Consider the following 56,085-nt stretch of genomic DNA (forward strand, 5'->3'; position numbering starts at 1 on the left):
CTGCCGTTCTTCTTGATCTGTTCGATGGTCTCCGGGTTCGGCGGCGGCGCGATCTTCCCGCTGTTCGCCGCGATGACCGCGGACTTCTTCGGCGAGAACAACAACGCCACGAACTACGGGATGGTCTACAGCTCCAAGCTCGTCTCGGGGCTGGTCGGGTCGGGCCTGGGCGCGGTCGTGGTGGCTGCCTGGGACTACCGGGGCGCCTTCGTGCTCGCCGGCGCCATCGGCTTCTTCTCGGCCGTGCTGGCCGTCTTCCTGCGCCAGCCGGGCCGGCCGGCCGCGCGCACCATCCAGCCCAATCCGCGTCCGATCAGCAGGGAGGCGATGTGAGATGACCGCCGAGGACATCACGGCCCCGAGAGCGGGCCGGGTACGTGACCTCACGGACGCGCAGGGCCGCGTCTACCGGGTCGGCGTCACGGACCGGGAGATCCTGGGCTATCCGCGCTGGACCATGGTGCTGCTGCCGTGGGTGGCCATGATGGGCATCAGCGTGTTCGAGTACGCCTACGGGGCCGCCGAGTCGACGCTCTCCGAGGCGCACCACTGGAGCCACACCGGAACGTTCTGGGTGCTGAGCGTGTGGGTCTTCTTCCAGGCGGCGGTGGCCTTCCCGGCCGGCCGGCTGCGCGAGAAGGGCGTGCTGACCAGCCGGGCGGCGATGCTGACCGGCTCGGGCCTGGCGCTGCTGGGCTTCGTGAGCCTCGCGCACGCGCCGTCCCTGTGGTGGGCGATCGTCGGCTTCGGTGTGCTCGGCGGCACCGGCTCCGGCCTGGTGTACGCGACGTGCATCAATACGGTCGGGAAGTGGTATCCGGAGCGGCGGGGCGGCAAGACGGGTTTCGTCAACGGCGGCTTCGCCTACGGTGCGGTGCCCTTCATCTTCCTCTTCTCCTACGGCTTCGACGCCGGGAACTACCGCGGGGTGCTGGACCTGGTGGGCCTGTACGTGCTGCTGGTGACGGCGGTGGCGGGGATGTTCTTCAAGGACCCGCCGAAGAACTGGTGGCCGGAGCACATCGATCCGCTCGCGCGCCCCAGTACGGGACGCACGGCCCAGGCGCTGCGCAAGAACCCGCCGGCGGCGGGCCAGTTCACGCCCCGGGAGGCCATTCGCACCAAGATGCTGCCCCTGATGTGGGCGTGCCTGCTGTGCACCGCGGGCGTGTCGATCTTCGGCATCTCCTTCCAGGTGCCGTTCGCCAAGGACGTCGGCTTCGGCCCGCTGGTCGCGGCGTCCTCCATGGGCATCATGTCGGTGGTCAACGGCACAGGGCGCGGGGTCGTGGGCTGGCTCTCGGACCGCCTCGGGCGGCGGCTGACGCTCACCTACGTGTGCCTCGTCCTCGGGCTCGCCCAGTTCGGCGTCCTGTGGGCGGGCGAGAGCGCCAACGAGCCGCTGTTCCTGGTCTTCGCCTTCGTGTCCGGCTTCGGCGGCGGCGCGTTCTTCCCGCTCTTCGCTGCCCTGGTGCCGGACTACTTCGGCGAGAACAACAACGCCTCCAACTACGGCCTGGTCTACAGCTCGAAGCTGGTCTCAGGGCTGCTGGGCGGCGGCCTGGGCGCCGCTGTGGTGGCCGCGTGGGGCTACGACGGGGCGTACGCCACGGCGGGCTGTGTGGGGCTGCTGGCGGCCGGGCTGTCGCTGTTCCTGAAGCGGCCGGCGGAACGGGCGGGGGTGACGGCCTGATCCCCGTACGCTCGCCGCATGAGCATACGACCTTGTGACCTCGAACCGTCGGGGGCGTTCCCGCCCGGCGTCACGGTGCGGCATCCGCGCCCCTCGGACCACGCGGTGCTCCAAGGGGCGCTGACCGACTGGTGGGGCGGCCAGGGCGGCGAGGCGGGGGCGCAGCAGCGCCGCCTCCTCGTGCCGCGGCTGTTCCTCCAGCACTTCTCGGAGACGAGCTTCTTCGTGGAGCGGGCTGCTGAGGGCTCCTCCGCGGACGGGTCCGAAGGCGGGGCGGCCGCCCTACGGGCGTTCCTCATCGGCTTCCTGTCCCAGACCGACCCGGAGACGGCGTACATCCACTTCGTGGGTGTGCACCCGGAGGCGCAGCGCGGCGGCCTGGGCAGCGCGCTCTACCGCCGCTTCTTCGAGGTGGCCCGCGGCCACGGCCGGTCCCGCATCCGCGCCATCACCAGCCCCACGAACCGGAACTCCATCGCCTACCACACGCGGATGGGCTTCCGTATCGAGCCGGGCGACCGCACGGAGGACGGCGTGGGCGTCTGCACGGACTACGACGGTCCGGGCCTGGACCGGGTGTCCTTCGTACGGGAGCTGTGAGCGCTGCACCCGGTGGCGGGCTCAGACGTTGTTCTCTTCGGTTCCCGCATTCTGCGCGATCGCTTTGTGATGCCGGACGACCTCTTCGATGATGAAGTTGAGGAACTTCTCGGCGAATGCCGGATCGAGTTTGGCGTCTTCGGCGAGCCGGCGCAGCCGGGCGATCTGCGTGGCCTCACGGGCGGGGTCGGCGGGCGGCAGGCTGTGCCGGGCCTTGAGCTCGCCGACCTGCTGCGTGCACTTGAAGCGCTCGGCGAGCAGGTGCACCAGGGCGGCGTCGAGGTTGTCGATGCTGCCGCGCAGGTACAGCAGCCGCTCCCGCGCCGCCTCGTCCGATACGGAGGCCGCGTCGGAGCGCGGTTCTCCGCCGGTCGTGGTCGGCGCGGCGGGCGTCCACTCGCTCATGTGGTGTCGCCAATCTGGGTCGGTAGTGCGTGATCGTGGGGCACACTACCCGGCCCGGACGCCGAGGCCGTAAGGAGCCCGGGATACCCCGATTACCCCGTAATGACCGGAACGATCACGGCAGCGATGGCCGACAGCAGGCCGCCCACGGAGATCAGGCCGGCGAACTTCTCCTTGGCCGTGGGGAAGACGGCCTGCATGACACTGCCGGTCTTGTGCCGCAGCACGATCATCTTCATCTTCTGCCACCTGTGCTGCCGGTAGGTGCAGCCCATCAGCAGCCCGGCGGCGTTCTTGCGGCAGTACGTACGGCCATCACGGTTGACCGCGCCGCACCATACGGGCAGCGCGAAGCTCGTGTAGGCGGCCACGGCGAGCGACAGCACCAGGATGACGGCGCTCTCCGCGCCCCGGCTCCAGGCCACGATCAGCGCGGCCGCCGCCAGATATCCCCAGTACCCCCGCATGGCTTTCATGCCGGAAGACGATACCTACGGCATGTGCCGGCAGGCAGGCGGTAATCCGGCCATGATCCGGTGCGTACCGGCCGGATCACGCCGGATTACCGCAGGTCGTGCGCCCTTTCGTCAGCCCCGGAGGCGGCGGAGGTGGGACGCGGAGCGGCGGGCCGTGGTGAAGGAGCCGGCGGGGTTGACGGCGGGGTCCACGGCGTCATCACGTTCAACGATCCAGTTGTGGTACTTGCGGTTCGGCAGGCGGCCCACGCGGCTCAGGAAGTGCCGGTAGTCGATGTCGCCGTCGCCCACGTCCACCATGTGGTACCCGTCGCGCGCCGCCTCGTCGTGCTCGCCGTCCTTGACGTGGAAGAGCGGGTAGCGGGCGGGGTCGGCGAGGACGTAGTCGAGCGGCTCGAAGGGCGCGGGCGTGCCGTCGGGCCGCTTCGAGAAGCGGTACTGGGCGACGTACGCCCAGTAGATGTCCATTTCGAGGCGCACGAGGCTGGGGTCGGTCTCGGCAAGGAGGACGTCGTAGAGCCGCACCTTCGGGTTGTCCGTGGCGAAGGCGAACTCCTCCGCGTGATTGTGCTGGTAGAAGTGCATGCCGCGGGCCTTGGCCGCCGCTCCGTAGGCGTTGAAGTCCGCGGCCGCGCGCTTCCAGGCGTCGACGGTGTTCCCGTAGCGGTTGGGCCCGGAGGCGGTGCCCACGTAGGGCAGGCCGAGGGCCTCGGCGTCATCGAGCACCTTGGTGAGGTTGGTGGCGAAGGTGTACGCCTTGGGATCGGACGAGTAGTAGCCGACGTGGCTTCCTATGCCGCGCAGGCCGTTGTCCTTCATGAGGCGCTTCAGCTGCGCCAGGGTGATGGCACCGGCCGAGCCCTGGGTGTACCCGGCGAACTCCACCTCGTCGTACCCGTAGCGAGCCAGCTCTTCGAAGACTCTCGCGAAGCCGACGGAGGCCGTCTGATCGCGGAGGGTGTAGAGCTGGATGCCGAGACGGCCCGGCGGGACGACGGGGCGGTGGCCGTCGGTCGTGGCGGGCCCGGGGCGCGCGCCGGACTGGGCGGCCTGGGCCGGCTGGGCGCCGAGTACGGCCGCCGCGGCGGCGCCGGCGGCCACGCCGAGGAACCCGCGGCGGGCGAGCCGGTGCGCGAGCTCGGGGTTGCGGGAGGTGCGCGGGTGGGGAACGTCGCTGGTCATTACGGCTCCAAGGTCGATTGTCAGTGCCGTGCGGCAAGCTTGAGGAGCAAGGACTTCACGTCGGTCGCAGCGAGGGGGGTGGTGAGCGTGCCTGCGGTGGAGCAGATCAGGACGGGGCCGTCGTCCTCGTGGTCCGGGATACGCCCGTGACTGCCGCGCACGGGCTCGGGATCGAGGGGGACGACGGCCATGCGGTAGCGCATGCCGGTCTTCTTGCGGGCGAGCGCGGTCGCGGCGCGTAGGCGTACGTAGGGGTCGCGCGGGTCCATGAAGAGCTCGGCGGGGTCGTAGCCGGGCTTGCGGTGGATCTCGACCAGGCGCGCGAAGTCCGGAGCGCGGGCGTCGTCGAGCCAGTAGTAGTACGTGAACCACGCGTCGGGTTCGGCGACGGCCACGAGCTCGCCGGCGCGCGGATGGTCCAGCCCGTGCTGCTTCTTGCCCGCGTCGTCGAGGAGTTCGCCGAGCCCCGGCAGGTCCGCGAGGGCTTCCCGGGTCGCGTCGAGATCTTCGGGACGGCGTACGTAGACGTGTGCGATCTGGTGGTCCGCGACGGCGAAGGCGCGGGAGGCGGTCGGGTCGAGGTACTCCATCCCGTCCTGGGTGTGCACCTCCAGCAGCCCGGCCCGGCGCAGCGCGCGGTTGATGTCGACGGGGCGGCGGGCGCGGGTGATGCCGTACTCGGAGAGGGCGACGACGGTGACGCCGGCCGAGCGGGCGTCGTCGAGGAGGGGCGCGATGACGGTGTCGAGGGCGGCCGCGGCCGCATGCGAGCGGGGGTCGTCGGGTCCGTAGCGCTGGAGGTCGTAGTCGAGGTGCGGGAGGTAGGTGAGAGTGAGGTCGGGGTGGCGGGTGCGCAGGATGTGCCGGCTGGCGTCGGTGATCCACTGGGAGGAGGTGAGCGAGGCCGTGGGCCCCCAGTAGGTGAAGAGCGGGAAGGGACCGAGCAGTTCGGTCAGCTCGTCGTGGAGGGCGGGCGGCCGGGTGTAGCAGTCGGGTTCCTTGCGGCCGTCGGCGTAGTAGATGGGCCGGGGCGTGACGGTCCAGTCCACGTCCGCGCCCATGGCGTACCACCAGCAGATGTTGGCGACGGTGTAGCCCGGATGCGCGCGGCGGGCGGCGTCCCAGAGCTTGTCGCCGCCGACGAGGGCGTTGTGCTGCCGCCAGAGGTGGACCTCGCCGACGTCGCGGAAGTACCAGCCGTTGCCGACGATGCCGTGCTGGGAGGGCGGTGCACCGGTGAGGAAGGTCGACTGGACGGTGCAGGTGACGGCCGGCAGGACGGTACGCAGCGGGGTGTACGAGCCGGCCGCGGCCAGCGCCTTGAGGTGCGGCATGTGGTCGAGGAGCCGGGGGGTGAGGCCGACGACGTCGAGGACGAGGAGGGGCTGGGGCGGTGCGGCGTCGGCGGGCGGCGGCGTGGCGTCCGCGGGGCTGCTCTCGTGCGCGGTCATGGCAGCTCCTTGAGGCCGAGGTCGGTCAGCAGGTCGCGGGCGAGGGCGAGTTCGGCGGCGATGCCGTCGGCGAGCCGGGCGCGGGTGCGCGGCCGCAGCTCGGGCGGCAGGGCCTGCCAGGTGTACGTCTCGACCTCCAGGTGGTGGGTGCGCGGCGGCGCGGCCGGGCCGACGAGGCGGGCGAGGGTGTCCTGGAGCACGGGAAGGGTGGAGGTGAGCGGGGGCTCCGGCGGCGCGTGCAGGGGGACGTGGAAGTGGGCGCGCCAGGGGGTGGCGGTGGGCAGGCCGGGCTCGGCGACGGGAAGGCCGGACTCGGCGGCGAGCGCTGGTGTCCCGGTGCCGAGCGCCTCGTCGAGGTCGTCGGTCGCGAGCAGTTCGCCCTGCGGGGTGCGGGTGCGGGCCTGGTGCAGGAAGCGGGGTTCGGCGAAGGCGCCGAGTGCGGCGCGGACATCGGCCCGTTCGGGGTGTTCGGCGTGCAGCGCGGCGGACAGCTGCGTCTTGACGACGGGGATGCCCGCCCGGTGCAGCGCGTCCAGGGCCGGGCCCGGTTCCTCGAAGGAGGTGGCGAGGTGACAGGTGTCGACGCAGACGCCGATGCGGTGGGTGGGGACGTCCGCCGCGCCGGTCAGCGCGCCGAGGGCATCGGCCAGGGTCTCGACCGTGCAGCCGGGCTCCGGTTCCAGGCCGACGCGGATGCCGCGGCCGGTGGTGTCCTGGAGCGCGTCCAGGCGCGCGGCGAGGGTGCGGAGCGCGGCCAGGGCGGTCGCACGCCGGTGCTCGTCGAAATCCGTGCGCCAGGCCAGCGGAAGGGTGGAGATGGTGCCCTCGGCGGCGTCGTCCGGCAGCAGCACGGTCAGCAGCCGGGCGAGGTCGGCCGTGTACTCCAGCCGGGCCGGTTCGGTCCAGTCCGGCCGGTAGACCCGGTACTTGACGTGGCTGTCGCCGAATCCTTCGTACGGGAATCCGTTGAGGGTGACGACCTCGAGGCCGCGCGTGTCCAGCTCCCGGCGCAGCCGGCGGAGGGCCACGGGGTCGGAGGTCAGCGCGCGGGCCGCGGCGCGGGCGAGCCACAGCCCGATGCCGAGCCGGTCCCGGCCCAGCCGTTTGCGTACGGGCTCGCAGTGGTCGCGCAGCTGGGCGAGCACGCCGTCGAGCGTCTCGGCGGGGTGGACGTTGGTGCAGTACGCGAGGTGGACGGTGGAGCCGTCGGGGTGCCGGAAGCGCATCGGTCCGCCGCCTCCTCATTCCCCGCCGCGGAGGATGGAGTTGCCTTCGTGGAGGGCGCCCGGGTCGGCGATGTCGAGGGAGAGCCGGCCGCTCTGCCCGTAGAAGGCGACGGGGTTGCGCCACAGCACCTGGTCCACGTCGTCGTCGGAGAATCCGGCGGCGAGCATCGCCTCGCCGACGTGCAATGTCTTGAGCGGGTCGCTGCGGCCCCAGTCCGCTGCGGAGTTGACGAGCACCCGCTCCGTGCCGTGCACGCGGAGGATCCGCACCATCCGGTCCGGGTCCATCTTGGTGTCCGGATAGATGGAAAAGCCCAGCCAGCAGCCACTGTCAGTGGCATCCCCTACGGTTGTTTCATTGAGATGGTCCAGGACGACGCGATCGGGGGGAAGGTCGGATTCGCGCAGGACGTCGAGGGTGCGTTTGAGCCCGGCGGCCTTGTCGCGGTGGGGGGTGTGGACGAGGGCCGGGAGGCCGTGGTCCGCGGCCAGTTGGAGCTGAGCGGCCAGGGCATTGTCCTCGGCCGGGGTCATCGAGTCGTAGCCGATCTCGCCGACGGCGACGACCGAGTCTTTTACGAGGTAGCGGGGCAGGGCGTCGAGGACGGGAGTACAGCGGGGGTCGTTCGCCTCTTTGGGGTTGAGCGCGATGGTGCAGTGATGGGCGATGCCGTGCTGGGCGGCCCGGAAGGGCTCCCAGCCGAGAAGGGAGTCGAAGTAGTCGAAGAAGCTCGCCGGTGAGGTCCGCGGCTGTCCCAGCCAGAAGGCCGGCTCGACGAGGGCACGCACGCCCGCCGCGTACATGGCCTCGTAGTCGTCGGTGGTGCGGGAGGTCATGTGGATGTGCGGATCGAAGATACGCATCGGGGTTACGCCTCCTCGGGGGACGGACCGGCGAAGGTGCCGTTGGGCAGGCCGGCGGGTGCGCCGGCGGACAGGGGGGACAGCTGGGTGAGCGCGAGAACGCGAGAGAGATCGTCGGGTACGGGGCGGCCGGCCGAGGTGCGTTCCCGGGCGTAGTCGCCGAGCATGCGGGCGAGTTCGGCGTCGCCGCGGGAGCGTTCGGCGAGACCGGTGACGGCGTCCACCGGTACCCCGGTGAACAGGCACTTGAGTACGGCGTGCCGCCAGGCGTGCGCATCGAGGTGCTGTGCGGCGTACGGGCCCACGGCCGCGGCGACCAGCCGCGTGTCGTTCGTCCGCAGGGCGTCCTCGATGAGCGGCAGGCCGTCCGTGCTGAGGGGCAGGTACGGCAGCGCGGCGAGTACGGCCCGGCGCTCGGCGGCGGTGCCGTGGTCGTACAGCCGGGTGACGGTGGGGGCGTCGGCGCGGGCGCTGTGCAGGATCAGTACCCGCGCGGCCTCGGCGGCCTCCGGGTCGGCATGATGCGGCGGTTCCCTCCGCACGCAGTGCCGCCCGGCGGACGCGAACCGCATCTCCCAGACGGGGAGGGGTAAGGCGGGGGTGCCGCAAGCGGGCGGGGGTGCGTCCGTGCTCGCGGCTTCGGCGAGGGCCTCGTCGAGCCAGGCCCGGCCGGCTTCGCCCAGCCGCTCCCGGAGTGCCTTGTCGAGCCGCGCGATCCATTCGTCCGGGGTCAGCATCGGCCGCCTCCTCCGTGTACGGCGGGGACGCGATCGGGGGCGGGGGCGGAGGGTTCCGAGCAGAGCCGGAGTTGGGAGCGGAGGAAGTGGAGGGAGGTTCGGGCCAGGTCGGGTCCTGCGTGGGAGTGGCGGGGAAGTTCCACGCTGACCAGGCCCTGGTAGGCGGTGTCGCGGAGGGCGGCGAGCACCGGCGGGAAGTCGATCTCGCCGTCCCCGAACGGGAGGTGTTCGTGGACGCCGCGGCGCATGTCCTCCAGCTGGACGTGCCGCGTCCAGGGGGCCGCGGCGCGTACGCAGTCGGCCGGTGACTCGGGCTCCAGGCACTGACAGTGGCCGATGTCGAGGGTCAGCCCGAGTACGTCCGGGTCGGGCGCGCCCATGACCGTACGGAGGTGGTGGAAGCCGGCGAGGTCGGAGAGGAGGTGGCCGGGTTCCGGTTCTACGGCGAGCGGCAGGCCGGCGTCCGAGGCCGCCGCGGCGACGGGGTCCAGGGCGGTGGCGAGGCGCTGCCAGGAGTCGGCGTCCGCGCTGCCGGGGTCGCGTATGCCGCTGAAGCAGTGGACGGCGGTGGCGCCCAGGTCCGCGCCTACGCGTACGGCCGTGCGCAGCAGGTCGGTGCGGGCGGCGCGGGCGTCCGGGTCGGGGTCGATGAGGGTGGGGTGGTGTTTGCGAAGGGGGTCGAGTACGTAGCGGGCGCCGGTTTCTATCGCGACGGCGAGGCCCGTGTCGCGCAGGGTGTCGGCCACCCGCGCCGTGCGGGCGGCCAGGCCCGGGGCGAGGGGGTCGAGGTGCATGTGGTCGAGGGTGAGCGCGACGCCGTCGTAGCCGAGGTCGGAGAGGAGGGTGAGGGCGTCGGTCAGGCGCAGGTCGGTGAGGCCGTTGGTTCCGTAGGCGAGGCGGAGGGGCGGCGCAGCGGCGGAGACCGAGGGGGTGGGGGCGTCGCCTGGTGGGGGTGTTGGGGTCATGTCGGGCTGACCTTTCGGGACAGGCGACGGGCGACGGGGATGAGCGCGAGCACCGCGGCACCGGTGGCCGGCGCACCGGCGCGTGCGGCGAGGGCCGCCTGCAGCGGGATCATCGCGCGGATGCCGCCGCCGACGGCCCGCTGGAGGAAGTGGGGTGACGGGTTGAGCGCGGCGACGAGGAGGGGGCGGGCGGCGGTGGCCGCGTAGCCCGCGGCGAGGAGGGGAGGCACGAAGGCCGTCGCCGGAGTGGGTGTCGGGCGTCGGGCCGTGTTGGCTTGTGCAGGTGGGCGGGTTGTCTTGCCACCCGGGGTCGGGCGGGCGGGGAAGCGGCCGGCTGCTGCGTTGGCGAGCGCGGTGACGGCGGCGAGGGCGAGGAGGGGGAGAGACGACGAGGAGCCCTGGGCTTCGCGGCGGGAGACGGTGGTGACGGTGAAGGTGTGCGCACCGAGCAGGGCCGCCGAGGGGAGGGCGCGGAGAGCTGCCCTTGTGTGCGGGCGGGGGGTGGGGGCGGTACGGAGGGAGGCGAAGTGCGGCGGCGCTCCGGCACCCGCGCCCGCAGCAGCGCTCGCAGCCGTACCGGCGCCCGTACTCGCACTCGTACCGTCGCCCCTGCCTGTCGTTGCGACGGCGCCCTGGAGGAGGTCGAGGGCTCGGGCGCAGGCCATGGCGGTGGGGCCTAAGGGAGTGTTCTTGAGGTGGAGATCGTAGGCCCAGACGGTGGCGGCGAGGGCGGTGGCGGTGGCCAGGGCCGGGCGGCCGGCCGCCGCCGCGCACGCCAGGCTCGCCGCCGTCAGCCCGCCGGCCGCGGCGAGGGCCGCACCGGGGGTGATGCGGCCGGAGGGGATGGGGCGGTGCGGGCGTTCCAGGGCGTCGATGTCGCGGTCGGCCCAGTCGTTCAGGGCCATGCCGGCTTCGTACAGACAGAGGGAGGAGCAGGCGGCCAGTGCCGTACGGGCGTTGGGGCGCAGCCCGGCGGCCGCGGCCCCGGCGAGGAGGTCACCGGGGACGCTGGCCGGGGCGGAGATCCGCAGCAGCTCCGCCCAGGCGCGGAGCGAGTGGCGAGGGCCCTCGCCGTTGGGACCGGTGGTGCGACCGCGAGCCGGAGCCGAGATCGGGGCCGAAGCCGACAGCGGAGCTGACGCCGAGGCCGAGCCCGACGCCGGAGCTGACTCCGAGGCCGAAGCCGCAGCCGAGACCGGAGCCGGCGCCGGGGCCGACCCGTCCATACGGAGGAACCGTAGGAGAGGAATCACCTGAGCGCCTCCCGGAGTTGGGTGGCAAAGGTGGTGGTGAGGGCCGTGTACTGGTCCGACAGGGCGGCCGGGCCGCTGTCCGGGTCCTTGAAGTAGAAGCCGAGTCCGGGCAGCGGGCCGCTGAGGCCGGCCGCGTGGGCGGCCGCCACCAGGCGGGCCAGGTCCAGTACGAGCGGGGCGGCGAGCGCCGAGTCGCAGCCCTGCCAGATGGTCTGGAGGATCACCCGGCTGCCAAGGAAGCCGTCGACCGCGACGTGGTCCCACGCCGTCTTCCAGTCGCCGAGTGCCGGGACGTTGTCGATGTGGAGGTCGCCGGGCGGGAGTTCGCCGAGGGTGTCGCGGAGTACGGCGGCCTTGCCCGCGTTCTTCGCGGCAGCGGCGGCCGGGTCGGCGAGTGCGGCGCCGTCTCCCCCGCCGAGCAGGTTCGTGCCGGACCAGGCCCGTACGTTCAGCGCGCGCTGCGCAAGCATCGGCGCGAGCGCGGAGCGGAGGAGCGTCTGGCCGGTCTTGCCGTCCCGGCCCGCGTACGGGAGGCCGCTGCAGCGGGCCATGTCGCGGAGGAGGGGGTGGTGCAGGCCGGTGGAGGGGGTGAAGTTGACGTACGGGCAGCCGGCGCGGAGGGCGGCGAGCGCGTAGACGGAGCTGGCCGGGAGCCGATCGCCGCCCGGCCCCGATCCCGACTCCGGCCCCGACCCCGGCCCCGGCCCCGGCTCCGGCTCCGTCGATGCCACGTTGATCACGACCACCCGCTCCAGCCCATGCGTACTGCGGAAAGTACGCAGGTCCGTGGCGAAGGCGGCCGCCAGTGCCTCGTCGTCCCGTGTGTCGCCCGGCTGGGGCCCGCCCGGGCGGATCTCGGCATCAGCGGCGGCCAGTTCGGCGTGTACCGAACGGGGCAGGCCGTGCGGCAGTACGCCGCCCGCGGCCAGTTCCTCGGCACGCTTCGGCAGCGGGCAGGACGTGATGTCATGGCCGCCGAAGACCAGCGAGGCGAGCGGTGGCAGCGGGACGTCGGCGAACGCGGCGGTCTCGGTGACCATGCCCGTCGGCTCGTGCAGCCCGGCCGCAAGCGCCGCGCATCCCGCGACCACGGTGGTCGCGACCGACCCGCGCGCGCCGATCAGCCACACCCCCGTACGCCCGGAACCGGCACCGGCACCGGCACCACTACCCGTACCCATACGGTCTCCCATCTCCCCGTCCCCGCTCACCCGCGGCCGCCCTTCTCCGCCGGTTCCTTCAGTTCCTTGATCCGGATGTGGCGGTAGGCCACCCGGTCTTCGGCGCCGTGGTTCTGGATGCCGACGTAGCCCTGGCGCAGGGAGCGGGCCGGGTCGTGGTTGGTGAAGTCGTTGATCTTGCGGCCGTTGAGGAAGACCTTCAGGCGTTCGCCCTGGACGCGGATCTCGTAGGTGTTCCACTCCCCCGGCGGGTTCAGAGCGGCGTCCCGGGCCTTGATGTCCGCGGCCTGGAAGCCGTAGACGGAGCCGGTGGTGTGGTCCGGGGTGTCGGTGGCGTCGATCTGGATCTCGTAGCCGTTGTTCACCGCCGACCAGGGGTCGTCGGAGGCGGGGAAGCCCACATAGACGCCCGAGTTGTCGTCACCGGACTCGCTCGCCATCTTCCAGTCCAGCTTCAGGGAGTAGGCGTGCTGCTCCTTGGCCGCGTACCAGAGCATGCCCATGCCACCGCTGGAGGTGAGCGTGCCGTCGTCCTCGTTCAGGGTGAAGGAGCCGGGGCCTGCCTGCTTCCAGCCCTTCAGGCTCGCCGCGGTGCCGTCGAAGAGGGCGGTGTATCCAGTCTCCGGTCGGCAGTCGGCCTGAGCCCGGCCTGTCGCATATTGGATACCGCCGAGGAGGTGGGTGCGGAAGGCGGGCTCGGCGTAGGACTCCTTGGTGTGGCCGCCGCCCGTGTAGAAGGCGCGGCCGCCGCTGTACTCCTGGCACCAGGCGAGCGGGTGGTCCCCGCTCATCGTGCCGCCGGTGTACGTCGACTCGTCGAGGGTGGCGAGGACGTGGGCGCGATCACGCGGGTTGGTGCGGTAGTTGTACCACTCATCAGTGCGGTCCCAGGCCGCCGCCAGGTGGGCGGTGGCGGGGTGGGCCCGGTCCTCGACGCGTACGGTCGCGGGCTGGATGGCCGGGTGCGACTGGAAGTACGCGCCGGCCAGACCGCCGTAGAAAGGCCAGTCGTACTCGGTGTCGGCGGCCGCGTGCACCCCGACGTAGCCGCCGCCCTCGCCGATGTACTTCTCGAAGGCGGTCTGCTGAGCGGCGTCGAGCACGTCCCCGGTCGTGGAGAGGAAGACCACGGCGTCGTAACGGGCGAGGTTGGCGTCGGTGAAGGCGCCGGCGTCCTCCGTCGCGTCGACGGCGAAGCCGTGCTCCGCGCCGAGCTCCTTGACCGTGGCGATGCCCTGCGGAATCGAGTCGTGGCGGAAGCCGGCGGTCTTGGAGAAGACCAGGACCCGGGCGCCGTCGGCCGCGCCCGCCCCGTCCTGGGAAGCGGCCGTGCCGGGCAGCGCCATGGTCGCGAGCAGGGCGGCGGCCGCCACGGCGGTGATGCCGAACCGCCGTACGGCATGCCGTCTTGCGGTGGGTCTGTGCAGGGACATGTGCGGAGTCCTTCCTCCAGCAGCGGGGGGGGTGGCTGGGCAAGGGGCCTCGGGGCGGAGGCGGCCGGGCGAGGGGTGGGATGTGGCCGACCGAGGGGCGGGCGGGCCACCTGGCCCACCCGCCGTCCCGGCCGTCAGTGCAGTGGTGTCACTCCAGCGACTGCAGCGGTGTCACTTCGTAGTGATCTCGAAGTCGTCCACGTCGTACAGCGCGCCCGTGCCGCTCCCCTTGAAGACGAGGTAGAGCGTCGTCGTTCCGGCGGGCGGCTTCACGATGTCCGTGCTGACGTCGGTGTACGTCTCCCAGCCGCCGGTCACCGGCACCTTCGCCGTGCCGAGCAGCCTGCCGTCGGGCTTGCCCGTACGGATCTCCAGCGTGCCGCCGGTGCCCGCGGAGGCGACCCGGGCGGTCAGCTTCGTGGCGTCGGAGACGCGGTACGGGGTGAAGCCGATCCAGTCACCATTGTGGATATTGCCTACAGTCTTCCCGCCGTGGGCCGGCGTGTGGTTCACGGCCGACACTCCCTCGGAGGAGCTGTAGTGCTCGGCCTGGCGGTGCTTCGGCTGGGTGATGCTCTGGGCGTGGGTGGTCAGCGCCGGCTGCCCGTTCGCGCCCTTGTCGGTGTACTCGGCGTCGAAGACACCGAAGATGTTGGCGTTGGCGTCGTGTTCACCGTCGGCCAGGGTCTGGATGGTGCCCTCGCAGCCGTTGGCCGAGGTGACGGCGTGGCCGTGGCTGTCGTGGCCGAGGATGTGGGTGACGGTGACCTTCGAGCAGTCGATCCGGCCGTCCTCGGGGTCGGTGACCTTGACCTTGAAGGGGACCTTGTCGCCGAAGGTGAAGAGCTGCCCGTTGCCCGGGAGTTCGAGCGTCACCTTGGGGGCGGTGTTGCCGACCGTGAGGTGCACGCTGGCCGAACCGGTGCGGCCGGACGGGTCCTTCGCGGTGACGGTCGCCGTGTAGGTGCCGTTCTTCTTGTACGTGTGGGACGGGTTCTGCGCGGTGGACTTGGAGCCGTCGCCGAAGTCCCAGCTGTAGGTGATCGCGTCGCCGTCGGCGTCGGTCGCGCTCGCGCCGAACTGCGCCTTCAGCGGCGCCTGGCCCGAGGTGCGGTCGACCTTCGCGTCGACGACCGGCGAGTGGCCGTCGGTGGCGTTCTCGATGCGGTACAGCGCGGAGTTGGCGTCACCGTTGAAGTAACCCGTGCCGTAGTCCAGTACGTACAGCGCGCCGTCGGGGCCGAAGGCCATGTCCATGACCTGGGTGCCGTTCCAGGGGAAGGCGTTGATGGACTGGACGGTGCCGTCGTCGGCCTTCTCGATGCGCTTGATCCAGCGGCGGCCGAACTCACCGGCGAAGAAGTCGCCGTCGTACGCCTCGGGGAACTTCACCTTGGAGTCCAGCGCGGCGTCGTAACGGTAGACCGGACCGCCCATCGGGGACTCGGATCCGCTGCCGAACTCCGGTACGGAGGCGTTGTCATACGGTATCCACGCGGCCTGGGCCGGCGGCAGGTCGGTCAGGCCGGTGTTGTGGACCGAGGTGTTCTTGGGCGCGGCGCAGTCGAATGCCTCGCCGGAATCGCCGGTGGCGAAGTCGTAGTCGATGTAGGCGTCGTTGTCGCCGGTGCAGTACGGCCAGCCGTAGTTGCCGGCCTTGGTGACGCGGGCGAACTCGACCTGCCCGGCCGGGCCGCGGGTGGGGCTGGCGGCGCCGGCGTCGGGGCCGTAGTCGCCGACGTAGACGATGCCGGTGGGCTTGTCGACGGTCATCCGGAAGGGGTTGCGGAAGCCCATGGCGTAGATCTCGGGCCGGGTCTTCTCGGTGCCGGGCGCGAAGAGATTGCCCTCGGGGATGTCGTACGAGCCGTCGGCGTTGACCTTGATGCGCAGGATCTTGCCGCGCAGGTCGTTGGTGTTGGCGGAGGTGCGCTGGGCGTCGTACGCGGGGTTGCGGTCGGCGCGCTCGTCGATGGGCGTGTAGCCGTCGGAGGCGAACGGGTTGGAGTCGTCGCCGGTGGAGAGGTACAGATTGCCCTGCGCGTCGAAGTCGATGTCGCCGCCGACGTGGCAGCAGATCCCGCGCGAGGTGGGCACCTCCAGGATCTTCTTCTCGCTGGCGGTGTCCAGCGTGCCGTCCTCCTTGAGGACGAAGCGGGACAGCCGGTTCAGGCCGTCGAACTTGGCGAAGTCGGCGGCCGTGCCGTTGTCGGGCGCGTCACCGGCGGGGGTGTCCAGCGGCGGCGCGTAAAACAGGTAGATGAACCGGTTGTCCTTGAAGCCCGGGTCGACGCCGACGCCTTGCAGGCCCTCCTCGTCGTGGGTGTAGACGGGGAGCTTGCCGGCGACCTTGGTGTAACCGGTGGCGTCGGTCAGCCGGAGCGTGCCGTCGCGGGACGTGTGCAGGACCGAGCGGTCGGGGAGGACGGCGAGCGTCATCGGCTCGCCCATCTCCGGCTCGCCCTTGGCGAGGGTGACCTGCTGGAAGTCCTCGGCGGCGGCCGCCGGAGCGGTCGACACGGCGGAGGTGGGGGTGATGCCGGCCGCGAGCGTGCCTGCGGCGAGCAGACCGCCCGTGAAAAGGGCCAGCGCGGAGCGGATTCTGAGACGTCTTCTGTGCACGCGGTGCCTCCCGGGCGGGTTGAAGTGCCGTGCGGTGGGCGGTGCTGGGAGTTCAGTGCGCTGTGCGAGCCTCATGTACGTGTACGTGACACCAGGGGCGAAGGTAGTCGCGTTTGCTCGTTACGGATAGACCTTTGACGTTGATGATGGGGACTTCTGCCCCCAGAAGGACAAAGACGGATGGTGGATGGTGGATGCCCCGTCAGCTGTCCGCGCTGCCGAACGCCGCGTCGAACGACGCCGTCGGCGGCTCGTAGTCGTACGCCTTGAGCCGGGCCAGCGCCTCGGGGGCGCCCTGCAGCCGGTCCATGCCGGCGTCCTCCCACTCCACCGACACCGGCCCCTCGTACCCGATCGAACGCAGCATTCGGAAGCAGTCCTCCCACGGGACGTCACCGTGCCCGGCGGAGACGAAGTCCCAGCCGCGTCGCGGGTCGCCCCAGGGCAGGTGGGAGCCGAGCCGGCCGTTGCGGCCGTCGAGGCGCTTCCTGGCCTCCTTGCAGTCGACGTGGTAGATCCGGTCGCGGAAGTCCCAGAGGAAGCCGACCGGGTCCAGGTCCTGCCAGACGAAGTGGGACGGGTCGAAGTTGAGCCCGAAGGCGGGCCGGTGGCCGACTGCCTCCAGGGCCTGCTGGGTGGTCCAGTAGTCGTACGCGATCTCGCTCGGGTGGACCTCGTGGGCGAAGCGCACGCCCTCGGCGTCGAAGACGTCCAGTACCGGATTCCAGCGCTCGGCGAAGTCCTCGTAGCCGCGCTCGATCATGCCGGGCAGGACCGGCGGGAACATCGCGACCAGGTGCCAGACGGCGGAGCCGGTGAAGCCGACGACCGTACGGACGCCGAAGGCCGCGGCGGCCCGCGCGGTGTCCTTCATCTCGGCCGCCGCCCGCTGCCGTACGCCCTCGGGCTCGCCGTCGCCCCAGATGCGCGCCGGCAGGATCGCCTGGTGCCGCTCGTCGATGATCGCGTCACAGACCGCTTGGCCCACCAGGTGGTTGGAGACGGCCCAGCACTTCAGGCCGTACTTGTCCAGGAGCTGCCGCCGGCCGTCCAGGTAACCGGGGTCGGCCAGCGCCTTGTCGACCTCGAAGTGGTCGCCCCAGCAGGCGAGTTCGAGGCCGTCGTAACCGAAGTCGCGGGCCAGCCGGCAGACCTCCTCCAGGGGCAGGTCGGCCCACTGGCCGGTGAAGAGCGTGAAGGGGCGGGGCATACGGGGAGCCTCCTCGGCGGACGGTCGTCGGTCGACCGGTGTCAGTCGTGGGTCGTCGGTTTCCTCAGTTGTCGTTTGTCCTCAGTCGACAATCGGGGTGTATGCAGAATTCTTGGCGGCGCTCTCCTCGACCGCCGCCAGCACGCGCTGCACCCGCAGGCCGTCGGCGAAGGACGGCGCGGGATCGGTGCCCGCCGCGATGGCGTGCACCAGGTCGCGGGCCTGGTGGACGAAGGTGTGCTCGTACCCGAGGCCGTGGCCCGGCGGCCACCACGCCTCCAGGTACGGGTGGTCGGGCTCGGTGACCAGGATGCGGCGGAAACCGGCGGCCTCGGCCGGCTCGGTGTGGTCGTGGAAGGACAGCTCGTTGAGGCGTTCCAGGTCGAAGGAGAGCGAGCCGCGGTCGCCGTTGACCTCGATGCGGAGCGAGTTCTTGCGGCCGGCGGCGACCCGGCTGGCCTCGAAGGACGCCAGCGCACCCGAGGCGAACCGGCCGGTGAACAGCGCGGCGTCGTCGACCGTCACCTCGCCCGTGCCACCGCCCGAGGGCAGCGGCCGCTGCCGTACGAAGGTCTCGGTGACCGCCGAGACGCCCGTCAGCAGCTCCCCCGCGAGATACTGTGCGAGGTCGACAATATGCGCGCCGAGGTCGCCGAGCGCGCCGGAGCCCGCGCTGTCCTTGCGCAGCCGCCAGGTCATCGGGGCCAGCGGGTCGACCAGCCAGTCCTGGAGGTACGTGGCGCGCAGCTGGCGCAGCGTACCGATGCGGCCCTCCGCGACGAAGCGGCGGGCGAGCGTCATCGCAGGTGTACGGCGGTAGTTGAAGCCGACCATGGCGATCCGGCCGCGGGCCCGCGCCGCCTCGGCGGCGGCCGTCATGGCCTCCGCCTCCGCCACGGAGTTGGCCAGCGGCTTCTCGCACAGGACGTGCTTGCCCGCTTCGAGGGCCGCGAGGGCGATCTCGGCGTGACTGTCGCCGGGTGTGCAGATGTCGACCAGGTCGACGTCGTCGCGGGCGATCAGGGCGCGCCAGTCGGTCTCCGCCGCGGCCCAGCCGAGGCGGTCGGCGGCGGCGCGTACGGCACCGGCGTCCCGGCCGCACACGGCGTTCATGGCGGGGCGCAGCGGCAGGTCGAAGACCCGGGCGGCGGTGCGCCAGCCCTGGGAGTGCGCGGCGCCCATGAAGGCGTAGCCGACCATGCCGATCCCCAGTACGGGGCGGCCGTCGGGGGTGGGGTCCTTCGCGTTGTCGTCCATGCATCACCTCATCGGTGGTGGTCGGGTGTGGGGGAACGGGGCGCGCGGCCGGGCTCACGGCGCCGGCGGGACGCCCGCGTCAGTTGAAGCCGCTCGGCAGGTACTCGTCGACGTTGTCCTTGGTGACCACGGCGGAGTACAGGGTGATCGAGGCGGGGATTTCCAGCTCGGCCATGCCGCTGACCCCCTTGCCCTGCCCCAGCGCGCGGGCCAGGTCGATCGCGGAGGCGGACATCGTGGGCGGGTAGAGCACGGTGGCCTTCAGGACGGAGTTGCCGGCCTTGATGGTGTCCATGACCTTGCGGGAACCGGCGCCGCCGACCATGAGGAAGCCGTCCCTGCCCGCCTGTTCGATGGCGCGCTCGGCGCCCACGCCCTGGTCGTCGTCGTGGTTCCACAGGGCGTCGAAGTCGGGGTGCGCCTGCAGCAGCCCGGCCATCTTGGACTGGCCCGACTCGACGGTGAACTCAGCCGCCTGCCGGCCCACCTTCTCGATGTTCGGGTAGTTCTTCAGGGCGTCGTCGAAGCCCTTGGTGCGCTGCCGGGTCAGCTCCAGGTTGTCGATCCCGGCGAGCTCGACGACCTTGGCGTTCTTCTTGTCCTTCAGCTGCTCGCCGATGTAGTGCCCGGCGTTCAGGCCCATGCCGTAGTTGTCGCCGCCGACCCAGCAGCGGTACGCCTGCTGGGAGGCGAAGACCCGGTCGAGGTTGACGACGGGGATGCCCGCCCGCATGGCCTTCAGGCCGACCTGGGTGAGCGCCTTGCCGTCGGCGGGCAGGATGACCAGTACGTCGACCTTCTTGTTGATCAGGGTCTCGATCTGCCCGATCTGCTGGGCGGTGTCGTTCGAACCCTCGGTGATCTCCAGGGTGACGTCCTCGTACTGCTTCGCGCGCTCCTTGGCGTTCTGGTTGATCGCGTTCAGCCAGCCGTGGTCGGCCTGCGGCCCGGCGAAGCCGATGGTGACCTTCTTGCCGGGCTTGTCGTCCACTCCCCCGGCCTGCTGCTGCTTGCCGGTGCCGGCCGAGGCGTTGTTCTCGTTGCTGGTGCAGGCGGTGAGGAAGGCGCCGGCGGAGACGGCCGCGGCACCGAAGAGCATGTTCCTGCGGCTGGTTCCCGGACCGTCCGGAGTGTGTGCTGTAGACGATCGCGGTGTAGACGACCGGGCTGTAGACGATCCGGGTGTAGACGGTATGCGCTGCGTCATGACTTGCGGCCCTTCTGTACCAGTACGGCGGCGACGATGATGGCGCCCTTGGCGATCTGCTGGACGGCGGTCTCCAGGTTGTTCAGGGCGAAGAGGTTGGTGATCGTGGTGAAGACGAGGACGCCCAGGACGGAGCCGGTGATGGTGCCGCGGCCGCCGCTGAGGAGGGTGCCGCCGATGATGGCCGCGGCGATGGCGTCGAGTTCGTAGAGGTTGCCGTTGGTGTTCTGTCCGGAGCCGGTCAGCACGATCAGCAGGAAGGCCGCGATGCCGCAGCACAGTCCGGACAGCAGGTAGAGCAGCAGGCGCTGGCGGCGTACGTCGATGCCCGCCAGCCGGGCCGCCTCCGGGTTGCCGCCGACCGCGACGGTGCGCCGGCCGAAGGTCGTACGGTTCAGCAGCAGCCAGCCGACGACGGTGACGACGGCGAAGACCAGGACTATCGGCGGGATGCCGAGCAGGTACGCGTCCCGGCGGCCCAGTTCCAGTACCGGTTCGACGGAGACGACCTGCGTCCTGCCGTCGCTGATCTGGAGGGCGAGGCCGCGTGCCGAGGCGAGCATGGCGAGGGTGGCGATGAAGGGCACCATCCCGCCGAGCGACACCAGCAGTCCGTTGACCAGCCCGCAGCCCAGGCCCACGCAGAGGGCGCACAACAGGATGCCGCCGAGGCCGTAGCTCTGGGTGGCCACGGTCGTCGCCCATACGGTGGCGAGCGCGACCATCGCGCCGACCGACAGGTCGATGCCGCCGCCGATGATGACGAACGTGACGCCGACGGTCACCACGCCGATGACGGATGCCTGGGTGAGCACGAGCTGCAGGTTCTGCACGCTCAGGAACTGCTCGAGCTTGGTGAGCGCGCCGACCAGTACGAGTGCGGCGAGCACGCCGAGCAGCGAGAGGTTGCGCAGGTCGGGACGGTGCCGGGGGCGGGCGCGCCCGGTGTCCTTGGTGACCGGCGCGGCGGGGCCCGGCGGCGCGCTGCCCGCCTCGGCCGGGAGGGCGTGTCCTTCGGAGGTGTTCACGGGCGGTCTCCTCGCGGTGTCGGGGCCGGCGTCTCCTCGCGGGTGGTGCCTGCCGGGGCCGGTACGGGCCCCGGGCCTTCGCTCATGACCAGGTCGAGGACCCGGTGCTCGTCCAGTGCCGCCGCGTCCCCCTCGTGCACGACCCGGCCCTCGCGCAGGACGAGCACCCGGTCGGCCAGCCCGAGCACCTCGGGCACCTCGCTGGAGACCAGCAGGACGGCCATGCCGTCGTCCGCGAGCCGCCTGATCAGCGCGTACAGCTCGGCGCGCGCGCCGACGTCCACGCCGCGGGTGGGCTCGTCCAGGAGCAGTACGCGGCAGCCGCGGAGCAGCCAGCGGGCCAGTACGGCCTTCTGCTGGTTGCCGCCGGAGAGGGTGCGGACGGGGCGGTCCGGGTCGTCGGGGCGCAGCGAGAGGTCGCGGGTGGCGGCGAGGGCGCCGGTCCGTTCGGCATGCCGGTCCAGCCAGCCGGCCCGGGCGAAGCGCGGCAGCGAGGAGAGGGAAACGTTACGGCTGACGGACTCCAGGAGCAGCAGCGCCTGGGACTTGCGTTCCTCGGGGGCGAGGCCGAGTCCGGCGCGTACGGCGGCGGTGACGCTGCCGGGGCGCAGCGGTCGACCGTCGACCAGCACCCGTCCGGCGGTGGGCCGCCGTGCACCGTATACGGTCTCCAGTATTTCCGAGCGGCCCGAGCCGACGAGTCCGGCGAGGCCGAGGATCTCGCCGGGACGCAGTCGGAAGTCGACCGGCCCGAACTCGCCTTCGCGGGCGAGCCCTTCGACACTGAGGACGGGGGCGGGGCGGTCCGGGGCCGCGCGCGTCGGGTCCGGGTGGCTGCTGGCTGACGGGTGGCCGGTGGGCGCCGGGTGGTCGGTGGGCGCCGGGTGGTCGGTGGCTGCCGGGTGGTCGGTGGCCGCGCGCCGTTCGGGGAAGACGTACTCGACGTCGCGGCCGGTCATCAGGGCGACGATGTCGCGGGTCGGGGTGGCGTGCGCGTCCAGGCCGCGCGCGGCCGTCCGCCCGTCCTTCAGTACCGTCACACGGTCGCCGATCCGGCGGATCTCCTCCAGCCGGTGCGAGATGTAGACGACGGCGACGCCGGAGGCGGTGAGCGCGGCGACGATACGGAAGAGGTTGTCGACCTCGTCGGGGTCGAGCGCGGCGGACGGCTCGTCCATGACGATCAGCCGTACGTCGTGCGAGAGGGCTCGGGCCATGGACGCGATCTGCTGTCCGGCGGCGGAGAGCCGGCCGACGAGTGTGCCGGGATCGATCTCCGGGTGGCCGAGGCGGGCGAGCAGTTCGGCGGTCCGCTCGCGGGCCTCCCCGGTACGGATGAAGCCGCCGGTGGCGCGCTCGTGCCCGAGGAAGACGTTCTCCGCGACGGACATGTGCTCCACCAGGTCCAGCTCCTGGTAGATGGTGGCGATGCCCAGCCGCATGGCGGCGATCGGGGACTTGAGGGAGACGGTCTCGCCGCGCCAGCGGATGGTGCCGCCGTCGGGCTGATGGGCGCCGGCCAGCACCTTGATCAGGGTGGACTTGCCGGCGCCGTTCTGGCCGAGCAGGCAGTGCACCTCGCCCGCGACGACGTCCAGGTCGACGCCGTCCAGCGCGCGGACGCCGGGGAAGGACTTGGTGATGCCGGCCATGGTGAGCAGCGGTCCGGCGGGTTCGTGCGCCGCGGGCGGCGGTGGTGCGGGGCGGTGCGCTGGTGCCATGACGGGCCTCCTCGGCGGTACGCCGGTGAGCGGGCAGGGCGGAGCGGCGCGCATGCGGGCATGCGGCATCGCGGAAGGGCGCGTGGGGCGTTGGTGCTGCGGTGCGGCTCGTACGGGTACGGCTTCTGCGGCGCTGGAGCAGTGGTGCGGACGGCGCTGGAGCGGTGGTGCGGGTCGAGCGCCGGGCCGGGTGACGGTGCGTCACCCGGACCGGAAGTCCGGGATCGGCTCAGGCAGGCGAGAACAGGTGGTCGCTGATCAGCCGGGCCGCGCCGGTCACACCGGCCAGCTGCCCCAACTCACCAAGAACGATAGGGAGGTTGCCGGTCGCCAGCGGCAGCGACTGGTGGTAGACCTGCGTACGGATCGCGGCCAGCAGCGTGTGGCCGAGGCCGGTCACACCGCCGCCGATCACCACGAGACCCGGGTTGAAGAAGCTGACGAGCCCGGCGATGACCTGCCCGGTGCGGGTGCCGCCTTCCTTGATCAGCTCCAGTGCGGTGGCGTCACCAGCCGAGGCGGCCACGGACACGTCCGACGCGGCGAGCGCGCCCGCCGCCTCGAGACGGGCCGCGAGCGTGACCGAGCGGCCGTCGCGTGCCGCGTCCTCCGCGTCGCGGGCGAGCGCGGCGCCACCGAAGTACGCCTCCAGGCAGCCGGCGTTGCCGCAGGCGCAGCGGCGCCCGTTCGGCTCGACCTGGATGTGGCCGATGTCGCCGGCGCTGCCGGTCGTACCGCGGTAGACCTCACCGCCGACGACGATGCCGCAGCCGATGCCCGTGCCGATCTTGACGCAGAGGAAGTCCTGCGAGGTACGGGCCACGCCCGCGTGCTGCTCCCCCAGCGCCATGAGGTTCACGTCGTTGTCGACCATGACCGGGCAGCCCAGCTCCTGGCTCAGCGCTTCCCGTACGGGGAAGCCGTCCCAGCCCGGCATGATCGGCGGCGCGACCGGCACGCCCTCGGGGAAACGGACCGGGCCCGGTACACCGATGCCCGCCCCGTCGAAGCCCTCGGCGAGTCCGCTGTCCTTCAACTTGGCTGCCAGCGTGAGTACTTGCTCGAAGACGGCGACCGGTCCGGCCCGTACGTCCATCGGCTGGGTGAGGTGGCCGAGCACCTCCAGCTCGGCGTTGGTGACCGCCACGTCGACCGAGGTCGCGCCGATGTCGACGCCGAGGAAGCGCAGCGAGGGCGCGAGCCGGATGTTGTGGGAGCGGCGGCCGCCCCGGGAGGCGGCGAGCCCGTCGGCGACGACGAGGCCGGTATCCAGTAGGCGGTCGACCTCCACCGCGAGCTTGGAACGTGACAGGTCGACCTGGTCGCCCAGCTGTGCACGGGAGTTGGGCCCCTGGTCGCGCAGCAGGCGAAGGAGCCGTGCCTGGTGCGCGTTCGCGGGCCTCGCCGTCATGCGCCTCACGCCGCCCTCCAGCCGTACTCGGCACCGTCGAGTCTGGTCGCGCCCGGTGTATACGGACGACCGTTTTCAGTCGTCCCACCGGGCTTTCGAGGGGAACGTAGCAGCGCTTGTCCGAACGAGGAAGTACTACGGACAGAATCCGCCCCTACTTTCTCCTGACTCGGGACAAAGTCTTGCGCACGAGCGCTGCGGGACTGCGGGGCTGTGGGGCTGCGGGGCCGCGATGTCTACGATCACCGGAGAGGGAAGGGGGACCGGGTGGACCGGCACATACGTACTGTCGACGATGTACTGAGGCTCCTGGACGGCCTGTTCGCGCCGGAGGCCGACCGCTGGACGACGGGCGGGGCCTCCTGGTGGGACGACTTCTACGCGGACCGCACCCGAGAGGTGCCGTTCTTCGTGGCGAAACCGGACGAGAGCCTGGTCTCGTACCTCGAACGCGGGCTGATCACGCCGGGGCGCGCCCTGGACCTGGGCTGCGGACCGGGCCGCAACGCCCTGCACCTCGCCTCACTGGGCTTCGAAGTGGATGCCGTCGACCTCTCCCCGGCGGCCATCGCCTGGGCCGAGGACCGCGCCCGCGAGGCCGGGACGGGTGCCGGGTCCGGCGGCGGGGACGGGTCAGAATCCGGGGCCGGAGCCGGGGCCGGGGGCAAGGTCACCTTTCACTGCGGTGACGCCTTCACGCTCGTCGACGGCGCGCTCGCCGGCCCGTACGACCTGATCTACGACTCCGGCTGCTTCCATCACCTGCCGCCGCACCGCCGCATCAGCTACCTCGCGCTCCTCGACCGGGCGCTCGCCCCCGGCGGCCACTTCGGGCTGACCTGCTTCGCGGCCGGCGGGATGGGCTCGGAGGTTCCTGACGAGGACTTCTACCGGCAGTCCGGGGCCGGCCTGCACGGCGGCATCGCGTACACCGCGGAGTCGCTGCGCCGTATCTTCTCCGACCTCATGGAGGTGGAGCTGCGCCGTATGCGGGACGAGCCGCCGGAGTCCCCGCGCTTCGGTGAGCCGTTCCTCTGGACGGCACTGTTCCGCAGCGCCGGGGACGCCACCCGGCCGTAACGGCCATCGGCCGACGAACTCCCCTCCCTCGTACAGCTCTTCACTCGTACAGCTCTTCAGGAGCGCATGGCGCGCACCCGCTGGCGGTACGTTTGGCGGGTGTGCTCGGTGTGGGTGCGCATCATCTCCGCGGCGCGGGGACCATCACCTTCGGCGATCAGCTCGATCAGCTCGCGGTGTTCGATCCAGGACTGCTGGCCGCGCTGCCGGGCGACCGGCGTGTAGTACCAACGCACCCGCCGGCCGACCTGCTCGGCCAGCTCGGCCAGCACGGCGTTGCCGGCCATCTCCACGATCTTGGCGTGGAACTCAGCGTTCGTAGCGACGGCCAGGTCCACGGCGTCGGCGCGCACCGCCTGCTCACCCCGGTCGCACAGCTCCCGCAGCTCCTCGATGCCATCCGGAGAATCACAAGTGAGGGCGGCGAGCCTGGCCGCCTCCGCCTCCAGCAGGGTCCGCACGCTCAGCAGCTGGTCGGCCTCCGCCTCGGTCGGCTCGTGCACGAACGCGCCCTGCGCGGGGCGCAGGTCGACCCAGCCGTCGGTGTTCAGCCGCTGCAGCGCCTCGCGCACCGGCTGCCGGGAGACGCCGAGGTGACCCGCGAGTTCACTCTCGACCAGGTGCTGGCCGGGCTGCAGGGCGCGGGTGGTGATGAGTTCGAGCAGTGCTTCGTAAACACGCTCGCGCAACGGGCCGGGGCGTTCGAGCTTCGGCACGGCCCCTTGCGGCAGCCCAGTGGACAGCATCGCGGTCCCCCTCTACGACTCGGACGCCGGTACTCCGGGGCTCCGGGACTCCACGGAACTTCGCTGAATCGCGCGGAACTACGCGGGGCTTCGCAGAGCTTCGTGGGGCTCCACGACTCGGAGACGCCGGACGGCGATTGGTTATCGTCTACAGTCTACCGAGCGCAACTTACCGTACACAGCACGCGCCGGTGATCTGTATCACCTCAACGAGCGGATCGGGACTCGGTTTCCCTGCGTTGACACGGACTTCGCGGGTACGCGGTGAGCCCTGCACGTTCACGAGAGGAGGAGCCCGGATCATGTCGAAGATCGAGGAATCGGTCGAGGTGGCCGTCCCGGTACCGGTGGCCTACAACCAGTGGACACAGTTCGAGGAGTTCCCCCGGTTCATGGACGGGGTCGAGCGCATCGAGCAGCGCACACCCACACTGACCCACTGGGTCACCAAGATCGGAGGGGTGTCCCGCGAGTTCGACGCGGAGATCACCGAGCAGATTCCCGACGAGCGGGTCGCGTGGACCACCGTGGCGGGTGAGGCACGCCAGGCCGGCGTGGTGACCTTCCACCGCCTCGATGACCAGCACACCAAGGTGATGCTCCAGCTGGAGCACGACCCGGAGGGCATCGCCGACACGGTCGGCGACAAGCTCGGCTTCGTCCGCCGTCAGGCCACCGGCGACCTGGAGCGCTTCAAGAAGTTCATCGAGTCGCGCGGCACGGAGACCGGCGCCTGGCGCGGCGAGGTCTGACCAGGGGCGACGCAGCCGCTGAACGCTGAGCGCGGCGGCCCGACCGGAACACTCTCCGGCCGGGCCGCCGCCGCGTTTCAGGGGAACGCTTCTGGCGAACGCCGTTGGCGGACGTTTCCGGTGAACGCCTTTGGCGAACACAGACCGCAGATCGCAGACCGTATACACCACACCGCCGCACGCCTCTTGACCCTCTCTCAGCGAATACTGTAGACAATATTCTGTCGACTCCGCTGACTGAACGGAGCTCTCCGGTGAAAGTGGCAGTTGTCGGCGCCGGAGCGATCGGTGCCTATGTCGGGGCCGCGCTGCACCGCGGCGGCGCCGAGGTTCATCTCCTCGCCCGGGGACCGCACTTGGCGGCCATGCGGCGGAACGGCGTACAAGTAATGAGTCCGCGCGGGGACTTCACCGCCCGGGTCCCGGCCACCGACGATCCCGCGGAGATCGGCCCGGTGGACTACGTCTTCCTCGGCTTGAAGGCCAACTCCTACGCCGGCTGCGGCCCGTTGGTGCATCCGCTGCTGCACGAGCGGACCGCCGTGATCGCCGCACAGAACGGCATCCCGTGGTGGTACTTCCACCGGCTGCCCGGGCCGTACACCGGCCGCCGCATCGAGAGCGTCGACCCCGGCGGCGCGGTCAGCGCCGTACTGCCGCCCGAGCGTGCCATCGGCTGCGTCGTCTACGCGGCGACCGAGATACAGGAGCCGGGCGTCGTACGGCACTTGGAGGGGACACGGTTCTCCGTCGGAGAGCCGGACGGCAGTATGTCCGCGCGTTGTACGGACTTCGGCGAGGCCATGCGGGCCGGCGGGCTGAAGTGCCCCGTGGAGCCGGCGCTGCGCGAGGACATCTGGATCAAGCTGCTCGGCAACATCTCGTTCAACCCGATCAGCGCGCTGGCCCGGGCCACCATGGCCGAGATCTGCCGGCACACCGACACCCGCGAGCTGGTCGTCGCGATGATGCACGAAGCGCTGGACGTCGCGGCGGCCGTCGGCTGCCGGCCCGCGATCTCCGTCGAGCGGCGGCTCGCGGGCGCCGAGCGGGTCGGCGACCACAAGACGTCCACCCTCCAGGACCTGGAGCGCGGCCGCCCGCTCGAACTGGACGTCCTGCTGGCGGCCGTGGTCGAGCTGGCCGGTCTCACCAAGACGGAGGTGCCGACGCTGCGCGCCGTGCACGCCCTCGCCGATCTCCTGGCCCGCACCTCTGCCGGCACTTCCGCCCGCGCCTCGGCCGGCACCGCAGCCCCTCCCCCCGCCCGTACTTCCGCAGGGAGCGCACCGTGAAGAAGAAGGACCGGCGGCCGGAGGCGTACCGGCGACTCACCCATCCCCTCGTACGGGACGCCCACGGCTCGCTCGTACGGGCGAGCTGGGACGAGGCACTGGACCGCGCGGCGGAGGGGTTCGCGCGGACGCGCGCGGAGCATGGCCCGGACGCGTTCGGGATGTTCTCGTGCTCCCGCGCGACCAATGAAATGAACTACGTGGCACAGAAGTTCACGCGTGTGGTGATGGGCACCAACAACGTGGACTCCTGCAACCGTACGTGCCACGCGCCGAGCGTCGCCGGGCTGTCCGCCGCCTTCGGATCGGGCGGCGGCACCTCCTCGTACGAAGAGGTCGAGCACACCGATCTGATCGTGATGTGGGGTTCCAACGCCCGCTTCGCGCACCCGATCTTCTTCCAGCACGTGCTGAAAGGTATACACAACGGCGCAAGACTGTATGCGGTCGACCCTCGACGTACCTCCACCGCCGAGTGGGCGGAGCACTGGCTCGGCCTCGACGTCGGCACCGACATCCCCCTCGCGCATGCCATCGGCCGCGAGATCATCCACGCCGGGCTCGCCAATCACTCCTTCATCAGGCGGGCGACCAGCGGTTTCGAGGCGTACGCCGAAGAGGTCGAGCCGTGGACGCTCAGCGCGGCCGAGCAGGTCACGGGCGTACCGGCCGCCGCGATCCGCGGCCTCGCGCACGCCTACGCCACCGCCGAACGCGCCCAGCTGTGCTGGACGCTGGGCATCACCGAGCACCACAACGGCACCGACAACGTCCGTGCGCTGATCAATCTGGCGCTGCTGACCGGGCACGTCGGCCGGTACGGTTCGGGGCTGCAGCCGCTGCGCGGCCAGAACAACGTGCAGGGCGGCGGCGACATGGGCGCCATCCCCAACCGGCTGCCCGGCTTCCAGGACCTCCTCGACCCCGGCGTCCGCGAGAAGTTCGAGTCGGCCTGGTCGACGGTGATCCGGCCGGGGTACGGCCGGAACCTCACCGAGATGTTCGAGGCGATGGAGAGCCGCGAGCTGCGCGCCGTGTACTGCATCGGCGAGAATCCGGCCCAGTCGGAGGCGGACAGCGGCCGGGCGATCCGCCGCCTGAGCGCCCTGGACCACCTCGTCGTGCAGGACATCTTCCTCACGAAGACCGCCGAGCTGGCCGATGTCGTGCTGCCCGCGACCGCGGCGTGGTGCGAGACGGACGGTACGACGACCAACAGCGAGCGGCGGGTGCAGCGGGTGCGCAAGGCCGTCGAGCCGCCGGGCGAGGCGCGCGAGGACATCGAGATCATCTGTGCGCTGGCGGCCCGGCTCGGCCACGACTGGACGTTCGCGGACGCCGAGCAGGTCTGGGACGAGCTGCGGTCGGTGTCGCCGGAGCACTACGGCATGACGTACGACCGGCTCGCCGAGCACCAGGGCATCCAGTGGCCGTGCCCGTCCCTGGACCGCATCGAGCCGTCCTATCTGCACGGCAGGCTGTGGGAGGCGGACCCGGCGCGGCGCGGCCCGCGCGCGCCCTTCGGGATCGTCCGGCACGACCCGCCGGTGGACCTGACGGACGAGGAGTACCCGATCCGGCTGACGACCGGGCGGCGGCTGGACGCGTACAACACCGGGGTACAGAGCGGGAGTCTGGCCTCGCCGCTGCGGCGGGGCGAGATGGTCGAGCTGTGTCCGGAGGACGCGGCGCGGCTGGGCGTGGTGGCCGGCGAGGAGGTACGGGTCGCGTCGCGGCGCGGGGCCGTCGTGGCGCCCGTGTGGGTCGATCCGGGGCTGCGGCCGGGGCTGGCCTTCATGACGATGCACTTCCCCGACGAGGTGGACACCAACTCGCTGACGATCGAGGCGAACTGCCCGATCGCGGGGACGGCCGAGTTCAAGGCGTCCGCGATACGGATCGAGAAGCTGGCGGGCGGGGCGGCGGCCGGTGAACAGTCGACCGGCGACAAGCTGGCCGGTGGACAGTCGACCGGTTGGCAGTCGACCGGCGGCAAGCTGACCGGCGAGCAATCAACCGTTGAGCAGCCGACCGGCGAGAGGCCGACCGGCGAGAGGCCGACCGGCGACCGCATACAGTCGGCGACCGCCATGAGCGCACAGTCCACGACAGCCGCCGGGCGAGGTGAGTGACCATGGACCTGAAGTACTCCCCCACCGCGCGCCCCACGGACGAGGAACGCGCCGCCGTGGACGACCTGTTGGGGCCGCCGGAGAGCGGCTGGGACGGCGGGGACGGGCGGGACGGTGACACGCTGCGCTGGGCGCGCGGCGGCCGGGCCGCGCGCGACCGCCGCGACCTGCTCCTCCCCGGCCTGCACGCGCTCAACGACCGCATCGGCTGGCTGAGTCCGGGCGCGCTCGACTACCTGTGCCGGCGGCTGACCGTGCCGCCGGCGGAGGCGTACGGCGTGGCCACCTTCTACTCGCTCTTCTCGGTCACCCCGCGCCCGGCCACCGTGCTGCACGTCTGCACGGACCTGGCGTGCGCGGCGAAGGGGTCGGCCGAGGTGTGCGCGGGGCTGGAGCGGGAGCTGGGCCCGGCCGGTATGCCTGCGGAGGGCGCGGTGTGGCAGCCGAGCCCGTGCCTGGGACTGTGCGAACGCGCGCCCGCCGCGCTGGCCATACGGGCAGGCGCGCCCGGACCGAAGACGGCGGTGGTCGCCCCGGCCACGCCGGCCACCGCGGCAGCGGCAGCGCGCGCACCGCAGGACGCCGCACCGGAACCGTACGCCGAGGAGGCCGCCCCTCAGGCCGGCTCCCCCGGCCTTGTCCCGCAGGCCGGCTCCCCCGGTCTCGTCCTGCTGCGCCGGATCGGCACCGTCGACCCGGCCTCGCTGGACGACTACCGGGCGCACGGCGGGTATGCCGCGCTCCGCCGGGCCTTCGCGCTGGGTCCGGCCGGGGTGATCCGCGAGGTGACCGAGGCGGGCCTGGTCGGCCGGGGCGGCGCCGCCTTCCCGACCGGCCGCAAGTGGGACGCCACCGCCCGGCAGCCCGACCACCCGCACTACCTGATCTGCAACGCCGACGAGAGCGAGCCGGGCACCTTCAAGGACCGGGTGTTGATAGAGGGCGACCCGTACGCATTGGTCGAGGCGATGACGATCGCCGGGTACGCGACCGGGGCGCACCACGGTTACCTGTACCTGCGCGGCGAGTACCCGCGGGCGCTGGAGCGCATCCAGTATGCGATCGACCAGGCGCGTGCCAGAGGGCTGCTCGGCGACGATGTACTGGGCCAGGGGTACGCCTTCGACATCGAGATCCGGCGGGGCGCGGGCGCGTACATCTGCGGCGAGGAGACCGCGATCTTCAACTCGATCGAGGGGCAGCGCGGGGAGCCGCGCAGCAAGCCGCCGTTCCCGGTGGAGAAGGGCCTGTTCGGCAAGCCGACGGCGGTCAACAACGTCGAGACGCTGGTGAACGTGCTGCCCATCCTGGAGCGGGGCGCGGCGGCGTACGCGGCGACCGGTACGGAAGGGTCGACCGGCACCAAGCTGTTCTGCGTCTCGGGCGCGGTGGCCCGGCCGGGGATCTACGAGCTGCCGTTCGGGGTGACGCTGGGCGGGCTGCTGGAGACCGCGGGCGGCTGTACGGGGACGCCGCGCGCGGTACTGCTCGGCGGCGCGGCCGGCGGCTTCGTGCGCCCCGACGAGCTGGACATCCCGCTGACCTTCGAGGGGACGCGTGCCGCCGGGACGACGCTCGGCTCGGGTGTGGTCATGGTGCTGGACGAGACGGTCGACCTGCCGCGGATTCTGCTCCGGATCGCGGAGTTCTTCCGGGACGAGTCGTGCGGGCAGTGCGTGCCGTGCCGGGTGGGGACCGTGCGTCAGGAGGAGGCGCTGCTCCGTATCAAGGACCGTACGGGGGCCGCGGCCGCCGACGACATCGCGCTGCTGCGCGAGGTCGGTCAGGCCATGCGGGACGCCTCGATCTGCGGCCTGGGCCAGGCCGCGTGGAACGCCGTGGAATCCGCCATCGACCGTCTGGGGGTCTACCAGTGACCGCTGTCCCGCTGCAGCCGCCGCGCCGGCTGATCGAGTTCACCCTCGACGGCGAGGCCGTCCGGGTGCCCGAGGGCGCCACGATCCTGGACGCCTGCCGGGCCGCCGGCAAGGACGTGCCGACGCTCTGCCAGGGCGACACGCTCACCCCGAAGAACGCCTGCCGGGTGTGCGTGGTGGAAGTCGAGGGCGCACGGACGCTCGCCCCGGCGTGCTCCCGGCGCGCGGAGCCGGGCATGGCCGTCCGTACGGACACCGAGCGGGCCCGGCACAGCCGCAAGGTGGTCCTGGAGCTGCTGGCCTCCTCGGTTGATTTGTCGACAACGCCGCGCGCGGAGGAGTGGATCAAGGAGTACGAGGCGAAGCCGGAGCGCTTCGGCGCGGAAGCGGCCCGTATGAACGAGGAGCCCAAGGTCGACAACGACCTCTACGTCCGGGACTACGACAAGTGCATCCTCTGCTACAAGTGCGTGGACGCGTGCGGTGAGCAGTGGCAGAACACCTTCGCCATCGCGGTCGCCGGGCGCGGCTTCGACGCCCGTATCGCGGCCGAGCAGGACGCGGCGCTGCCGGACTCGGCGTGCGTGTACTGCGGCAACTGCATCGAGGTGTGCCCGACGGGCGCGCTCAGCTTCAAGTCGGAGTTCGACCTGCGTGCGGCGGGCACCTGGGACGAGGGGCGGCAGACGGAGACGACGACGGTGTGCGCGTACTGCGGGGTGGGCTGCAATCTCACCCTCCATGTGCAGGACAATGAGATCGTCAAGGTCACCTCGCCGCACGACAACCCGGTGACCCATGGCAACCTCTGCATCAAGGGCCGCTTCGGCTATCAACACGTACAGAACCGGGACTGATCAGTATGGGCAGGGTCACCGAGCGACGGCGCGTCATCCGGATCCGCGACGGAGCCGTGAGCACCCGCCCGGACACCCTGGTCGCCGAGGAGCCGCTGGAGATCCGGCTCGGCGGCAAGCCGCTCGCCATCACGATGCGCACGCCCGGCGACGACTTCGCGCTCGCGGCCGGCTTCCTGGTCAGCGAGGGCGTGCTCGGCAGCGCGGCGGAGCTGGCGAATATTGTCTACTGTGCGGGGGCGACAGACGACGGCAGCAATACGTACAACGTCGTCGACGTGCAGCTCGCGCCCGGTGTCGCCGTCCCGGACATCACCCTGGAGCGCAACGTCTACACGACGTCCTCGTGCGGGCTGTGCGGCAAGGCCAGCCTGGACGCGGTGCGGACCACGGCGCGCTTCGCGCTCAAGGACGACGACGCGCTGACCGTCGAGCCGGCCACGCTCTCCGTACTCCCCGACCGGCTGCGCGCGGCGCAGCGGGTGTTCGACCGTACCGGCGGACTGCATGCGGCCGGATTGTTCACGGTCGACGGTGAGCTGCTGGATCTGCGGGAAGACGTCGGTCGACACAATGCGGTCGACAAAATCATCGGGCGGGCGCTGCAGCAGGGCCGGCTGCCGCTGTCCGACACCGTCCTGATGGTCTCCGGGCGCGCCTCTTTCGAGCTCGCCCAGAAGGCCGTGATGGCGGGCATCCCCGTGCTGGCGGCGGTCTCGGCGCCGTCTTCGCTCGCCGTCGACCTGGCCGCCGAGGCCGGTCTGACACTGGTCGGCTTTCTGCGCGGCAGCTCGATGAACGTATACGCGGGTGAGCACCGCATCGTCCTCGACTCGCTGGACTGACGACCTTCAGGGAGCAGAGGGGACTGACCAAGGGCCTGACGGCCTATCAGGGGGCAGACGGGCCCGGTCGGCGGGGTGCGCCCCCTGCGCCGGCCGGGCCTCCCGGCCGCCCCCGCCCCCTCAAGTGCAGCGGTCGTCCAGCCCCGGTGCGGCGATCCGGGTGAGCAGGTCGATGAGCTGGTCGCGCTCGGCGGGGCTGAGCGCCGCGGTCAGCTCCGCGTTGGCCGCGTCGCCGAGCTTCTGCGTGCGGCGCAGCGTGCGGGTGCCGGCCGGCGAGATGGTGACGGCGTTCTTGCGGCGGTCGCGGGGGTCGGGTGCGCGGGTGACCAGTTCCTCGGCCACCAGATCGTTGACGATCATGACCATGTCCTTGGGGTCGATGCTCAGGCTGCGGCCCAGATCCGCCTGGGAGACCGGGCCCAGTTCGGCCACGGCCGACAGCACGGCGTGGTGCATCATCCGCATGCCCTCGCGGGCCAGCGCGTCGGCGACGAGCCGATGGCCGCGTGCCGCGGCACGGCCGAGGAGCCAGCTGGGGAGAGCGCGGATACGCGTGGGTACATAGGGGGTTTCGGCCATGCCCTCAGCCTATCGAGCGAACGCAAAAAAACATTGGGCCAGCCAATAAATTCCGCGCTACCGTAGAACTCCGTTGGGGCTCCCAACGTTTTTGGCGGCTTCTGGAGGTACGCATGCGGCGCGTTCGGTTCTACGAGTACGGCGGTCCCGAGGTACTGCGCATGGAGGAGGCCGAGGCGCCCGTGCCCGGGCCCGGTGAGCTGCTGGTGCGCACGGAAGCGATCGGGGTGACGCTGCCGTCCGTGCGCGCGGTGCGCGGCGACGGCAACGGCGGCGGTCCGCCGCTGCCCGGCGTGCTCGGCGGCGAGGTCGCGGGCGAAGTCGTTGGCACCGGCCCGGACGTGACGGTGTATACGGTCGGCGATCGGGTCACCGGGCTGCCCTTCACCGGTTCGTACGCCGAACTGGTCACCGTGCCGGTCGCGCTGGCGAGCCGGATACCGGACGGCGCGAGCGCCGTGGACGCGGTGGCGCTGGTGCGCGGCGGCCATGTGGCGCTGGCCGCGCTGCACACCGCGCAGCCCGTGGCGGGCGCTACCGTCCTGGTCACGGGCGCGGCGAGCGCGACCGGGCACCTCGCGGTGCAGCTCGCGAAGATCCATGGCGCCCGGCGGGTGGTCGCTGCCGTGAGCGGCGCCGCCGGCGCGGACAAGGCGGAGTTCCTGCGCGGGCTGGGCGCCGACGAGGTCGTGACGTACGAGGCGGAGTCCTGGGGCGAGCCGGCCGAGATCGTGCTGGACGGGGTCGGCGGCGAGCTGCTGCCGCGGGCGCTCGCGGCGTGCGCGCCCGGCGGGCGGCTGGTCTTCTTCAACTCCGGCGGCGGCACGGTACCGGCGTACGAGCTGCTGGCCGGCGCGAAGACGATCACCGGCATGACGATGCGTCACTTCAGCGCCCGGAATCCGGAGCTGTACGCGCGGCACGGCGCCGAGCTGTGGGCACTGGCGCGGGACGGCCGGCTGCGCCCGGCCGTGCACGCGGAGCTCCCGCTCGCGGAGGCGGCCCGCGCGCACGCGCTCATCGAGGCGCGCACCAACCTCGGCAAGGTCGTCCTGATTCCCTGAACGGCCGGACTCGGACGGCACCGGCGCCCCGGCACGGACACCCCCGGCCAATCCGGGTGACGCACACTCCTTGCCGGGGCGCCTGCGGGACAAGTACCTTCCTCGGCACGAACATGGGACGTGGGATGTCCATTAAGTGGGATGTCCAGATGATCCGTCCGGCGGGCTCCGGGGCAGCGTCCCGGGACCCGCCGCGCGGCCGACGCCGATGCCTCGCCGATGCCTCGAAGGGCAGGTCGGACCATGACGTCAGATCCGAGCGAACACCGCAGTCCCGGCCCGAGACTCGGGCGACGCCGCTGGTGGGCCACGCTGGCCGCGGCGGCGCTCGCCTTCCTCCCCCCGGCTCCCGCACACGCCCAACCCCCCACCGAGGCGGCCCCGGCCGGCCTCACCCAGCAGGTGCTCTTCAAGGCCGCCCAGGAAAAGGGCTACGCCTGCTTCCGTATCCCCGCGATCGTCACGACCCCGCGCGGCACGCTCCTCGCCTTCGCCGAGGGCCGGGTGAACGACTGCGGGGACGCCGGCGACATAGACCTCGTGCTGAAACGGTCCACCGATGGTGGCCGCACCTGGGGCCCGCTCCAGGTCGTCAACGAGGGCGGCGGCGACACGCACGGCAATCCGGCGCCGGTCGTCGACCGCCGGACCGGCCGCGTGGTCCTCGCCGAGACCTACAACAAGGGCCGCACCGACGGCCGCAACTGCGATATACCGTGCGACCGCACGCCGCACCTGCAGTACAGCGACGACGACGGCCGTACCTGGTCCAAGCCGCGGGACATGACGTCCGCGCTCCGGCCGCCGTCGTGGAACTCCTGGTACGCGACCGGACCTGTACACGGTATCCAGCTCACCCGCGGACGGTATGCCGGACGCCTGGTCTACGCCGTCAACGCCGAGAGCTACGGGGGCGGCCGCATAACGGCCAACCACGCCGCCCTGATGCACAGCGACGACGGCGGCACCACCTGGCGCACCGGCGCGGTCGACACCTGGCCGACCGCATCGGACGGAACGTTCCGTCAGAAGCCGTCCGAGATGACGCTCGTGGAGCGTGCGGACGGCGCGATCTACGTCAACGGGCGGGAGCAGGACGGCACGGACCTGGGGCACCGTACGGCGGCGGTCAGCCGGGACGGCGGCCGGTCCTTCGCCGAGCCGTTCCGGGCCCTTCCCGATCTGTACTCGCCCATGGTGCAGGGCTCGGTGCTGCGGCTGCGGTCGCGGGCCGCCGACGGCTACAGCAGGCTGCTGTTCGCCGCGCCCGCCGACCCCGACCGGCGGCGCACCATGACGATCCGCTCCTCCTACGACGAGGGCCGCACGTGGGAGGGTGCGGAACGGGGCGCGCGGATCACCACCGACTGGTCCGGCTACTCCGACATGGCGAACATCTCGCCCGGCGAGGTCGGGCTGCTCTACGAGGGCGGCGCGGTGGACGCGCGGGACGAGATCCGCTTCGCGCGGTTCACCGAGGACTGGCTCGGGCCGCGCCGCGGGCCGGACCCGACGACCCCGGACAGCGGGGCCGGCGCCCGGCCGGCCGCCGTGCTGGGCGGCGCCCGTACGGCCGACGGCCGCTTCGGGCGGGCCCTGACGCTGGACGGCAAGGACGACGCCGTACGGCTGCCGTTCCGCTCGTCGCTGCCGCTGGGCGACCGCGACTTCACATGCAGCCTCTGGTTCCGGTACGAGGCGAAGAGCGGCGAGCAGCCGTTGCTGTGGATGGGCGGCGTGGGCAGCAGGGCGCCGCAGGTGGCGCTGCGCGCCGATCCCGCGAAGGACCGCCTCACGGCGGACATCACGGCGCTCGCGGGCGCCGGACCCGCGAAGTCCGCGCAGACCGCCGTGGCCGGCGCGGCCAACGACGGGCGCTGGCACCACCTCGCGCTGCGCCGGTCGGGCGACCGTCTGTCGCTCACTGTGGACGGTATGCACACCGCCTCGGTGGCTGATGTGCCCGGCTCGGTCAGCCGGAACGACACGTTCGGGGTGCACCTCGGCCAGAAGCCGGACGCCCGGTCGTTCTTCACGGGAGCGCTGGACGAGGTACGCGTCTACGGGCGCGCCCTGAGCGACCGTGAGCTGGCCGCGGTACGGGAGCAGAACGCGCCGGCCGCGACGCCGGCCGTGCTCCGGCTGCCGCTGGACCGGGTGCGCGGGGACTGAGAGGAGGCGGGGACGGCCGGTCAACGGGTCTGGGTGCGGCGCGCCAGGTCCGGATAGTCGACGATCAGGCCGTCCCCGTCGCACTCCAGATCGCGCTGGAAGGTGCCCGAGGTGTACCGCACCCGGGCGCCTTCCGCCGTGCGGGCGAGGTGCTCGTACCGCTGCGGGGAGGGCTGTACGGCCAGCTCCGGCACCGACACCCACGCCATCACGTACTCGTGTTCCCCCGGCGAGCGGTGCAGGCCGTGGCGCAGCAGCGGCATGGTGTTGGTGAGCGGGCACAGTCCGAGGTCGCAGTCGAGCGCCGCCTCCAGGCCCGCCAGCGGCTCGCCGCCTGCGGTCCACCGGCCCTCGTCGTCGCGGCGCAGGTCCAGCTCGCGGCTGCCGGCCGCGCTCTCGGCGCGCACCCGCAGCCGCCGCGTCACGAAGTCCTCGCCGGTCTCCAGCTCGTAGGTGATCCAGTACGCCTCCGGTACGGTGCCCACCGCCCGGCCGTGCGCGGACAGCGTCCGCTCGCCGAGGTCGACCCACGCGGTCTCGATGCCCTTGCTCGCGGTGACGTCCCAGGTGAGGACGTGATGGCCCGTCATGCGGGAACCCTAGCGGCGCGCGCCCACCGGGTCGGCGGCCGACACGGCACCGGTTCCGCCGTCCGCCGGCTGCTCAGCGGCGCCTGCCGCCTCCGCGGCCTCGGCCCGGCGCGCGTACCGCTTGGCGAGCACCGCGCAGACCATCAGCTGCATCTGGTGGAAGAGCATCAGCGGCAGCACCGCGAGGCTGGCCTGCGCGCCGAACAGCACGCTGGCCATCGGCAGGCCGGCCGCCAGGCTCTTCTTCGAGCCTGCGAAGGTGATCGCGACGCGGTCGGCGCGCGGGAAGCCCAGCTTCCGTGCGCCGTACGTGGTCAGCGTCAGCATCACGGCCAGCAGTACGGCCTCGACGGCCACCAGCTCGACCAGCCGCCAGACGGAGACCCGGCCCCAGATGCCCTGGACCATGCCGGTGCTGAACGCGGTGTAGACGACGAGCAGGATCGAGCCGCGGTCGACGTAGCCGAGGACCTTCTTGTACCGGGTCAGGAAGCCCGAGATCCAGCGGCGCAGCAGCTGTCCGGCGACGAAGGGCACCAGCAGCTGGAAGACGATGGAGAGCAGCGAGTCGGCGGAGAAGCCGCCGCCGTCGCCGCCCAGCAGCAGGGCCGCCAGCAGCGGCGTGATGACGATGCCGACCAGGCTGGAGAAGGAGCCCGCGCAGATCGCCGCCGCGACGTTGCCGCGCGCGATGGAGGTGAAGGCGATCGAGGACTGGATCGTGGAGGGCACCAGGCACAGGAAGAGCAGCCCGGTGTAGAGCTGGGGCGTCAGCACGTACGGCACGAGGCCGCGCGCCGCCAGGCCCAGCAGGGGGAAGACGGCGAAGGTGAACGCCAGGACCGTGAGGTGCAGGCGCCAGTGGCGGAGCCCGTCCATCGCCTCCCGGGTGGAGAGCCGGGCGCCGTAGAGGAAGAAGAGCAGGGCGACGGCACCGGTCGAGGCGCCCTCGGCGCCGGTGGCGGCGGCGCCTCTGGCGGGCAGCAGCGCCGCCAGCACGACCGTGCCGATGAGCGCCAGGATGTATCCGTCCACGGGGAGCCAGGAGGGGATCTTCAGCTGAGGGCGGCGCATGGTCTCTCTATCGGTCGGCGGCTCGGTCTGGGGTATGCGGTCGTTCCGATGCGGAATCCCGTATGCGGTCTGCCATACGCGGTCTGCCGTATGCGGAGTTCCGTATGCGGTGTGCCGTATACCCCGGGGCATGGACGGTGCCCTCTCCAGGGTGCGCCTGATCGCGGCGATCGGGAAGCCCTCTTACCGTAGTCACTGTCATGTCAGAACGTGATGGGCGGGGGTAGGCTCGGGGCGTGTTCGATCCCGTACAGCTGCGGACCTTCCTGGCCGTGGCGCAGACGCTGAGCTTCACGCAGGCCGCGCAGCGCCTCGGTGTGCAGCAGTCGACCGTCAGCCAACATGTGCGGAAGCTGGAGGCGGCGGCCGGACGCCGGCTGTTCGCGCGGGACACCCACGGAGTGGAGCTGACCGAGGACGGCGAGGCCATGCTCGGCTTCGCGCGCACGATCCTGGAGGCCAACGAGCGGGCCACGGACTTCTTCGCGGGGACGCGGCTGCGCGGCCGGCTGCGGTTCGGGGCGTCCGAGGACTTCGTACTGACCCGGCTGCCGGAGGTGCTGGAGGGGTTCCGCCGGGACCACCCGGAGGTCGACCTGGAGCTGACGGTCGAGCTGTCGGGGACGCTGCACGAACGGCTGGCGGCCGGGCGGCTGGACCTCGTACTGGCCAAGCGGCGCCCGGAGGACGGGCGGGGGCGGCTGATCTGGCGGGACAAGCTGGTGTGGATCGGCAGCGAGCGGCTGCGGCTGGACCCGCAGCGGCCGGTGCCGCTGGTGCTCTTCCCGCAGCCGGCGCTGACCCGGGCCCGCGCGCTGCAGGCGCTGGAGGCGCAGGGCCGCGAGTGGCGCATCGCCTGTACGAGCGGCAGCCTCAACGGGCTGATCGCGGCGACCCGCGCGGGACTCGGCGTGATGGCGCACTCGCTCGGCATGATCCCGCCGGGGCTGGTCCGGGTGGGCGCCCGGGCGGGCCTGCCGGACCTCGGCGGCGTCGACTTCGTGCTGGTGCACGGCCGCCCGGACGCCCCGGCGAGCCGCCCGGCCGAGGCGCTGGCGGCCGCGATCCTGGCGGGCGGCGACCGGCTGCATCTGCCGTAGGGATACCGGGTCCCCGTCTCAGAACCCGCCGTCGTCGAACTGATCCAGCAACACATCGGCCGGCGTCTCGATGGCGGCCGCGCTCGCCCCCGAGAGCTGCTGTTCGGTCCAGATGACCTTCCCGCCGGGGGTGTACCGGGTCCCCCACCGCTGCGAGAGGTGCGCGACGAGGAACAGCCCGCGGCCGCCCTCGTCCGTGCTCGTCGCCCGGCGCAGGTGCGGAGCCGTGCTGCTGCTGTCCGCGACCTCGCAGATCAGGCAGCGGTCGCGGAGCAGCCGCAGCCGGACCGGCGGCGCGCCGTACCGGATCGCGTTCGTGATCAGCTCGCTGAGGATCAGCTCCGTGCTGAACCCGAGCTCCGACAGGCCCCACTCCGCCAGCTGCGCCCCGCACTCGGCGCGCAGCCGGCCCACCTCCGCCGGGTCCGGGGCCACTTCCCAGTCCGCCACCTTGCTCGGCGCGAGCAGCCGGGTGCGGGCGACCACCAGGGCGATGTCATCGGACGGGCGTTCGGGCACCATCGCGTCGACGGCGGCCTGGCACATCTCCTCCGGGCTGCGGCCCGCGGCGCCCTCCAGCGCCCCGGCCAGCATGTCCAGGCCGTCGTCGATGTCGCGTCCGCGGTCCTCGACCAGGCCGTCCGTGAACAGCACCAGGGACGAGCCCTCGGTCAGCCGCAGTTCGGTGGTCTCGAAGGGATGACCGCCCAGCCCCAGCGGCGGGGAGGGCGCCACGTCCGGGTAGGTGACCGTGCCGTCCGGGCCCATCAGGGCGGGGCCGGGGTGGCCGGCCGTGGCCACCGTGCATACCCCGCTCACCGAGTCGTAGATCGCATACAGGCAGGTCGCGCCCGTCACGCCCTCCCAGCCGCGGGCGCCCTCGCTGTCCTCCTCGCTGTCGATACGGGTGACCAGCTCGTCCAGATGGCCGAGCAGTTCGTCCACCGGCAGGTCCAGCGAGGAGAAGTTGTGCACCGCGGTCCGCAGCCGCCCCATCGTCGCCGCGGCGTGCAGCCCGTGCCCCACCACGTCGCCCACCACCAGCGCCACCCGCGCGCCCGGCAGCGGGATGACGTCGAACCAGTCGCCGCCCACCCCCGCCTGGGCCGGCAGGTACCGCCAGGCCACGTCCAGCGCGTCCTGCTCCGGGAGGCCGCGGGGCAGCAGGCTGCGCTGGAGGGTGACGGCCATCGCGTGCTCGCGCGCGTAGCGCCGGGCGTTGTCGATGCAGACCGCGGCCCGTGCGCTGACCTCTTCGGCGAAGGAGAGGTCCTCCTCCTGGAACGGCGGGGAATCCTGGGACCGCCAGAAGTTGACCATGCCGAGCACCACGCCGCGGGCCCGCAGCGGCACCGTCACCAGGGAGTGCACGCCGGCCTCCAGCAGCGCTTCGCCCCGCATCCGGTCCTGGTCGGACCACTCGTCCGTGCGCGTCAGGTCCGCCACGAGCGCCGCCCGGCCTTCGTTCAGAGCGCGTACCTGTGGGGTGGTCGAGACAAAGTGGATCAGCTCGCCGAGGGGGTACAGGCCGGGCTCGCCCGGTCCGCCCTTGGCCGCCGTCCGCCGCATCCGCCACCCGGCGTGCACCGACGGCTCGTCCCCCTCGGTCACCGCGTCCAGCAGGTCGACGGTGACGATGTCGGCGAACCGCGGTACGGCCACCTCCGTCAGCTCCTCCGACGTGCGGACCACGTCCAGGGTCGTGCCGATCCGCACCCCCGACTCGTACAGCAGCTTCAGCCGCTCCGCGGCGACCTCGGCGCGGCCGGTCAGGGCGGCGAGCTCGGTGGTGTCGCGGAGCGTGGTGACGCTGCCGCGCGGTCCGCCCGCGCGCGCGGTCGACCGTACATTGATGGCGAGCAGGCGCTGGCCCACGTGGTGCACCTCGTCGGTGGCGGAGCTCCCGGAGCGCATCAGCTCCACCAGCCGGTCCGGCAGTCCGACCTCGTCGACGGCGCGCCCGTCGAGGCCGTCGGGCAGCTCCAGCAGGCGCCGCGCCTCGTCGTTGACCAGCAGCAGCCGCCCGTCGCCGCCGAGGATCACCACGCCTTCCCGCACGGCGTGCAGGACCGCGTCGTGGTGCTCGTACATCCGGGTCATCTCGGCCTGGCCCAGGCCGTGCGTCTGGCGGCGGAGCCGCCGGGTCACCAGGGCCGTACCGCCGGCGGCCAGTGCCAGGCCCAGCCCGGCGGCGCCGAGCAGCACCGGCGTCTGGCGGTCCACCGTGTTCCCCGCGCGCTTCAACGTGATGCCGGCCGAGACCATGCCGACGAGGGAGCCGTCGGTGCGGATGACCGGGGCGGTGGCGTCCACGGCGTCCCCGAGGGGGCCGTTGTCGATGACCTCCGTGTACGGCTTTCCCTTGCGGGCGGCCTCCAGGGCCGCGCCGAAGGCACCGACCACGTGTTTGCCGATCAGCCGCCGGTCGGGGTGGGTCACCCGGATGCCGTCCAGATCGAAGACCACGATGTAGTCCACGTCGGCCCGTTTGCGCACCGCTTCGGCGCGCGGCTGCAGCTCCGCGGTGGGGTGCGGGCCGTCCATGGCCCTGGCCACGGTGGAGGAGGCCGCGAAGGTCTCGGCCACGGACACCGCGCGCTGCTCCGCCGCGTCGTTGCTGTCCCGTTTGGCCTGGAGGGCCAGGGCCGAGACCGCGGCCGCCACCAGCAGCACCACGATGACCACTTGGAGGACGAAGACCTGGCCGGCGAGGCTGCGCGGATTCAGCAGGGAGCGCGCCCCTGCCCGCAAAGGGTGACGAATCCGACGATGTCCCGCCATAACCAATTTCTAACACTGCTGCCTCCCTCCTGCCGCAGGGTCGCGCGATCGGCCTAGGGCGCCTCCGAGGGGACGCCCTGACCCGACGTCACCCGAGGGCGCGCCGACACCGGCTCGGTGGCCGGCCCCGGACGCAGCAGGCTCAGCCCGAACATCAGTACGCAGTTGAAGGCCACCGCGATCAGGCCGGGGTTGATGCCGCCCAGGCCGGGGTCGGTCACGTACAGCACGATGGACGCCGCGATCCCGCCCAGCATCCCCGCCGAGACCGCCCACGGCCGCACCCGCCGGAAGAACATCAGCGCGAGCCAGCCCGGTACGAGCTGGCCGAGCAGGTAGTACGTCAGATTGAGCACGGTCAGCATCAGCGTCGAGGCGGTGAGGGTGAGCACCGCGGCGGCGACCAGGAAGACCGCGACCACCGCCGTGGTGGTGCGGCGCTGTGCTTCGGGGCGGATGTTCGGTGCGAGGTTGCGGGAGACGATGCCGCCGATGGTCAGCGCGGTGACGGCCAGCACCAGGACGCCCGACAGGCCCGCGCCCGCGGCCACCACGCCCACCAGCCAGTCCGGCAGCCGGTCCTGGACGATCGCCATGAAGACCGTGTTGGGGTCCTTCACGTGCGGGCGGTCGGCGAAGGCGAAGTAGGCGGTGGCGACCAGGAACGGATACATCAGCATGTAGACCGGCATCCACACCGTCGAGGACTTGATCGCCCGCTCGGACTTGGCCGTGAAGATGTACGCGGCGGAGAAGCCCAGGTAGAAGGTGACGCTCTGGAAGACGATGGTGGTGAGCGCGAAGACCATCGGCGACCCGCTCATCGTCACCTGCGCGCGCGGCACGGAATCCGGCCCGAAGACCTCCGCCGGGCCGCCGCCCGCCAGCACCGCCACCACCCCGGCCACGACGATGCCCAGCACCATCAGCACGTCCTTGAGGATCGCGACGAAGGCGGGCGAGCGGACCCCGGAGACGGCCAGGTAGAGGAAGGCGATCACGCCCGCCAGGAGCACCGACTGCACGGGGCTGATCGGCAGCCCGAGCGCCTGCAGCACGACCTGCATGCCGATGAACTGGTACTGCCCCCACGGCACCAGCGCGAGCAGCAGCGCGCCCGCGGTGACCAGCTCCAGGCTCCGGCTGCGGAAGTGCCGCCCGAAGACGTCCGGAATGGTCATCGCGTCGTACCGCACGCCGGCCCGCCAGATCAGCGGCGCGATGTAGTACCCGAGCGGATAGGCCAGCAGGATGTAGCCGAGGAACCAGACGCCGTAGCTCGCGCCGCCCGCGTAGATGCCCGCCGGGAAGCCGATCATGGTGCCGATGCTGTAGATCTCGCCGACCGCGAGGAAGTACAGCAGCCAGGGCGGGAAGGAGCGGCCGCCGACGAGGTACTCGCCGATCGACATGTTCTTCATCCCGCGCCGGGCGCTGAAGGCGACCAGGACGGAGAGCGCCATGACGCCGAAGAAGATCGCCGCGGTCATCTCGCCGCCCCCTCGTCGCTGTGCGCCCCGTCGCCGTGCTCCTCGTCCCGGTACCGCGGTTCGTCGATCCGCCAGGCCACCCACAGGCACAGGCTGGTGAGCGGGAACCAGGCGAACATCCACGCCCACAGCAGCGGGATGCCGAGGACGTACACGTCCGTGTCCGCGAGCAGCGGCATGACGACGAGGATCGCCAGGACCGGCAGCCCGAGCCCGATGCCGAGGCTCTTGCGCGCGCCGCTCACCGGCCGTCCCCTCCCCCGGCCGCACGCCCGGTGTCCGGTACCGCGTCCAGTCCGGCACCGCCCCACACGACCTCGCCGCCGATGACCGTCGCGTCCACCTGGAGTGCCCTCACCGCGTCCGCCTCGACAGCCCCGGGATCGGCGGAGAGCACCGCGATGTCCGCCAGCTTCCCCGGCTCCAGGCTGCCCTTCTCCCGCTCCTCGAAGCCGAGGTGGGCGGCCTGGCTGGTGTAGCCGCGCAGCGCCGTGTCCACGTCCACCCGCTGCTCGGGCCCCAGCTCGTGGCCGTCGCGGGTCGTCCGGCGCACCGCGCACCAGATGCCCTCCAGCGGTGGTACGGGGACCACCGGCGTGTCCGAGTGCAGGCCAAAGGTCACGCCGTGCTTGACCGCGGAGGCGAGCGGGTCGATGCGGCGCGCCCGCTCGGGGCCGAGGAACCGGTCCCGGTGCCGGTCGCCCCAGTAGTAGACGTGTTTGATGAAGAAGGACGCGAGGATGCCCGCCGCCGCCATCTGGTCCAGCTGCCGTTCGCTGACCATCTGGCAGTGTTCGATGCGGTGCCGCCGGTCGCCCTCCAGCGGGCCGAGGCCGAGCTTCGCGTACGCCTCCAGGACCGCCTGGATCGCGGCGTCCCCGTTGCCGTGGATCGCGACCTGCCAGCCCGCCTCGTGCAGCGTGGCCACCCGCCGGGCGAGGTCGTCCTGCGGGAAGATCAGCAGCCCGTTCTTGTCCGGCGCGCAGGCGTACCCCTCCGAGACGCAGCCGGTCAGCCCCTGCAGCGAGCCGTCGGCCCACAGCTTCACGCCGGCCACCCGGAAGAGGTCGTCGCCCAGCCCGGCGACGCCCGCCTCGACGGGGCTGAGCTCACCGCGCGACAGACCGGGGAAGAGGTCCTGTACGAGGTACGCACGGACGCGGTTGCGCAGCCGTCCCTTGCGGCGCGCCAGCCGGTACGCGTCGAGTTCCGCGGGCCCGCCGACCAGCCCGAGGCCGGTGTCGTGGACGGTGGTGACGCCGGCCGCCAGATAGGCGTCGCCGGCCAGCCCGATCGCCTCGGCGAGGTCGGCGGTCTCCGGCTTGGGCATGGCGGCGTACGCGGCGAACGCGGCGGTCTCCGCGAGCACCCCGTCCGGCTCGCCCGCCGCGTCCAGGTGGATCGCGCCGCCCACCGGGTCGGGGGTGTTCCGGTCGATGCCGAGCAGTCGCAGGCCCGCTGTATTCAGTACACAGAAGTGGCCGGAGACGTGCTGGAGGCAGACCGGCCGGTCCTTGGACACCGGGTCGAGGTCGGCGCGGGTGGGGTGCCGGTCGTCGGCGAGCAGCGTGTCGTCGTACCGGTAGCCGCGCACCCAGGTGCCCGGCTCGGCGTCGGCGGCGGCCTGCTCCACCCGGGCGGCGATGTCGGCGATGGTGGCGTTGGGCGGGCTGCCCGCGTCGACGTCGGCGGCGAGCGTCAGCCCGAAGAAGGTCGGGTGGTTGTGGGTCTCGATGAACCCCGGCACCGCGCAGCGGCCCCGGAGGTCCAGTACGCGGGTGCGCGGCCCGATGAGCCCGCGCACCGCGGCGTCGTCGTCGACGGCGAGTACGCGTCCGCCGCGCGCGGCGAGTACGGTACGGGTCGTACCGGCCCGGTCCATCGTGCGGACCGTGCCGTTGAGCAGGACCAGATCGGCGGCTGTGCATGGATCGGCGGTACGGGGTACCTCGGGCATCGAGCGGTCACCACCTGACGCAGGCCGGCGCCTGCTGATCGGCTGAACGACTGATCGGCATGAATTTCCGACATGCTGCCCGCTGGACGACCGGCGGGACAGGACCAGATGGGGGTGGGTTGCACGAGTCCAGCCGTGGTGACCGCACCGGCCCGGCCCTCGCCGGGGTGCGGGCCGGCGAGGGGTGGGGCAGCGTGGTTGCCGTCCCGCCGAATGAGACGAAGGAGTTCCGGCATGGGTGACAAGGGCGCCATGGACAAGCTCAAGGGCAAGGCCAAGCGGATGGCCGGCAAGGCCACCGGCGACAGCCGGACCAAGGGCGAGGGCCGCGCCGACGAGGTCAAGGGCAAGGCGAAGAACGCCATGGACGACGCCAAGGGCCAGGGTCGGGGGATCAAGGACTCCCTGACGGACCGCGACGAAACCTGACCCGGTACCACCCGCGCGGCCCGGCGGCCCGCTCCTGGCGAGCGGCCGCCGGGCCGTCGCGTCTTGACGCTCCGGAGGTGGCGTGAGAACGTTCCCACGCTCCGAGTGTGAGAACGTTCTCATAAGTGAAAGGGTCTGCTGCCATGCGCACTTCACCTCCCCGCCCTCGCGTCGCCGTCGTGGGCGGTGGTGTCATCGGGGTGTCGACCGCCGCACAGCTCGCCCGCCGCGGCGCGGACGTCGTCCTGGTGACCGAGGGCGAACTGGCCGACGGCGCGTCGGGTCGGTCGCTGTCCTGGCTCAACTCCTTCGGCGGCAAGCGCTCCGCGGCGTACCACCGACTCCGCCTGCTGGGCATGGACCGGTACCGCACATTCGCCACCCGCGCCCCCTCCTCCGACTACTTGAAGTTCGACGGCGGGCTGACCTGGGCGGCGCCCGGCGCGGCCGAGGCGCACCGGGCGGCGTTCGCGCACATGCGGCGCAACGGGTACGACGCCGAGTGGCTCACCCGCGACGAAGTCGCCCGGTGGACGCCCGGGGTGGACCCGGCCGCGATCCCCGACGAGGGCGCGATCTTCAACCCGGGCGAGGGCTGGGTGGACCTCGTCCCGCTCGTCCGGCAGCTCACCGCCGGTCTCACCGCGGCCGGCGGCCGGATCCTCACCGGCACCGGGCCCGCCTCCGCCGTCGTCGAGGGCGACCGCGTGACAGCCGTACGGACGGGCACCGGCGAGCGCATCGACGTCGACGCGGTCCTGCTGGCGACGGGGGCCGACGTGCCGGGCACGGTGCGCCAGTACGGCGTGGAGATCCCGGACGCGACGTCCCAGGCACTGCTCGTGCGCACCACGCCCCTCGGCACGGACCTGCGCGCCACGCTGAACACCCCGCGCGTGGCGCTGCGGCCCACGCCGGACGGTGCGCTGGTGATGGACTCCGACGCCACGGCGGCCGAGGTGATCGTCCATGCGGACGGCACCTACGAGGTCAAGGACGCCACCGTGGAGAAGCTGCTGCGCGAGGCGTCGGCCGTCCTCGCCGGCCATCCGCGCCTGCGACTGGACTCCTACGGCGTGGGCCGGAAGCCGATCCCGGGGGACGGCGAGCCGGTGCTCGGTGAACTCGACGAGGTGGCGGGCCTGTTCGTGGCGTTCACCCACAGCGGTGCGACGCTCGCCCTGATCGCCGGCGAGCTGCTGGCCGAGGAGATCACCGCCGGGGAGCGCAGCCCGCTGCTCGCTCCGTTCCGGCCCGGGCGCTTCCGCTGACGGGGACGGGGACGGGGACGGGGCCGGCCAAAGCCGAATTGTGGTTGCAGGCTGCTGAAATGGTTCGGCGCTGCCGTCAGCCGAGCGGGACGGTCCGCGGTGGGAGCCTCGTGGTGAAGCGGGACGGGGGTGCGCCGAAGGCGCGGGTGAAGGCGGCGGTGAACGCGGCGGGCGAGGCGTAGCCGAGCCGCCCGGCGACCTCGGTGACCGGCGCGGTACGCAGCAGCGGTACGGCCGCGAGCAGCCGGGCGCGCGCCCGCCAGACGGCCGGGCTGTCGCCGGTCTCCGCGCGGAAGCGCCGGGTGAAGGCCCGCTCGCTCATGGCCGTCCGCGCGGCCCACGCGGCGTTGGTGACGCCGGCGTCCGGGGCGGCGAGATACCCGCGGCAGAGCGCGGCGAGATCGGCGGAGGCGGGAATTCCGACGTGGAACGGGAGCGGAGTACGCGCGGCGATCTCGTGCAGGAGGAGCGCGGCGATGTGCCCTGCCCGCCCGGCGAGACTGTAGTCGGCCTCGAACTCGACGGCGGCCAGGAGCAGTTCGCGCAGTAGCGGCGGTACGTCCACGACCGTACAGGTGGCGGGCCACCAGGGGACGGCGGCCGGCTCGATGTACAGACTGCGGGTGCTCACCCCGAGCATGCGGACCCGGTGCCGGGTCGCGGCCGGGATCAGGACGGCGCGCTCGGGCGGAACGGTCCAGCTGCCCTCGTCGGTGTCCACGACCATGACCCCGGTGGCGCCGTAGAGGAACTGCGCGCGCCGGTGCTCGTGCCAGTGCAGTACGTGGCCGGACGGGTAGTCGGTACCGATCGGCAGGACGGCCCGGTCGACGTGGTCGACGGTATCCAAGGGCACGTTCTTCACCCGGTCACGGTACTGGCCGACGTACTGGCCACTGTGCCGGCCGACGTACTGGTCACCGTGCCGACTACCGAGGTGCCGGCCACCGTGCTGGCCGAGACGCGAAAGAAGTGAGCCGTCCATCGCATGCGGGAAGTCCGGCGTCGCTGGTGGACTGGATCCTGTGGACGTTATGGCATTGGTCGGGATCGGGCTCCTCACCGGGGTGACGACGGTGTTGTTCGGGTTCGGCGGCGGATTCGTCGCGGTCCCCGTGGTGGTGTGGGCGGACGCCGCGCTCGGCGCGGACGCGATGCGGGTCGCGACGGCCACCTCGGCCCTGGTGATGGTGGTGAACGCCGGATTCGCGACCGCGGTCACGCCGCGGCGGGTGCTCGTCGCACTCCGCGGCAGTGGCACGCTCCTCCTCCTGCTGGCGGCCGGCGCCGCGGTCGGCGCACTCGCCACCCGCGTCGCCCCGTCGGCCCTGGCCCGCTGGGCGTTCATCGCGTACGTCACGCTGACCATCGTCGACCTGCTGCTGCGACCCGGCTTTCTCCGCCCGCGCACGCAGGTCGAGGCGCCCTCCGACGCGCCGCGCCCACTGCCGGCCGTCCTCGGCGCGCCCGTCGGCGCGGTCGCCGCCTTCCTCGGCGTGGGCGGCAGCGTGCTGACCGTCCCCGCCATGCGGCGGGCCGGGCACACGATGCAGGTGGCGACCGCGCTGGCCAACCCGCTCACCCTCGCCATCGCGCTGCCGGCCGCCATGGTCTCCCTGGGCGGCCACGCGCTCCCGGCCGGCGCGGGCGCGCAGGTGCAGCTGGTGGGTCTCGTCGACCCCGGCGCCGCCGCGGCACTGCTGCTGGGCGCCCTGCCGGTGATCGCGGTACTGCGCCGGCGCCCGCCGCGGATCCCGGACCGCGTTTACGCCTGGTCGTACATCGGACTGCTCGCGGTGGTGGCGGTCGCGATGGTGCCGTCGGGCTGAATCGAGGCCCGCTCGGCGGCCGATTAGGTGTGTGGACCCGGGACGCGTAGTGTTGCGGTTGTCGACGCGGGGTGGAGCAGCTCGGTAGCTCGCTGGGCTCATAACCCAGAGGTCGCAGGTTCAAATCCTGTCCCCGCTACTGATTCCCGGGCCCGGCGGATGTCATCCGCCGGGCCCGAGGCATGTGCTCACCCCTGTGTGAAGCGCACCTGCGTTTCCGGAGCGAGGCCCAGCTCTGGGCCCGTGAGGAGCTCGGGGGTGCGGATCAGGATGTTGTAGTGGTTCGGGAAGTGGCAGGCGTCGAAGCCCAGGACCGTGCCGATGCGGCGGCCTGCCGTCCACACTTCGTCGCCGCGGTCGATGACACCGGCGCAGCCGATCTCCAGGAAGCCCAGGAACCCGACCCGGTCGATACGGGCTCCCGTGGCCGTTTCGGTGTGGTCCGTGGTGACCAGCTCATGCACCTCGCCACTGCGGACGCAGCGGCCGGCGAAGGGTTCCAGGGCCATGCCACGGTCCGTCCGCCGGTGGGTGAGTACCTTCACGAGCTGTCCGTGGACCGTGCGCTTGGGCCCGTCCTCTCCTGGTGTCATGGCCGGGCGGCCTCCTGTGGCGAGCGGCCGCGGCCGGCGCGTTCGTGGGCGTAGGTGTCGGCCACCAGCTCCAGGGCGGCGAGGCCGTCCGGACCGTGGGGATTCCCCACAGTGTGACGTCCGGCCAGTGCGTCGGTGAAGTCGCGCAGTACGCCCACGTATTCGTGCCACAGCGAGCCCTTGAATTCCAGGTGACCCGCGAGCATGTCGGCGGTCTCCACGGTGCCGTCGGCCAGGCGCACCTCGACCGTCTTGCGTTCCCCCGGGTAGGACCAGTCGAGTGCGACCCGCGCCACCGCGCCGGACGCCGCGCCCAGCAGTACGGTCGCCTGCCGGTCCACGCCGTGTGCGTCGCGCCGTACGGCGGCCTCGGTGACGTGGACCTCCCCGAGGAACAGGCGTACCAGGTCGAAGGCGTTGGGGCCGTTGTCGGCGACGCAGCCGCCCCCGCAACGGTCGGGGTCGAGATACCAACGGTCCTGGCCCGCGTGTTCTTCGATGGTCTCCTCATAACGCACCGTCAGGGAGGTGAGCGGGACGTGCGCGGGGAGCCGGGTGAGGAGGGCGTTCACCTCGGTGTTGTAGCGCCGGTGGAAGGAGGTGAACAGCGGTACGCCGGCGTCCAGGGAGAGCTGTGCGAGGTGGCGCGCGTCGCGCAGTTTTGTGGTGAGCGGTTTCTCCACGCACACCGCGCGGCCGGCTTCCAAGGCGTCGCGGCACACCGGGTAATGCAGATCGTTGGGGACGTTGACCACCACGGCGTCCACGTCCGCGTGGCGCAACAACTCGTGGTGGTCCCGGTAGCGCGGTACTCCGGGTGGCGCGCCGGCGAGTCTGCTCTCGTCCGGGTCGCACACCGCGGCCAGTTCAGCGGGCGCCTCGCGGGCCAGTGCGGCCAGGTAGAAGCGCGAGATGACACCGAGGCCGATGAGGCCGATGCGGGGTACGGTCATGCCGCGCCTCCCTCATGAGCGGACTTCACCGCTGTGCTCACCGCTGTACTCACCGCTGTACTCACCGGTGCCGGGAAGCGGAGGTGGCCGGCCCCGGCCAGTTCGCGCATCTCCTCGTACAGGGCCCGCGCGAGGGGAACGCCGTTCGCGCGGCGGTCGCGGGAACGGGCGTGCTCCGGCCAGCCGGGGTAGCGCACCGGCTCGTCCGGGCGGAGCGGCGGGCAGTCCAGCAGGGCGCCGAACATACCGGCCGCGTCGGTGCGGAAGTCCGCCTCGGGCCGGAGCCGGCCCGGCGCGATCGCCAGCGTCAGGTAGCCGATGTCGTCGTCGCGGCCGTCCGGCTGCTCCCCGGCCTCCGGGTGCGGTCCCAGGCCCGCTCCCGGAACGAGTGCGGAGAGCACTTCCACCAGCAGGCCCAGCCCGAAGCCTTTGTACGCGCCGGTGTCGGGGTCGCCGCCGAGCCAGCGCAAATGCGCCTCGCCGCGGTCGAAGGCGGCCGGGTCGGTGACCAGCGCACCGTCGTCGTCCGCCAGCCAGCCGGCCGGCACCTTCCGGCCGTTGCGCGCCGCCTCGCGCACCTTGCCGGTGGGGACCACCGTGGTGCTCATGTCCAGGACGAACGGCGGGTGGTCACCGGCCGGCGCGGCGAGGGCGAGCGGGTTCGTGCCGAGCATGGGGGCGCGTCCGCCGACGGGCCGAGTGAGCTGCTGCCAACCGCAGTTGGCGGTGACCAGGCCCACCATGTCGTGGTCGACGGCGCGCAGGGCGTGGTACCCGGCGCAGCCGAAGTGGGTGGCGCCGCGCACCGAGACCATGCCGACGCCGTACTGACGGGCCCGCTCGACCGCCAGGTCCATGGCATCGGAGGCGGCCCACAGGCCGAGGGCCCGCCGCGCGTCGAGGAGCACCGAGGCACCCCGGTCCACGAGCACGTGCGGTTTCGCCCGCGGGTCGCACCGGCCGGCGTCGAACATGGGCAGGTAGAGCCGGGTGAGGTTGGCGATGCCGTGGCTCGTGAAGCCGGTGAGATCGCCGTGGCACAACGCCTCGGCGGCGGCACGCGCCCGGGCGTCCGGCAGTCCCCTGGAGCCGAAGACATCGGTGACGAAGGCGAGGAGGTCCTGGTACGGCACGCGTACGGTGGGCTCCTCAGTGCTCTCGTCGGTGGGCCGGTCCGGAAGGGCGTCGGCGGACTGGTCCGGAACGGCGTCGGTGGTGGGGTGGATCGATGAGGTCATGCGGTGGTGGTCTCCTCGGCGTCGGTGCCCCGGAGGGCCTGGCGGGTGAAGCCGATGAGTACGCGGGCGATGTCGTCGGCGTACCCGTCGAGCTCCTCGGCGTCGGCGTACTCGCCGTCGGCGTGCGCACGGTTGGCGCCCAGGTGTCCGGGGCCGAGCACGGCGGTGTACGTATCGGGGATGCCGTTCATCCAGATCGCGTCGCAGGTGAAGGGCGGTTCGTCAGCGGGCCAGGGGGCCAGCCCCGCGTCCGCCAGCAGCGCCTCGGCCCACGGATTGCGGCCCGGGTCCTCCAGGGCGGGCAGTCCGCGCTTGTACCACCGCAGGGAGGTGATCGCCGCGGCGTCGGCCGCCGTCCGGGCGAGGTCGGGGGTGCCGGCGGCCAGGGCGGTGAAGTCGGTGAGGGCCTCGCGCAACGACATCCGGAGCGCGGCTTCGGCGGCCCGGCCGGCGGCCGGGGAGCCGTAGGAGATGTTGAGCAGCAACTGCCCGGTGCCGTAGACGCGGTTGTGCCGTTGGCCGGTGTGCACGCCGGCCACGCACACCCGGCCGTCGGCGATCCGCTGCGGCAGGGTGCGGGCCAGGTGGCTGCTGAGGTGCCCCAGCAGTACGGTCGCGTTGTGACCGGCCTCGGGCCGGTCGTCCACCGCGTCCTCGCCCCGGACGTGTGCCCCGGCCGTCATCGAGGCCGTGGCGCGGGGCAGGTAGCGGCGGCCGGTGGGCTCGCAGAACAGGTTCAGCCGGCCGGTGAAGCCCTGTTCGACCAGCGGCCGGGTGCCGAACGTGCCCATGGCGCCGCCCTCCTCGCCGGCCACCGCCTGGATGAGGACGCCGACCCGCGTGCCCAGGGCCGGTTCCGCCGCGCGGGCGGCGCGGATGCCGGCCAGCAGGGCGACCGCCGGGCCTTTGGCGTCGATGGCGCCCCGGCCGCTGAAGCGGGTGCCGTCGAAGCGGGCCGGCCACCAGCCGGCCACGGTGTCGAGGTGGACGTTGCACATCAGTGTTGCGTTGTGGGGCAGTTGCGGGCCCAGCCGCAGTACGAGGCTGGGCTGGCACGCCAGGAATCCGGGCTCGCGCGCGGCGGCCTCGCGCACGGTCTCGGGGACGTCGTCGCGGTGCAGCACGGCGGGGTCGGCGGGCGCGTGACGTACCACTGTGAAGCCCAGTGTTCCGGCGGCCGCCGCGTACGCCCGGCCCGCCTCCCACAGCTGTACGGCGGAGCCGTCGCCGCCGGTCTCCAGTGGACCGGCGGTGGGGGTGTCGAGCAGGTGAAGCAGCAGCTCACGGTCGGTACGGCTCAGCCGCGCAGGCTGGGCGTTCTCAGGCACGGGCGCCCCCGTCGGCCGCGGTGACCGGCGCTGAGGTGACCGGCGCGGAGGTCACCTCACGCTGTACGCGCTGTACGAGCCGTTCCAGCGACCGGCCGTAGCGGACGAACGCCGCGATGCCGTCGTCGTCGGTGGTGTTGTGCTCGTCGTGCGGGCGCAGATGGGTGTGCGGTTCGATCGACCAGACTCCGGTGTAGCCATGGCGGAGCAGCGCCGTCAGACACTCCCGTACACCGGACTCCCCCTCTCCGGGCAGTGTGTAGTCGACCTGGCCGTCCGCCCTCGGACGGGCGTCCTTGATGTGTACGTGGGCGACGTGCCCGATGACGGCATCGAGGAGCGACCGGGCGTCGTAGCCGTACGGCACTCCGTTGCCGATGTCGAAGAGCAGCCGCAGGGCGGGGCTGTCGATGTGCTGGAGGAGGTCGAGCATCCGGTCGGCGCGGGTCCCGGCCCAGCCGCTGCAGTTCTCGTGCAGCAGGACCAGGCCGTGCTGTTCGGCCTCGCGGACCAGGTTGGTCAGCCGGCGTGTCGCCCGCCGGCCCCATTCGTCCTCGCTCAGGCCCGCGTTGGGGTAGGACATCACGCGGACGTACCGGGTGCCCAGGGCGGCGCAGCGCCCGGCGAGAATCCGCAGTTCCTCCAGGTCGTCCTCATAGCGGCCGGTGATCGGGCGGGCCCAGTTGGCGATGCGGGAGTCGACGCAGACGACGTCGACCCCGGCGGCGTCCAGCCCGCTGGACAGCCGGGCGAACGCACGGTCGTCCAGATCCGCTATCGCGGTGCCGTCCACCGTGCGCAGCTCGATCGTCCGCCAGCCCAGGCGGCGCAGCGCTTCGAGCTGTCCGGGCAGGTCAGGGGCTGCCTCGTCGCCGATTCCCGCGTACCGGATGCCGACGGGCCGGTCGTCCGTTGCTGAAGATGCGTCAGGTGACATGAGTGAGCGGCTCCCCACGACCGGTGTTGCTTACGGTCAACTGCTTCGCTTCGTCGAGTAGTTCGGCGGTCCGCGCATGGATCCAGGGATCGTCGCCGCCCGGTCCGCTCGCGTAATCCCGGTACGCACTCACCATGAAGGACGTGAGCGCATCGTCCTCGAAGACCTCGCGCACCCTCCGCCCCGCGGTGACCTTCTCCAGCTGGGCGAAGTCGTCGTCCTGGCCCACCGGGTAGTGCCCGATGGCGGTTCCCCCGGTCATGTCGAGAGTGATCCGCCGCTCGCGCACCGGCGCGGTCAGGTCGGAGACGATCTCGCTCCGGGCTCCCCCGTGGTGTTGCAGTGTCAGCCGGGCGCCGCCCATGCGGGGCACCACGCTCGCGCCGAGGGAGAGATCGGTACAGGATGCCGCGCGTACCTCCGCGTCGCCCAGGAGGCGGAGGAGGACGCCGAGGGAATGCGGCACCTCCACGTCGAGGGCCGAGGTGTGGCCGCCGTTGTCGAGTGAACGGCGGAAGCGGGGCTTGTGCTGCGCCACGGTTACCGTACGCACGCTGCCCAGTTGGCCGCCCTCGACCATGGCGACGAGCCGTGCGGTCAGCGTGCTGTGGAGCCAGGGCGCGACCACCGACAGGGACAGGCCGTGCTCGCGCACCACGGCCAGGACGCTCCGGAGTGCGTCCCGGTCAGTGGCAAGCGGCTTCTCCACCACCACCTTGGAGAAGCCGAGGAGTGCGACCTCGCGGAGCACCTCGGCGCGCACCGACGGCGGGGTGCAGACGTGCACGACCGTGTGTGCCGGGTCGAGCAGCTCCCAGGCCCGCGGCAAGGAGCCGGCGAGCACGAGGTCCTGCCGCGGCGGGCCGGCGGGTGCGGCGCGGGGGTCGACCGCCACCACCGGCTCGTCGGCGAACGTACCGGGGGCCCGCGCCCGCGCCTTGAGCAGTACGGGCACGTGCAGGCCCAGGCCCGCGCGCCCCAGGCCGACGATCAGCGTGCGCAACACGGTTTCGCGCCCTCCTTCGGCTTCGGACCGGACCGGTTCCGGCAAAAGGACCGGAGCGGCATACACGAGCCTTCTTCCATTGCCGCTCCTCCATCTGCCCCACCTCGATACGCAGGAAAACATCGGTCGGCGTACGAAAAATCATTGACCAAAGATAATGGTGACCAAAAATTGCCGAGTACGAGTCG

Annotated in this window: 49 protein-coding genes and 1 tRNA gene (1 of these 50 running past the window's edge); 17 read left to right on the plus strand and 33 right to left on the minus strand. The window is 72.1% G+C overall.

What is annotated here, in order from left to right:
- The 3 genes in view from ACIGXO_RS04780 to ACIGXO_RS04790 are tightly spaced (at most 18 nt apart) and all read left to right on the plus strand, a layout consistent with a single transcriptional unit that may run on beyond the window.
- Positions 1 to 333: the end of an OFA family MFS transporter gene (locus tag ACIGXO_RS04780; RefSeq protein ID WP_399780260.1), read on the plus strand. 1,056 nt of this gene lie to the left of the window's left edge; only the last 333 of its 1,389 coding nucleotides appear in the window; the start codon falls outside the window, past its left edge; its stop codon occupies positions 331 to 333.
- A 1-nt stretch (position 334) separates the two neighbouring features.
- Positions 335 to 1,693 carry an OFA family MFS transporter gene (locus ACIGXO_RS04785; RefSeq protein WP_399780263.1) on the plus strand — a complete coding sequence of 453 codons (1,359 nt, stop codon included), beginning with the start codon at positions 335 to 337 and terminating at the stop codon, positions 1,691 to 1,693.
- An 18-nt stretch (positions 1,694 to 1,711) separates the two neighbouring features.
- On the plus strand, positions 1,712 to 2,293 hold the full coding sequence (locus tag ACIGXO_RS04790) for a GNAT family N-acetyltransferase (protein WP_399780266.1): 582 nt from the start codon (positions 1,712 to 1,714) through the stop codon (positions 2,291 to 2,293).
- A gap of 21 nt (positions 2,294 to 2,314) precedes the next feature.
- On the opposite strand, the gene ACIGXO_RS04795 is transcribed toward ACIGXO_RS04790, so the two are convergent.
- The 18 genes from ACIGXO_RS04795 to ACIGXO_RS04880 all read right to left on the minus strand — a co-directional run bounded on the left by ACIGXO_RS04795 (position 2,315) and on the right by ACIGXO_RS04880 (position 23,922).
- Positions 2,315 to 2,698, minus strand: a complete 384-nt coding sequence (locus tag ACIGXO_RS04795; protein WP_399780269.1) for a chorismate mutase — start codon at positions 2,696 to 2,698, stop codon at positions 2,315 to 2,317.
- 92 nt (positions 2,699 to 2,790) lie between these two features.
- On the minus strand, positions 2,791 to 3,174 hold the full coding sequence (locus ACIGXO_RS04800; protein WP_399780272.1) for a hypothetical protein: 384 nt from the start codon (positions 3,172 to 3,174) through the stop codon (positions 2,791 to 2,793).
- Positions 3,175 to 3,285: 111 nt separating this feature from the next.
- Positions 3,286 to 4,356 carry a sugar phosphate isomerase/epimerase family protein gene (locus tag ACIGXO_RS04805; protein WP_399780275.1) on the minus strand — a complete coding sequence of 357 codons (1,071 nt, stop codon included), beginning with the start codon at positions 4,354 to 4,356 and terminating at the stop codon, positions 3,286 to 3,288.
- 20 nt (positions 4,357 to 4,376) lie between these two features.
- Positions 4,377 to 5,807: a nucleotide pyrophosphatase/phosphodiesterase family protein gene (locus ACIGXO_RS04810; protein ID WP_399780278.1), complete on the minus strand. Its 1,431-nt coding sequence runs from the start codon at positions 5,805 to 5,807 to the stop codon at positions 4,377 to 4,379.
- Complete coding sequence (eboE, locus tag ACIGXO_RS04815; RefSeq protein ID WP_399780281.1) at positions 5,804 to 7,033, minus strand: metabolite traffic protein EboE; 1,230 nt, start codon at positions 7,031 to 7,033, stop codon at positions 5,804 to 5,806. Before eboE ends, ACIGXO_RS04810 begins: the two co-directional genes overlap by 4 nt.
- A 15-nt stretch (positions 7,034 to 7,048) precedes the next feature.
- Positions 7,049 to 7,897 (minus strand): TatD family hydrolase, encoded by an 849-nt coding sequence (locus ACIGXO_RS04820; protein ID WP_399780284.1) that lies wholly within the window; start codon positions 7,895 to 7,897, stop codon positions 7,049 to 7,051.
- 5 nt (positions 7,898 to 7,902) lie between these two features.
- Complete coding sequence (locus ACIGXO_RS04825; RefSeq protein WP_399780287.1) at positions 7,903 to 8,634, minus strand: EboA domain-containing protein; 732 nt, start codon at positions 8,632 to 8,634, stop codon at positions 7,903 to 7,905.
- Positions 8,628 to 9,599, minus strand: coding sequence for a sugar phosphate isomerase/epimerase family protein (locus tag ACIGXO_RS04830; RefSeq protein WP_399780290.1), 972 nt, complete (start codon positions 9,597 to 9,599; stop codon positions 8,628 to 8,630). Before ACIGXO_RS04830 ends, ACIGXO_RS04825 begins: the two co-directional genes overlap by 7 nt.
- Positions 9,596 to 10,825, minus strand: coding sequence for an SCO3242 family prenyltransferase (locus ACIGXO_RS04835; RefSeq protein ID WP_399780293.1), 1,230 nt, complete (start codon positions 10,823 to 10,825; stop codon positions 9,596 to 9,598). Before ACIGXO_RS04835 ends, ACIGXO_RS04830 begins: the two co-directional genes overlap by 4 nt.
- Before the next feature lie 23 nt (positions 10,826 to 10,848).
- A complete protein-coding gene (locus tag ACIGXO_RS04840) occupies positions 10,849 to 12,033 on the minus strand; it encodes an inositol-3-phosphate synthase (protein WP_399780296.1) in 1,185 nt (394 codons plus the stop codon).
- A 26-nt stretch (positions 12,034 to 12,059) separates the two neighbouring features.
- Complete coding sequence (locus ACIGXO_RS04845) at positions 12,060 to 13,466, minus strand: ThuA domain-containing protein (protein WP_399780299.1); 1,407 nt, start codon at positions 13,464 to 13,466, stop codon at positions 12,060 to 12,062.
- Positions 13,467 to 13,637: 171 nt separating this feature from the next.
- The gene (locus ACIGXO_RS04850; protein ID WP_399780302.1) at positions 13,638 to 16,088 is read right to left on the minus strand and encodes a PQQ-dependent sugar dehydrogenase; all 2,451 of its coding nucleotides are present in this window, start codon (positions 16,086 to 16,088) and stop codon (positions 13,638 to 13,640) included.
- Between the two features lie 202 nt (positions 16,089 to 16,290).
- Positions 16,291 to 17,298: a sugar phosphate isomerase/epimerase family protein gene (locus ACIGXO_RS04855; protein ID WP_399780305.1), complete on the minus strand. Its 1,008-nt coding sequence runs from the start codon at positions 17,296 to 17,298 to the stop codon at positions 16,291 to 16,293.
- 81 nt (positions 17,299 to 17,379) lie between these two features.
- Entirely contained in the window at positions 17,380 to 18,555 is a 1,176-nt protein-coding gene (locus ACIGXO_RS04860; protein WP_399780308.1) for a Gfo/Idh/MocA family protein, read from the minus strand.
- Between the two features lie 79 nt (positions 18,556 to 18,634).
- On the minus strand, positions 18,635 to 19,654 hold the full coding sequence (locus ACIGXO_RS04865) for a substrate-binding domain-containing protein (protein WP_399780311.1): 1,020 nt from the start codon (positions 19,652 to 19,654) through the stop codon (positions 18,635 to 18,637).
- 104 nt (positions 19,655 to 19,758) lie between these two features.
- Positions 19,759 to 20,790 (minus strand): ABC transporter permease, encoded by a 1,032-nt coding sequence (locus tag ACIGXO_RS04870; protein ID WP_399780314.1) that lies wholly within the window; start codon positions 20,788 to 20,790, stop codon positions 19,759 to 19,761.
- Positions 20,787 to 22,511, minus strand: coding sequence for a sugar ABC transporter ATP-binding protein (locus tag ACIGXO_RS04875; protein WP_399780317.1), 1,725 nt, complete (start codon positions 22,509 to 22,511; stop codon positions 20,787 to 20,789). The genes ACIGXO_RS04870 and ACIGXO_RS04875 overlap by 4 nt, the downstream gene beginning before the upstream one ends.
- Before the next feature lie 229 nt (positions 22,512 to 22,740).
- Positions 22,741 to 23,922: an ROK family protein gene (locus ACIGXO_RS04880; protein WP_399780320.1), complete on the minus strand. Its 1,182-nt coding sequence runs from the start codon at positions 23,920 to 23,922 to the stop codon at positions 22,741 to 22,743.
- 267 nt (positions 23,923 to 24,189) lie between these two features.
- On the opposite strand from ACIGXO_RS04880, the gene ACIGXO_RS04885 reads away from it, so the two are divergent.
- On the plus strand, positions 24,190 to 25,002 hold the full coding sequence (locus ACIGXO_RS04885) for a class I SAM-dependent methyltransferase (protein ID WP_399780323.1): 813 nt from the start codon (positions 24,190 to 24,192) through the stop codon (positions 25,000 to 25,002).
- A 56-nt stretch (positions 25,003 to 25,058) separates the two neighbouring features.
- Here ACIGXO_RS04885 and ACIGXO_RS04890 read toward each other — a convergent pair whose 3' ends face one another.
- Positions 25,059 to 25,748, minus strand: coding sequence for a GntR family transcriptional regulator (locus ACIGXO_RS04890; protein WP_399780326.1), 690 nt, complete (start codon positions 25,746 to 25,748; stop codon positions 25,059 to 25,061).
- Positions 25,749 to 26,050: 302 nt separating this feature from the next.
- On the opposite strand from ACIGXO_RS04890, the gene ACIGXO_RS04895 reads away from it, so the two are divergent.
- From ACIGXO_RS04895 to fdhD, 6 genes are all read left to right on the plus strand, one after another.
- A complete protein-coding gene (locus tag ACIGXO_RS04895; RefSeq protein WP_399780328.1) occupies positions 26,051 to 26,500 on the plus strand; it encodes an SRPBCC family protein in 450 nt (149 codons plus the stop codon).
- Positions 26,501 to 26,754: 254 nt separating this feature from the next.
- Positions 26,755 to 27,795, plus strand: coding sequence for a 2-dehydropantoate 2-reductase (locus ACIGXO_RS04900; protein WP_399780331.1), 1,041 nt, complete (start codon positions 26,755 to 26,757; stop codon positions 27,793 to 27,795).
- Positions 27,792 to 29,927: a molybdopterin oxidoreductase family protein gene (locus ACIGXO_RS04905; protein ID WP_399780334.1), complete on the plus strand. Its 2,136-nt coding sequence runs from the start codon at positions 27,792 to 27,794 to the stop codon at positions 29,925 to 29,927. The genes ACIGXO_RS04900 and ACIGXO_RS04905 overlap by 4 nt, the downstream gene beginning before the upstream one ends.
- Positions 29,928 to 29,929: 2 nt before the next feature.
- A complete protein-coding gene (locus ACIGXO_RS04910) occupies positions 29,930 to 31,804 on the plus strand; it encodes an NAD(P)H-dependent oxidoreductase subunit E (protein WP_399780337.1) in 1,875 nt (624 codons plus the stop codon).
- Positions 31,801 to 32,661 carry a 2Fe-2S iron-sulfur cluster-binding protein gene (locus ACIGXO_RS04915; protein ID WP_399780340.1) on the plus strand — a complete coding sequence of 287 codons (861 nt, stop codon included), beginning with the start codon at positions 31,801 to 31,803 and terminating at the stop codon, positions 32,659 to 32,661. Before ACIGXO_RS04910 ends, ACIGXO_RS04915 begins: the two co-directional genes overlap by 4 nt.
- 5 nt (positions 32,662 to 32,666) lie before the next feature.
- Positions 32,667 to 33,506: a formate dehydrogenase accessory sulfurtransferase FdhD gene (gene fdhD, locus ACIGXO_RS04920; RefSeq protein ID WP_399780343.1), complete on the plus strand. Its 840-nt coding sequence runs from the start codon at positions 32,667 to 32,669 to the stop codon at positions 33,504 to 33,506.
- A 120-nt stretch (positions 33,507 to 33,626) separates the two neighbouring features.
- On the opposite strand, the gene ACIGXO_RS04925 is transcribed toward fdhD, so the two are convergent.
- Positions 33,627 to 34,085: a MarR family winged helix-turn-helix transcriptional regulator gene (locus ACIGXO_RS04925; RefSeq protein ID WP_030265695.1), complete on the minus strand. Its 459-nt coding sequence runs from the start codon at positions 34,083 to 34,085 to the stop codon at positions 33,627 to 33,629.
- Positions 34,086 to 34,198: 113 nt separating this feature from the next.
- Between ACIGXO_RS04925 and ACIGXO_RS04930 the strand changes: the two genes are divergently transcribed.
- Both ACIGXO_RS04930 and ACIGXO_RS04935 read left to right on the plus strand, forming a co-directional pair.
- Positions 34,199 to 35,149, plus strand: coding sequence for a zinc-binding alcohol dehydrogenase family protein (locus ACIGXO_RS04930; RefSeq protein WP_399780347.1), 951 nt, complete (start codon positions 34,199 to 34,201; stop codon positions 35,147 to 35,149).
- 243 nt (positions 35,150 to 35,392) lie between these two features.
- Positions 35,393 to 37,321 carry an exo-alpha-sialidase gene (locus ACIGXO_RS04935; RefSeq protein WP_399780350.1) on the plus strand — a complete coding sequence of 643 codons (1,929 nt, stop codon included), beginning with the start codon at positions 35,393 to 35,395 and terminating at the stop codon, positions 37,319 to 37,321.
- Positions 37,322 to 37,341: 20 nt separating this feature from the next.
- On the opposite strand, the gene ACIGXO_RS04940 is transcribed toward ACIGXO_RS04935, so the two are convergent.
- A complete protein-coding gene (locus ACIGXO_RS04940) occupies positions 37,342 to 37,911 on the minus strand; it encodes a putative glycolipid-binding domain-containing protein (RefSeq protein ID WP_399780353.1) in 570 nt (189 codons plus the stop codon).
- A gap of 9 nt (positions 37,912 to 37,920) precedes the next feature.
- On the minus strand, positions 37,921 to 38,985 hold the full coding sequence (locus ACIGXO_RS04945) for a bile acid:sodium symporter family protein (protein WP_399780356.1): 1,065 nt from the start codon (positions 38,983 to 38,985) through the stop codon (positions 37,921 to 37,923).
- Between the two features lie 236 nt (positions 38,986 to 39,221).
- Between ACIGXO_RS04945 and ACIGXO_RS04950 the strand changes: the two genes are divergently transcribed.
- Positions 39,222 to 40,085, plus strand: a complete 864-nt coding sequence (locus ACIGXO_RS04950; RefSeq protein WP_399780359.1) for a LysR substrate-binding domain-containing protein — start codon at positions 39,222 to 39,224, stop codon at positions 40,083 to 40,085.
- Between the two features lie 18 nt (positions 40,086 to 40,103).
- On the opposite strand, the gene ACIGXO_RS04955 is transcribed toward ACIGXO_RS04950, so the two are convergent.
- From ACIGXO_RS04955 to ACIGXO_RS04970, 4 genes are read right to left on the minus strand one after another with little or no spacing between them, the layout of a single operon-like run.
- A complete protein-coding gene (locus tag ACIGXO_RS04955; protein ID WP_399780362.1) occupies positions 40,104 to 42,866 on the minus strand; it encodes a SpoIIE family protein phosphatase in 2,763 nt (920 codons plus the stop codon).
- A gap of 53 nt (positions 42,867 to 42,919) precedes the next feature.
- Positions 42,920 to 44,356, minus strand: a complete 1,437-nt coding sequence (locus ACIGXO_RS04960; RefSeq protein ID WP_399780365.1) for a sodium:solute symporter — start codon at positions 44,354 to 44,356, stop codon at positions 42,920 to 42,922.
- Positions 44,353 to 44,601 carry a DUF3311 domain-containing protein gene (locus tag ACIGXO_RS04965; RefSeq protein WP_399780369.1) on the minus strand — a complete coding sequence of 83 codons (249 nt, stop codon included), beginning with the start codon at positions 44,599 to 44,601 and terminating at the stop codon, positions 44,353 to 44,355. The genes ACIGXO_RS04960 and ACIGXO_RS04965 overlap by 4 nt, the downstream gene beginning before the upstream one ends.
- A complete protein-coding gene (locus ACIGXO_RS04970; RefSeq protein WP_399780372.1) occupies positions 44,598 to 46,313 on the minus strand; it encodes an amidohydrolase in 1,716 nt (571 codons plus the stop codon). The genes ACIGXO_RS04965 and ACIGXO_RS04970 overlap by 4 nt, the downstream gene beginning before the upstream one ends.
- 234 nt (positions 46,314 to 46,547) lie before the next feature.
- On the opposite strand from ACIGXO_RS04970, the gene ACIGXO_RS04975 reads away from it, so the two are divergent.
- Together ACIGXO_RS04975 and ACIGXO_RS04980 are read left to right on the plus strand one after the other, a co-directional pair.
- A complete protein-coding gene (locus ACIGXO_RS04975; protein WP_399780375.1) occupies positions 46,548 to 46,742 on the plus strand; it encodes a CsbD family protein in 195 nt (64 codons plus the stop codon).
- 143 nt (positions 46,743 to 46,885) lie between these two features.
- Positions 46,886 to 48,013 carry an NAD(P)/FAD-dependent oxidoreductase gene (locus ACIGXO_RS04980; protein ID WP_399780378.1) on the plus strand — a complete coding sequence of 376 codons (1,128 nt, stop codon included), beginning with the start codon at positions 46,886 to 46,888 and terminating at the stop codon, positions 48,011 to 48,013.
- A gap of 76 nt (positions 48,014 to 48,089) precedes the next feature.
- Here ACIGXO_RS04980 and ACIGXO_RS04985 read toward each other — a convergent pair whose 3' ends face one another.
- Positions 48,090 to 48,878 (minus strand): AraC family transcriptional regulator, encoded by a 789-nt coding sequence (locus ACIGXO_RS04985; protein ID WP_399780381.1) that lies wholly within the window; start codon positions 48,876 to 48,878, stop codon positions 48,090 to 48,092.
- Positions 48,879 to 49,047: 169 nt separating this feature from the next.
- Here ACIGXO_RS04985 and ACIGXO_RS04990 point away from each other — a divergent pair, with 169 nt between their 5' ends.
- Positions 49,048 to 49,842, plus strand: coding sequence for a TSUP family transporter (locus tag ACIGXO_RS04990; protein ID WP_399780383.1), 795 nt, complete (start codon positions 49,048 to 49,050; stop codon positions 49,840 to 49,842).
- Positions 49,843 to 49,907: 65 nt separating this feature from the next.
- A tRNA-Met gene (locus tag ACIGXO_RS04995) sits at positions 49,908 to 49,981 on the plus strand.
- A gap of 49 nt (positions 49,982 to 50,030) precedes the next feature.
- Here the strand turns inward: ACIGXO_RS04995 and ACIGXO_RS05000 are convergent.
- From ACIGXO_RS05000 to ACIGXO_RS05025, 6 genes are read right to left on the minus strand one after another with little or no spacing between them, the layout of a single operon-like run.
- Entirely contained in the window at positions 50,031 to 50,435 is a 405-nt protein-coding gene (locus tag ACIGXO_RS05000; RefSeq protein WP_399780386.1) for a DUF6917 domain-containing protein, read from the minus strand.
- Entirely contained in the window at positions 50,432 to 51,388 is a 957-nt protein-coding gene (locus ACIGXO_RS05005; protein ID WP_399780389.1) for a Gfo/Idh/MocA family protein, read from the minus strand. Before ACIGXO_RS05005 ends, ACIGXO_RS05000 begins: the two co-directional genes overlap by 4 nt.
- Complete coding sequence (locus ACIGXO_RS05010) at positions 51,385 to 52,626, minus strand: Ldh family oxidoreductase (RefSeq protein ID WP_399780392.1); 1,242 nt, start codon at positions 52,624 to 52,626, stop codon at positions 51,385 to 51,387. Before ACIGXO_RS05010 ends, ACIGXO_RS05005 begins: the two co-directional genes overlap by 4 nt.
- Positions 52,623 to 53,954 carry a M20/M25/M40 family metallo-hydrolase gene (locus ACIGXO_RS05015; protein WP_399780395.1) on the minus strand — a complete coding sequence of 444 codons (1,332 nt, stop codon included), beginning with the start codon at positions 53,952 to 53,954 and terminating at the stop codon, positions 52,623 to 52,625. Before ACIGXO_RS05015 ends, ACIGXO_RS05010 begins: the two co-directional genes overlap by 4 nt.
- The gene (locus tag ACIGXO_RS05020; RefSeq protein ID WP_399780398.1) at positions 53,947 to 54,891 is read right to left on the minus strand and encodes a sugar phosphate isomerase/epimerase family protein; all 945 of its coding nucleotides are present in this window, start codon (positions 54,889 to 54,891) and stop codon (positions 53,947 to 53,949) included. Before ACIGXO_RS05020 ends, ACIGXO_RS05015 begins: the two co-directional genes overlap by 8 nt.
- The gene (locus tag ACIGXO_RS05025; protein WP_399780402.1) at positions 54,881 to 55,897 is read right to left on the minus strand and encodes a Gfo/Idh/MocA family protein; all 1,017 of its coding nucleotides are present in this window, start codon (positions 55,895 to 55,897) and stop codon (positions 54,881 to 54,883) included. Before ACIGXO_RS05025 ends, ACIGXO_RS05020 begins: the two co-directional genes overlap by 11 nt.
- Positions 55,898 to 56,085 lie beyond the last annotated feature (188 nt).

It is taken from the genome of Streptomyces sp. NPDC053542, assembly GCF_044544685.1.
Taxonomy (GTDB): domain Bacteria; phylum Actinomycetota; class Actinomycetes; order Streptomycetales; family Streptomycetaceae; genus Streptomyces.

Bases quoted from the DNA above. Each gene is read 5' to 3' on its own strand.
- fdhD (WP_399780343.1), top strand. From the start codon at position 32,667: ATGGGCAGGGTCACCGAGCGACGGCGCGTCATCCGGATCCGCGACGGA.
- ACIGXO_RS04895 (WP_399780328.1), top strand. From the start codon at position 26,051: ATGTCGAAGATCGAGGAATCGGTCGAGGTGGCCGTCCCGGTACCGGTG.
- ACIGXO_RS04825 (WP_399780287.1), bottom strand. From the start codon at position 8,634: ATGCTGACCCCGGACGAATGGATCGCGCGGCTCGACAAGGCACTCCGG.
- ACIGXO_RS04785 (WP_399780263.1), top strand. From the start codon at position 335: ATGACCGCCGAGGACATCACGGCCCCGAGAGCGGGCCGGGTACGTGAC.
- ACIGXO_RS05010 (WP_399780392.1), bottom strand. From the start codon at position 52,626: ATGACCTCATCGATCCACCCCACCACCGACGCCGTTCCGGACCAGTCC.
- ACIGXO_RS05005 (WP_399780389.1), bottom strand. From the start codon at position 51,388: ATGACCGTACCCCGCATCGGCCTCATCGGCCTCGGTGTCATCTCGCGC.
- ACIGXO_RS04955 (WP_399780362.1), bottom strand. From the start codon at position 42,866: ATGGCGGGACATCGTCGGATTCGTCACCCTTTGCGGGCAGGGGCGCGC.
- ACIGXO_RS04800 (WP_399780272.1), bottom strand. From the start codon at position 3,174: ATGAAAGCCATGCGGGGGTACTGGGGATATCTGGCGGCGGCCGCGCTG.
- ACIGXO_RS04810 (WP_399780278.1), bottom strand. From the start codon at position 5,807: ATGACCGCGCACGAGAGCAGCCCCGCGGACGCCACGCCGCCGCCCGCC.
- ACIGXO_RS04975 (WP_399780375.1), top strand. From the start codon at position 46,548: ATGGGTGACAAGGGCGCCATGGACAAGCTCAAGGGCAAGGCCAAGCGG.
- ACIGXO_RS04795 (WP_399780269.1), bottom strand. From the start codon at position 2,698: ATGAGCGAGTGGACGCCCGCCGCGCCGACCACGACCGGCGGAGAACCG.
- ACIGXO_RS04910 (WP_399780337.1), top strand. From the start codon at position 29,930: ATGGACCTGAAGTACTCCCCCACCGCGCGCCCCACGGACGAGGAACGC.
- ACIGXO_RS04880 (WP_399780320.1), bottom strand. From the start codon at position 23,922: ATGACGGCGAGGCCCGCGAACGCGCACCAGGCACGGCTCCTTCGCCTG.
- ACIGXO_RS05020 (WP_399780398.1), bottom strand. From the start codon at position 54,891: ATGTCACCTGACGCATCTTCAGCAACGGACGACCGGCCCGTCGGCATC.
- eboE (WP_399780281.1), bottom strand. From the start codon at position 7,033: ATGCGCTTCCGGCACCCCGACGGCTCCACCGTCCACCTCGCGTACTGC.
- ACIGXO_RS04945 (WP_399780356.1), bottom strand. From the start codon at position 38,985: ATGCGCCGCCCTCAGCTGAAGATCCCCTCCTGGCTCCCCGTGGACGGA.
- ACIGXO_RS04875 (WP_399780317.1), bottom strand. From the start codon at position 22,511: ATGGCACCAGCGCACCGCCCCGCACCACCGCCGCCCGCGGCGCACGAA.
- ACIGXO_RS04805 (WP_399780275.1), bottom strand. From the start codon at position 4,356: ATGACCAGCGACGTTCCCCACCCGCGCACCTCCCGCAACCCCGAGCTC.
- ACIGXO_RS04865 (WP_399780311.1), bottom strand. From the start codon at position 19,654: ATGCTCTTCGGTGCCGCGGCCGTCTCCGCCGGCGCCTTCCTCACCGCC.
- ACIGXO_RS04860 (WP_399780308.1), bottom strand. From the start codon at position 18,555: ATGGACGACAACGCGAAGGACCCCACCCCCGACGGCCGCCCCGTACTG.
- ACIGXO_RS04970 (WP_399780372.1), bottom strand. From the start codon at position 46,313: ATGCCCGAGGTACCCCGTACCGCCGATCCATGCACAGCCGCCGATCTG.
- ACIGXO_RS04940 (WP_399780353.1), bottom strand. From the start codon at position 37,911: ATGACGGGCCATCACGTCCTCACCTGGGACGTCACCGCGAGCAAGGGC.
- ACIGXO_RS04890 (WP_399780326.1), bottom strand. From the start codon at position 25,748: ATGCTGTCCACTGGGCTGCCGCAAGGGGCCGTGCCGAAGCTCGAACGC.
- ACIGXO_RS04830 (WP_399780290.1), bottom strand. From the start codon at position 9,599: ATGACCCCAACACCCCCACCAGGCGACGCCCCCACCCCCTCGGTCTCC.
- ACIGXO_RS04935 (WP_399780350.1), top strand. From the start codon at position 35,393: ATGACGTCAGATCCGAGCGAACACCGCAGTCCCGGCCCGAGACTCGGG.
- ACIGXO_RS04845 (WP_399780299.1), bottom strand. From the start codon at position 13,466: ATGTCCCTGCACAGACCCACCGCAAGACGGCATGCCGTACGGCGGTTC.
- ACIGXO_RS04960 (WP_399780365.1), bottom strand. From the start codon at position 44,356: ATGACCGCGGCGATCTTCTTCGGCGTCATGGCGCTCTCCGTCCTGGTC.
- ACIGXO_RS04820 (WP_399780284.1), bottom strand. From the start codon at position 7,897: ATGCGTATCTTCGATCCGCACATCCACATGACCTCCCGCACCACCGAC.
- ACIGXO_RS04855 (WP_399780305.1), bottom strand. From the start codon at position 17,298: ATGCCCCGCCCCTTCACGCTCTTCACCGGCCAGTGGGCCGACCTGCCC.
- ACIGXO_RS04790 (WP_399780266.1), top strand. From the start codon at position 1,712: ATGAGCATACGACCTTGTGACCTCGAACCGTCGGGGGCGTTCCCGCCC.
- ACIGXO_RS04925 (WP_030265695.1), bottom strand. From the start codon at position 34,085: ATGGCCGAAACCCCCTATGTACCCACGCGTATCCGCGCTCTCCCCAGC.
- ACIGXO_RS04930 (WP_399780347.1), top strand. From the start codon at position 34,199: ATGCGGCGCGTTCGGTTCTACGAGTACGGCGGTCCCGAGGTACTGCGC.
- ACIGXO_RS04840 (WP_399780296.1), bottom strand. From the start codon at position 12,033: ATGGGTACGGGTAGTGGTGCCGGTGCCGGTGCCGGTTCCGGGCGTACG.
- ACIGXO_RS04835 (WP_399780293.1), bottom strand. From the start codon at position 10,825: ATGGACGGGTCGGCCCCGGCGCCGGCTCCGGTCTCGGCTGCGGCTTCG.
- ACIGXO_RS05000 (WP_399780386.1), bottom strand. From the start codon at position 50,435: ATGACACCAGGAGAGGACGGGCCCAAGCGCACGGTCCACGGACAGCTC.
- ACIGXO_RS04990 (WP_399780383.1), top strand. From the start codon at position 49,048: ATGGCATTGGTCGGGATCGGGCTCCTCACCGGGGTGACGACGGTGTTG.
- ACIGXO_RS04980 (WP_399780378.1), top strand. From the start codon at position 46,886: ATGCGCACTTCACCTCCCCGCCCTCGCGTCGCCGTCGTGGGCGGTGGT.